Origin of the sequence: Clostridium sp. AF37-5, from assembly GCF_003477605.1 — a bacterium.
Taxonomy (GTDB): domain Bacteria; phylum Bacillota; class Clostridia; order Lachnospirales; family Lachnospiraceae; genus Eubacterium_F.
The window spans coordinates 1-57,671 of the sequence record NZ_QUDR01000003.1; the positions used below are offsets into that span (position 1 = coordinate 1).

A 57,671-nucleotide genomic window follows, 5' to 3' on the forward strand; every position below is an offset into this window, starting at 1 on the left:
CCACGCTTTATGCAGCATGGTACAAAAAGCCATCGGTAACATTCAGTACAAAGCACAGTGACACAATCGCTTTCCTTGGCGACCGTGAGCTGGACAAAACAAACGAAGTAACGTATGAGTATGGCGAAAAAATCAGTTCATTGATTATGAAGTGCAATACAAACCGTTATATTCAGAGCTACCGTGTAGAAACAGCAGACGGAACAGAGGTAAGTGCCGGGACTTGTGAAGACAAGAATTCGACCGTAACCATTCCTTTCCCGTCCAATTATGCATTGAAGAACAACTTAAAAGTCTATGTGGAAGCAGCAAACCGCACTTACGGCATCACTTATGATACCCTTGGCGGTGAGTTTGTTGGAGACTATCCGAAAACTTATTCCTACGGTGATGAATTTGACCTGCCGACCAATGTAAAGAGAAAGGGATTTTATGTCTGCGGATGGCGTAATACATTGAACAACAAGGTAATGACAAAAGTAGAAGCAACGACTTCCGGAGAACTTTCCTTACAGGCAATTTATGAAAGCACTGTATATCATGTAACAACTGACTTAGACGGCGGAACACTTCCGGATGGAGTGACAATTCCGACTGAGTATAAGTACAAACAGAGCAACATTGTGCTACCGCAGGATGTCACAAAGCAGGGCCATTCCTTTGCCGGATGGTACTTAGAAGATGAAGATGTTATTGTGACCCGCATCGACACAACAAAAGCGATGGATTACCATTTGCGTGCGTTGTGGAGTTCAAATGCGAGTACGACAAAAATAGCCGGAACGGTAGAAAGTGATGGAACAGAAAAAGAAATTCCATACGCAGAAAAACCAATGGAAAGTAATCAATGGTATTACAACCGGCTTACAGATGTGGAGAAGAAAATCTATACGACAATTTATAATTACTATAAATTTGACATGGATAAAGGCGAGTGCAGAATGGAGAATGTGAAAGTTGTAACGAAAGATAAAATTACCATTGCTAACATGTATCAAGCAAGTACAGCAGTCGTTTTAGACAATCCGTCTATATTTTGGATTCGGTATTTTAACCACACACAAATGAAAGAAAAAGATGGTGTTTATACCGGAACAATCCATCCGGTGCTTGCTTATTACAAAACAGCATTTCAGGCTGATGCTTTAGAATACGGTGGATTTTTACAAGAGATTATTAAATCGCTTAATAATTCCGGTGTTCAAAAAGTTTCGACTTCGAAGAAACTGAAATTAATTCATGACTATGTTGTGAAAACATACAGTTACCGTAACAATTCTCATATTTTAAGTGCAGCAGCAACAAATGAAACACGTTCGGTTGGCTATCTGATGACACATAAAGAGGGGTGTTGTGAGTCGTATGCGAAAATGATAAAAATACTTTGTGATTATTATCAAATTCCTTGTGTTACTGTTTACAGTTTGACGCACATGTGGAATCAGGTGAAAATTGGAAACCAGTGGTATCTGCTGGATGCTACGTGGGATGATGAGGAACCGGTTGTTTATACATATTTCTTAAAAGGAGCAAAGTCGGTAATTGATGAACATCATATTGTTACATCAATGTTTTTTAGTGATTGTCAGGGGAATGGAATAAAAGATTACGCCAATTATTCAGTGCCAACGCTCTCTAAAGAAGATTATGTGGAGCCGGTAAATCCGACCCCGAATAACAGTCAAACGGCTCCAAAAAAAAGTAAAGCAGTTACTTCCGCAACAAAAGGAAAAGTAGTATATGCTATTTCCGGAAAGTATGCGGTTGTTAAAAAATGCACATCGAAGAAAGCAAAAAGTGTTACCATCTTGAATAAAGTAAAGATTGGCAAAAAGACGTATACCGTTACTTCGATTGCAAAAAATGCTTTCAAAGGCTGCAAGAAGTTGAAGAGAGTAACCATTAAGGCAATAAAGCTGAAGAGCATTGGAAAGAATGCTTTCAAAGGAATTTATAAGAAAGCTACATTCAAGGTGCCGAAGAAGCAGTTAAAGAAGTACAAAAAGCTGATTCAGAAGAAAAAGACCGGATTTAAAAAGACGATGAAAGTAAAGTGATTTAGCTATCTGGTAAGGCAGAAAAACTTTGTTTCTTTCGCTATAATGTGGTATGATAATAGTAGAATTATTTTGATGGGAGCAGGGGCTTCAGAACGGAGGTTGCTATGGATAAAGTGAAAAAGTGGGTTGTTGATTTGGCAGATCCTATGCTGAAAGCGTATATTAATTATGGACATGGGCTTGAGGAGGACGGCGTTTCGGTGACGTCAAAAGGCATTGAGTTTTTTGCAGAATTTGAACCGGGCCTGTATCCGATGTATGCGATTGAATTAAGAGAGTATGTGGAACATATGGGAATTGCAATTGGGGATGTTCAGGAAATTCATTTGGTGGCGGCTGCGTATGATGAAAATGAGAAAGAAATTGATTTTTCCATTGAATATGAAAAATGCGCACTTGTTTCTGAGGATGAATTAAATGGTTACAGTAATTCGGACATTTTACCAACGACAAATTATAAGGTTATTGGTTCAAAGGAAATTACAAAAATCAAGCTTACGGATTACAATGGATACAAAGCAGATGGAGTTTCTCTTTCGGATCATGAGCTTCACGATGCAGTGGGGATTAACATTCAGTTTACGAATGGCGAATTTAGCAGGATTCGTAAATTGATTCTTTTAAAAATGGAGTTGCTGCTGTCAGAAGATGAATGGCCGGAGCATTTCCGGGAAAAAACGGTTAGACAGGAAACGGTTGCGGAACCGAAAGTATTGGTTGCGGATTTGGAGGATAAAGACATTATTGGTTACATGAATCTTGGCAGTGGTCTTGTCGAGAGTGGCGTAAATAAACTCGATGGTCTGATGCTTTTTGAAAATGAATACGATGAGGAAGTTAGTTGTATGATTGCGATTGATTTCAGCCGGTATTTGTTAAAAAAGGGAATTCGTATACAGGATGTCACCTCATTTGAGATTCAATTTGGTGTATATGATGCTTCCGGAACAGAACTTGATTTTGAGGGGGATTATCAGAAATGTGCCTTTGTTTCTGCTGAGGCGCTGAATGGCTACAGTGATTCAGATATTTTAGATAAAGGAAACTATAAGTTGATTGGTTCGAAGAAACACACGGTATTTGATTTAACAGAATATAATGGTTCCATGCCACACAAACTGGAAGAGGGCGTCGGCTTTAACATTCAGATTCTGAATGGCGAGCGGAGTCAGACCAAATATGTATCATTAAATAAATTGAAATTTAACTATAACTAAAATTACAGGAATGTCAGCCAAAAAGCGAACATGAGACATTTGTAACCTTACCATTTTATGCTTAATTCAGTATAATGAAACGGATTTATATGAAATTAAGAAAGGAGATGGTTAAGGTGAATGATAAAGTTTGTAAAGGAAGGAAATGTTTCATCGTTAGCATGCTTTTTATGCTGACATTCTTTTTCTCCATAGGGTTTATGGAGCAGTCATCAAAAGCAGACACAGTCAATTATTTAGAAGGTGATTTTTCCTATCAATTGACACAGGAAACAAAAACAGCAACAGTGCAAAAATATACGGGGACATCACAAAGTATAACAATACCTTCCCAGATTGATTGGGATGGGGCAAGTTATAATGTTACTGTTATTGGACAGAATGCGTTTCGGGATAACACGACAATTACGACCATAAATATTCCGAAAGGTGTTTTGGAAATTGATAATTATGCTTTTTATGGATGCAGTGTGCTTTCTTCAGTGAAACTTCCTACAAATTGCCAGCTTGGGAAATACATTTTCTATGAGTGTGATTCGTTAAATGAGATATCAATTCCAGAAGGTACAACATCGATTTACGACACATATCCACTGGATGATGACAAAGAAGTGGACCAGAAAAAGGATGGGGCCTGTCTTGCCGGAGATGCAATTGAAAAAATTACATTTGAGTCCGGCGTTACAAAAGTACCCTCACATTTGTGTGAGGGGTTGACCCAGCTAAAAACAATTGAATGGGGCAATGTTGCGTCACTGGGATATCATGCGTTTAATCGCTGCGAAAGTTTAACCACGATTGAACTTTCGGAGAAGATTACAACATTACCGCGACTGGCATTTGGCGGTTGTAAAGCCCTTACAAGTGTTACGATAAAAGGAAAATTAACTTATTTGGGAGAAATGGCATTTAATAATTGTTCTAAAATGTCTAAGTTTACGCTAAAATATCCGGAGGAATTAAAAACCGTATATAGAGATGTATTTGCAAACTGTTCGGAGTTGACTGAACTGCCGATTGGAAAAGATAAGACACCAAATCTTACCTATATAGGTTCAAGGGCATTCCGTGAGTGTACGATTGATACGGTGACACTTCCGGATGGCTTAACCTTTATTGGTTGCAGCGCATTTGCAGGATGCAAAAATTTAAAAAGTATTAATATTCCAAAATCTGTACAGCATATTGCATCGAATGCGTTTATGGACTGTGAAAAGTTAGACCATGTTGTGTTCCCGGAAGATGGAAAATTTATAGTATCCGCAGAGGATTATGATGGCACAAACCGTTATGAGAATGATGAGGATAAGTATTCCGGCGGTTTGTTCTGGGGATGTAAGTCTTTACGTTCATTTACGATTCCGGATAGCTGGACGGCAGTTCCGGGGACTATGTTTAAGGACTGCAGTGCATTAACTTCAGTTCATATTCCGGATAACGTAACATTTATTGGAAACAGTGCATTTGGAGAAACAACAAATTTAACATCAATTTCACTTCCGTCGAAATTAATTTGTATTGATGGGCAGGCATTTAAGGGATGTGCCATTCGGAGTATATCACTTCCGAACGGTTTGACGCAGATTGGGTATCAGGCTTTTCAGGGAAGTGAATTGGAACAGGTTGTGATTCCGGATTCCGTTAAAATCCTTGGAATAACCAATTTAGCAACAGAGGGAGCTTTCGAGGATTGTGAAAAACTGACATCGGTTGTTCTCGGAGCAGGCTTACAAAAACTTGGCGGTAGTGAATTCCAAAATTGTACTTCGTTGGTTTCTGTTGATTTATCAAAGGCGGTTAATATAGAAGAAATTCCGCCATATACGTTCAGTGGTTGTTCTGCTTTAGAGCAGATTGTAATTCCGTCTCAGATTAAGAAAATCGGATATGGGGCATTTAGTAATTGTACCAGTCTGAAAGCGGATAAAGTTACGATGTCAGAGAATTTACAATCAATGGCAGGCTCAGTATTTTCCGGCTGTACGTCATTTACCGAATTACCGGATTTGAAATCGCTGACCTCCATACCGGAATATACATTTTCGTACTGTACCGGACTTGTGAAGGTGGAAGTTCCGGACCGGATACAAACGATTGGCGGGCAGGCATTTTATAATTGTACAAATTTAGTGGCGATTGGACTTGGAACCGGCTTTGATGGAACAAAACTGGAAACATGGGATACTTACATCTTCTATGAAATGCACAATCCATCAATGATTTATGCAGCAACAAAAGAGCAGGCAGACTGGTTAGCAGCAAATAAAACAGACCGGTATTTGTACAGTGATTACACGGATGTAAAAGTGGGAAAAGTGCCGGGAAATCTCGTGATTCCAACACCGAAACCAACGCCAATGCCGCCGGTAACCCCTCCCCCTACTCCGGCACCAAAGACAACACCAACACCAATTCCAACGCCGACACAGAAAACTTCGGGAACACCTGTGAAAACGCCGGCTTCCAATGCAAAGCCAACGGCAGTACCGGCAAATCCAAACAAGAATCCAAAGCAGGCTGTTCTGAAAGCGCCGGTTATCAAAAAGGTGAAAGCAGGTAAGAAAAAAGTTTTCATAAGTTGGAAAAAAACAGCGCAGTCAATTACCGGATACCAGATTCAATATAGCACGTCTGCATCTTTCAAAAAAGGGAAAAAGACGATTACGATTTCCGGTAAGAAGAAACAAAGCCGGACGATTAAAAAGTTAAAAACGAAAAAGAAATACTATATACGAATCCGAACGTATCAGGTAATAAACGGAAAGAAAACCGTTTCAAAATGGAGCAAAACAAAGAAATTCAAAACCAAATAATGGTTGACAAATAAGCAGTTCTATTATACACTACCCGTGTAGTAAAACATACGACAAGGGGTGCTTTTATGATAGAAGTTGTGATTGCGTTGTGCTATGCATTAGGAGCATGGTTTTATTCTATTTTGCGATATTATGATTTGTGGAAACGCGGGAAAGTACCGGTGGTCTTTTTCGCGTTTTTACATGTTTTTTCTTTAATAGTTGTGTTCCTTTTTGAAACCGGAATATCCGCAATGATTTCGGATGTAGTTTCCGTCATTATGCATGCATATTCTGTAATATATGGCAGTGTTATGATACTCACACCTATTTTGTGTTTTGTGCGTGGCATTGTTCGTTTTATCGGGAAAAAAGCAGGATGCAGCGGGAAAATATACCGCTTTTTCAATCATCCGACCAAATTGATTCTTGGCTTTTTTGTTGTCACCATGTGTGTCGGTGCTGTTATTTTCTGGAAAAGCCGGTGCATATCGTGGGAGGAGACTGTGATTTCACAGGAGAATAAGAAGGAGCCGGTTAAGGATACTTCCATTGTTTATATTTCCAATTGCTTTGTAGGAAGTGATATGACTGCTCATGTGTTTGATTCTCTGGTGGAAAAGGTGAATGAGAAAAAGCCGGATGTTATTTTATTTGGAGGAAATTTATTCGGCAGACATACAAAGGAGGTAACGATAGATAAGACCCTTGCAAGTATCAAAAAAATGAAGGCGGCATTGGGCATTTATATGGTGGAAGGAAGTGCAGATTCTGTCCTTGTGGAGGAAAAGAAAGAAAAAATCTCCGGTGCAGGTGTGCATCTGCTTTTGGATGAGAGTGCAGTTTTACATAATGGGCTTCAACTTGTTGGCTGCCGTGCAGATGGCAAAACGAAAAAGCCCATGTCATATACCTTATCTCTAATCAATAAAGAAAAGCCAAGTATTGTACTTGCAGGAGAGGCGATGGAGGAAAAACTAAAGGAAGAAAAGAGGATTTCTCTTGTCCTTTATCCGAAAAAAATAACGGATACCGGTAACGGTGGAACAAGTGGTGTAAACCAGATGTTTCCACGCAATGTACTGGCATCCGCAAAAATCAATTTCATGCAGATTAAGAAATAATTTGTCAGGCGAGTGGTTTTAAGACCTCACCAATTGGTTCGTGCAGGATAAGATTTGCACGATTATCCTTTGAAGTTTTATCCTTATTAATGAGTACCAGCTTATCGCCCTGATAGTAGTCAATTAACCCGGCGGCCGGATAAACAACCAAAGATGTGCCGCCGATAATCAGCAAATCAGCATCGCGGATATAGGAAATGGCACGTTCCATAAGCGGCATATCAAGTCCTTCTTCATAGAGAACGACATCCGGTTTTATGACACCGCCACATTCGCAGTGAGGAACACCGTCCATAGCTAAAATATCTTCTAAAGAATAAAATTTATGACAGTGTGTGCAGTGATTTCGCAAAACAGAGCCGTGGAGTTCTAATACTTCCTTGCTTCCTGCCTTTTGGTGCAGACCATCGATGTTTTGTGTAATAACTGCTTTTAATTTGCCCTGCTTTTCCAAATTGGCAAGAGCAATGTGAGCGGCATTAGGATCGGCGTCGGGAAACAGCATTTTATCCCGGTAAAAACGGTAAAATTCTTCCGGGTTACGGATATAAAAACTATGGGACAGAATCGTTTCCGGTGGATAATCGTAGTTCTGTTTATATAATCCATCAACACTTCTAAAATCCGGAATTCTACTTTCTGTTGAGACACCGGCACCGCCAAAAAACACAATATTATCGGATTCATCAATCCATTGCAGTAGTTGTTCTTGTTCTTTACTCATACTATAAACCTCCCTTTTGTAAATCCAATGACTATTTTTATCTTAGCATATTAAGGGCGAAATGAAAAGGTTTTCGTATAAGAGGAGTAAATCCATTTGGACTGTTTTTTGATTTTGCATCTCAGTCGGATTTGCAGTCTTTTTTTGCCTTTTTTTATCGTTGCTGCCGTATTTTTTTTGATTGTTTTCTTTTTCCATTTTCCCTTACCATATCGGTAGGAGATAATTGTCTGGTATTTTTTGCTCTTTTTTTTCCAGGTGACTTTGTATTTTTTCTTGCTTTTCTTTACCTTAACGCTATATGGTTTCTTCGGTTTTGACACAGACTTTTTAGCCGCCGGTGCAAGCGAATTAGAAACAGTCGGCGTACTTGTCGCAGCCGGTATGCTTGTGACTGTCGGTGTGCTTGTCGCAAGGATATCTTTGGCAAGCGTAACACAAAACAGGGTTCCACTGTCGTTGGAATAGTATAAACGCCCCTTGTCATCGGCTGTAATACTGGACAGGCAGTATTGTTTTGCCTGTGGAATATACAAAGTGTGAAGTGAGGCACTTGTTTTTCCTTCTGTATCTTTAAAAGCGTACAAACCACCCGGTAAAGCATTCATGGAGAAATAGACCGTTACTTCTCCGGTGGAAGAACCACGGGTTGAAACAAGAGGAGAAGATTTGACTTCAGCATTTTGAAATCCCTTTACCTGATAAATAGGTTTTAAAGTCAGGGCATCCATGACACAGACATAACCATATTGGTCTGCCACACATCCAACATATAAACGATTGTTATAAATAGTTGGAGTACTGGTGCAGGTAACAAAATTGGCACCACTCATAATTTTACCGGAGGAAACCCTTGTGATTTTTTGCTCCGTGTATTGTATCTGAAATAATGTACCGTCTTTTGCTACGGTATAAAGGGCATCGGTTCCTTTGTGATAGGTCAGTCCGGTGCGGATGTTTGCCGTAGTCAGAACAGCGGTATCATATACAACCGGTTCTGTGAGACTGTGGCTTACTAAAATGCCGTTATCACCGGTGAAATAAAGTGCATCCTCATAGACAATGGCACCGCTCCAATAGTAACCGCCCGGATGGTCTTTATCTTCATAAGTCCAGACGGTTGAGCCATCTTTTGCATTCAGGCAGTAGAAGAGACCTGTGGTTGTACCATTTGACAAAACATTTGTCGTGCCGGCATAGAGATATCCATTATGATAAAAGGTAGTCGAAAGAGACTGTCCGCCAAACGACTCGCTCTGCCATAGGCTTGTCATCGAATTGATGTCAACACATTCCATTGTGCCATTTGCCAGCGGAATATATAAAAAATGCTCCTCAAGAAGCATATTACAGACGCTGTTCATTTTTTCTTTTAATGTGGTTTGTCTTAGAACCTGTCCATTTGCATAAGACAGTTCATAAAGTATATTCGAATTTACGACATAGATGCCATTTGTTCCCATAATCGGAATAGAGTTGTATGAGATTCCCTTTGTGGAAAATTTCTTTGTCCAAATAGCACCGCAATTGGCGGTATCCTCTGGTGTTACAGAGGATACCACGCTGGCACCATCCATACCCTGTTCATTACGAAAAGTCGAAAATGCACTAAGGAAGATGGCAGCGGTGAGTATCAGACATAAAAATGTCTTTTTCTTCATCTTATTTTACCTTGAATTTTACCGGTTTTGTTGCTTTACTGAAAGTAGCTTTGTCAGATTTTACAACATAAGCGGTCAGTTTTACATAATACGTTCCCTTTGTTTTCTTAAAGGTGTATTTTGTTTTTTTCGTATCGGTTACTTTTTTGTATTTACCGTTCTTTTTCTTGGAAAGTGCGATGCGGTATCCTTTTGCGTTTGCTGCCTTTTTCCAGGAAACAGTTACGGATTTTTTCTTTTTCTTTGACTTTTTCACAACAACTTTTACCTTAGTAGGTGTTTTTGCAACTTTTTTAATACCCTTGTCATCCGATGCCGGAGTTGGTGTGGCAGTCGGAGTTTTTGTTGGAACCGGTTTGCCAAGAGAATCTCCTGCCGGAGTAGCTGTTGGTGTAACGATCGGAGCAGCTGTTGGTGTAACGGTCGGAGCAGCTGTTGGTGTAACGGTTGGAGCAGCTGTTGGTGTAACGGTTGGAGCAGCTGTTGGTGTGGTAACTGCAGCAAGCACTTTAACAATTCCGTATGGTCTGGAAATGTTGGAGTGTTTGCCGTCGCTGTCCAAACGGTAAGCGGAGAGTACATAAGTACCTGCTTTATCAAAGGAAAGAGTAGCAACACCGTTATCATCTGTCTGTGCTGTGGCAACCGCAGTATCCTTTGTTGCTGTGCTGGCTTCGTTTTCATATTTTGCTGCTACAACAGTTGCTTTACTAATTGGTTTAACAATAGAAGCGACGAAGTTTTTGTCATAGCCTAAACCTTTCAGTGTTACGGTCGCTTTGCCGGAAACAGTTGTGCTTACTGTGTCATTTTCAAAATAGCTGTAATTTGTTTCTACGTTATTTGGCCATGTGCCGCCGCCCCAAAGTCCATAGATGGTGACTGCATCATTATTTTTTAGTGAATAGGATCCCATACCGACACCCGGGTCTGTATTATTTACAGCATATCCCCAGTTTACGCCGTCCAAAGCGTCAGAGGAAGCACTGCCATCAGAGTTGCCGTCAATACTAATACCGTTAACAAACAAACCGTACTGACTTGTACTTGCCATAATATAATTTTTCATTGTTTCTGTTGTGGCACCTTTTTTCTCAGTCAGATACTTAGCCAGCGCATGAAGCGGGGTAAGTGTTTTGGTACTGAGGCCGATTCCATAATCTTTTTTGTCTGCATCAGTCAGAGTAACTTCAACCGGTGTAACAAGTGTTTTATTATCCTGCTCAAGGCGAAGTGTTACTTTGACTGTATCCGCTGCTTTTGCTGCATAGCCATGAAAGACGCTTACCGTCATAACAAAGACTAAAAGAACGGATAAAAGTTTCTTTTTGTTTTTCATAGAAAAACCTTCTTTCTCGCGTATCGCGTATTTTTGTTCTGGTATTGCGATAACATAAGAAAAGTCCTGTATTCCCGAAAAAAGGGCATACAAGGACCTGTGATGACTAGAATGAATAGTCAAAACATTTCCTCTCCCTCCGAAAGGTCACATTTCACACCATAAGGCAGGTCTTCCGACTTAAGGTTCATCTGGAAGGTTTAACCAATCTTGTACGCCTTCCCGGCATATGCCAGTGACATTTATGTACAAGCCATCCCCTAATACGGCAGCGGGGGCTGCGGCGGATTCACACCGTCTTCCCTATTAATCTTAAAAGAACCTCATGGTTACTAATATTATTTATACCATCGCAAGATATTATACCAACGCTTGACAGATTTGTCCATTGTTTGTTACTCTGTCGTATAGAAGTTTTTTTGGAGGCTTTCAGATGAAGTGGAATCAAAAAGGAATTATCGCCTGCGTGATACTGTTTTTTGTTATCATTGGGGCACTTATGGTACAGGGAGTACAAAAGACAAATAATCAGGAAGATGCACATTATGCTTCGGAAGAAGATGTGGTATCTGTAGAAAAAAAGGAGACGGCGAAACCGGAATCAACAAAATCGGTAGAACCAATAAAGACTCCCAAGCAGAAAACGGCAGTAAGTACAAGTACACCAAAAGAGAAAATTAAAGGGGAAAATACAGAAAAACCGACTGCTAAGCCGGCGGCTGTGACTGCACCAAAAAAGGATAAAGGAAATAAAACAGAAAAAAAATCCGGGGAAAATGTTACAAAAAAAACGGTTTCGACCAAAAAACCTGTAACAGTAAAACCGACCGAAAAGCAAACGGAAAAACCCCAAAATGAAGTTTCTTTTGAAATCGAATGTAAGAAGATTTTAAAGAAAAAAGAGTTGTGGAAAAATGGGTTAGAAGAGGTGATTCCGGCATCCGGAATTTATTATTCCGGTAAATGTTCCTTCACGGCAGAAGAGTCCGTGTATGATATATTGAAGCGAATTACAAAAGAGAACAACATCGCCCTAGATAGCGAGTTCACTCCGATGTATGGCACCTATTATGTGAAGGGAATTGGCGGTCTGTATCAGTTTGACTGTGGCAGCGAGAGCGGTTGGATGTATTCGGTCAATGGCATGACGCCGAATGTGGGAGCGAGCAATTATCAGGTATCAAATGGCGATGTAATTGTATTTTATTATGTTTGCGAGTATGAATACTAGAGGAGGAAACCATGAATGCGATGACGCGAAGGCATCCGGTCGTTTTGTTTGTATATTATGTTATGACACTGGTTCTTTTGATTGTGGCAGGACATCCGCTTTTATATGGATTGCTTTTGTTACTGATGGGAATTGATGTTTCGCTAAATAGAGGATTTCTGAAAATGTTTAAATCCTTTGTGGGAAGTCTTGCGGTGGCGGCACTTTGTGTGGTTGTGAATCCACTGCTCAATCACCGTGGTATGACGGTACTTTTCTATTTGAATGAGAACGCCGTGACAAAGGAAGCGGTGCTGTATGGCTGTTATATGGCAGTCGTTTTGTTAGGAACTATTTTTCTGTTTTCCGATTTTTCACATGTGATGACTTCAGAAAAGATTATGACGATGTCAGGAAAAAGATTTCCTTCTTTTTCCCTGCTTTTTTCCATGATTCTTCGTATGGTGCCAAAGGCAAAAAAAGATTTTTCACAGATGATTTCACTGCATGGAAATCGTCCGCATGTCTGGTCTGCACTGCTTGGTAAAACGATGGAAGATTCGGTAGAACGCAGTATGGCTATGAGAGCAAAGTCATATGGGAAAAAAAGGCGCACATCGTTCTATGCGCGCAAATGGAACGCAGGAGATTATGTGCTTTTTACAGTTGTATGTGTGATGAGTGTTTTTGTGATTGGAAAACAAATAATGGAACCTGCGCCGGTTTGGTTTTTCCCAAGTATACACATGGAAATTCTGCCGGTGTGGGAGAACTTGATTTGGATTTTATATCTTGGTATTCCGATTTGGATGTACGGAAAGGAGGAAACAGCATGGCTTTTATCGAAGCGAAAGATTACCGGTTTTTCTACCCGGATGAAGTAACACCGGCGGTTTTTGTGGAACAGATGGAAATAAAACAGGGAACGATTACCTTGCTTGTCGGCCCGTCCGGCTGCGGAAAAACAACTTTATTACGCAAACTTGCCGGTGAAACGGGAATCCGCGGAAGAGAGGAAGGAAGTCTTACCAATCAGGCGAAGGGCTGTGCATATGTGTGGCAGAACCCGGATAATCAGATTGTGACAGACCGGGTCTCTTATGAGATTGTATTTGGACTTGAAAATATCGGGATGGAACAGCAGCAGATGAAACGGCGGTTAGCAGAAGTGATTAGTTCATTTGGGCTTGAAAATCTGGTCATGCGGGACACGATGACTTTAAGTGGTGGGGAGAAGCAGCTTTTAAACATTGCTTCCGGTCTTGCCATGAATCCGGAACTTATGATATTGGATGAACCGACCAGCCAGTTAGACCCGGTTGCAGCGCGGAGAATCTATGATTTAATTCGACAGATTAATGAAGAATTTGGTGTAACGATTGTAATTGCGGAGCAGCGGCTGGAAGATTTGGTTGCCTTTGTGGATGAAGTGCTATGTATGGCAGACGGAAAAATTGAGAAAATAGGAGAGCCAAGGACGATACAGGCACAGTTAAAAGGAACGATTTTCGAAGAATTTTTGCCGTCATATCTGAAATTGGAAGATAGACTTTTGACAAAAAAGGAAGCGAGAATCTGGTTTGAAGGAAACTATGAAAGCGCAGTGTTTCCGGATGGGGAAGAAGAAAAAATTGAAAGAAAGCAAACATCCTCACAGGACTTTTCTTTGAAAAATATATCGTTTCGCTATGAGAAGAAATCACCGGATGTGTTAAAGGAAACAAAGGGGCGTTTCGCGGCAAATACCATTTCGTGTCTTGTGGGTGGCAACGGAAGTGGAAAGACGACTTTACTGCGGCTGATGTCAAGGCAGTTTCGACCGTATCATGGGAAAATGAGTTCGGTAAACTTTTCATATCTGCCGCAAAATCCGATGTATTTGTTATTAGAAGAGACAGTGCAAAAAGAATGGGATAAAATGAGCCAATGTTCGAAGGAATTATTTTTGCGGTTTGGTTTGGATGAACTAAAAAAAAGAAATCCGCAGGATTTGTCCGGTGGAGAAAAACAACGGCTTGCGCTTTGTGTTGCACTCGGAAAAGAGGCAGATTATTATTTTTTGGATGAGCCGACCAAAGGAATGGATGCAAAATCAAAGAAGATATTTGGTGAACTTTTAAAAGAATGGACAAAAAAGGAAAAATCGATTGTGATGGTGTCGCATGATATGGAATTTACAGCGAAGTACGCTGACGAAATATCACTTTTGTATCAGGGCGAAATCATTGTGCAGTGTCCGGTGAGAGAATTTATGGAAGAAAACCAGTTTTACACAACAGGGATGAACCGGGTGACCAGACGGGTAAATCCACACATAATAACCATTGAGGATGTGAAGAAATATGCAAAAAGAAAAAATTCGCAATAGTATCCTTGGCATACTTGCCTTTGTATTGCTTTTTTATGAAATCATTGTGTTAAAGGGAGAAAATTATTATCTTGTGAGTATGGCGGTTTTACTTATTGCTTTGTTTGGCTTTTTTGCTCACTTTGAAAAAGAACGGCCGGGTGTTATGCTGCTTACGATGATTGCGTCGCTTTGCGCGCTTGCGATTGCCGGAAGAATTGCTTTTTTCTTTCTGCCGCAGATAAAACCAATTGCGGCTGTCGTAATTTTGGCAGGCGTAAGTTTTGGAGGTGAAGTAGGTTTTGTGACAGGAGCATTAAGTGCTTTTGTTTCTAATTTTTATTTTGGTCAGGGCTCATGGACACCTTTTCAAATGGTGGCACTTGGTCTGGTAGGATTTTTTGCCGGCGTATTTTTCTACGGACGGGAGAGTAAGCGATGGCTTGTAGCACTCTATGGCTTTTTTGCTGTCGTTATCATCTACGGAGCCATTGTTGATTTAAATACCATCTTTTTTACTTCACAGCAGCTTTCCTTATCGGTGGTTTGTTTTGTGTATTTGTCAGGACTTCCTTTTAACCTGTTGTTTGGAGCAGCGACTGCCGGATTTTTGTTCTGTCTGTATAAACCCGTTCTTCTTAGGATTGAAAGAATAGTAAAGAAATACCGGTTGTTTGACAAAAACGAAGTTTAATAGTAGAATGATATGATGTAACGTATCTTTTGAAAGGGGATTGCATAGATGAAAAAAGTTGCGGTAATTACAGATAGTAATAGTGGGATTACTCAGTCAGAAGCAAAGAAGCTTGGCATTCACGTTGTGCCAATGCCTTTTTTTGTAAATGGTGATACATTTTATGAAGATATTAGCATGAGTCAGGATGAGTTTTATGGATATCTGGCGCAGGGCGCAGATGTAATGACATCACAGCCGGCACCGGATACATTAATGAAACTGTGGGACAGTGTGTTAGAATGTTATGATGAAATCGTTTACATTCCGATGTCGAGTGGATTGAGCAGCTCTTGCGGAACTGCCATGATGCTTTCTTATGAAGAAAAGTATGAAAATAAAGTTTTTGTTGTAGATAACCAGAGAATTTCGGTTACACAGAGACGCTCCGTAATGGATGCTATTGAACTGGCACAGAATGGTTATGATGGCAAACAGATTCAGGAGATTTTGCTTCGTGAGAAATTTGAGTCCAGTATTTATATCATGGTGGACACGCTTTCTTATCTGAAAAAAGGTGGACGAATTACACCGGCGGCTGCAGCTATCGGAACCGTATTAAGAATCAAACCGGTTTTGCAGATTCAGGGAGAAAAGTTAGATGCTTATGCAAAAGTGAAAACTTTGAAGGCGGCAAAAAGCACAATGATTAAGGCAATTCGCCATGACTTTGAAGAACGTTTCCATGATCCGGATGGGGATAATTTTTACATGCATGTTGCTTATACGGCAGATGATACCGAGGCACAGGCGTTTCGTAAAGAATTAGAGACAGAATTCCCGGGACATGAGGTGGATTTTGTTGACCCGCTTTCCTTAAGTGTTTCGTGTCATATCGGACCGGGAGCATTAGCAGTTGCAATTTCAAAAAAAGTTCCGGAATTAGGATAATAGAATAGAGAGAAATAATTAGAACCGCCTGCACCGGTATGTCCGGTACAGGCGGTTCTTTTGGGGTGAAAGGAGAATAAAAACTAGTTTGTCTTCTTTACATAAACGTCATTATCATCAATGTCGTCATCTTCGAAATCATCCTCAAACTCGTCATAATCAAAGTCACCATCAAAATCAGCGTACTTTGGATTCATATAACGGTATACAGCAAATGCGATAGCAGCTACAGCAGCAACTGCACCGATAATAGCCAAAATCCAAAGAACAAAACTTTTATTTTCTTCCTCTGCTTTTTTCTTGTTTAACAACTCAGTAATTTTAGCGTTGTTTATCATTTCCTCAAATTTTCCTGACATAATAAAAACCATCCTTTCTCAAAAAGATTCTTTAACCATATTGTAACACGAATAGTTATGGAATACTATACTTTTTTTATCAAATTATAATTTTGTCAGTTTGGCAAACGAAGAGCGGAGCTTTCTCTGTCCAAATCCATCAAATTCAATGACAACCTCATAGTCGTTTGTTAGTTTTGTGAGGGATCGGACAATGCCCTGCCCAAATTTCGTGTGTGACACCCGGTCGCCAACTTGATAATCCGGAGCACCGGCAGGTGAAGCACTTCCCATTCCCTTTTGGATGTAAGGGTTATTGGCAAATGGATTTTTGCGGTCCTTGGTATAAAGAGAAGCTTTTGCCCTCGAAAATTCAGTTGGTTTACTTTCGGTCTCCGGTTTAAGGACTGCGCCATAGGTCTGTTTCACCAAGTGGCGCGGAATCTCGTTAATAAAGCGTGATGGGCGGTTGAAATTCATTTCACCGTTACGCATGCGCTGATTTGCGCTGGTAAGCGTCAGCTTTTTCATGGCACGGGTAATTCCCACGTAGCAGAGTCTGCGTTCTTCTTCCAGTTCAGATGGGTCATCGCCAAATACGGCGGAAGCCCCCGGGAAGATTGTTTCTTCCATACCGCAAATATAAACGTTTGGAAATTCCAGTCCTTTAGCACTGTGGAGTGTCATCAAAAGCACCTGCTCAGCGTCATCGGATACCGTGTCAATGTCTGCCACGAGAGCGATGTCTTCCAATAAGTCGTTTAACGTGCCGCCATTATTATCTTCTTCATATTGAACAATCTTATTCATCAGAGATTCAATATTTTCGATGCGGCCATTTGCCTCATCGGTGTCTTCTGCCTCTAATTCACGGACATAACCGGTTACATCCAAAAGTTCCTGAGTCATATCCTCAAGCGAATACATTTCGCCGCGTAATTTCATGCGAAAATGCTCAATCAGGCTGACAAAAGAATGAATTTTTGCACTGGCGCGGTTACATCCCGGAATTTCATCCACACGGCGAAGTGCCTCGTAAAATGGCATTTCCTGCGAAAAAGCATAGTCCGAAATACGTCCGATGGTTGTCTGACCGATGCCTCGTCTTGGAATATTGATGATTCGTTTAATCGCGATATCGTCCGCACTGTTATTGATTGTTTTCAGGTAACAGAGAATATCTTTAATTTCCTTTCTGGCATAAAAGTTGACAGCACCGATAATCCGGTAAGGAATGCCCTCGTAAATAAGTTTTTCCTCAAATACACGGGATTGTGCATTGGTACGGTATAAAATAGCAAAGTCGCTGTAGGACATGCCATCCTTTACCTGACGGTGAATGTCAGCGGCAATGCCCTGAGCCTCTTCATATTCATTATCGTAGCGTCCATAGGAAATAGGAGCACCGGCTTCGGCTGTTGTCCAAAGCGTTTTTTCTTTACGCATGGAGTTATGTTTAATTACTCCGCTGGCAGCCGCAAGAATATTTTTAGTGGAGCGATAATTCTGCTCTAAGCGGATTACTTTTGTTGCCGGAAAGATTTTTTCAAAATTCAAAATATTGTGAATATTTGCACCGCGGAACCGATAAATCGACTGGTCATCGTCACCAACCACGCAAAGGTTCTGGTAGCGGGATGCAAGCAAACTTAATAAAGTAAACTGTGCGGTGTTTGTATCCTGATACTCATCCACCAGAATAAATGGAAAACGCTCCTGATAATGGTTTAGTATTTCCGTATTCTGCTGGAATAATTGCACAGTAAGCATAATTAAATCGTCAAAATCCAAAGCATTATTTTGTTTTAGACGCTTTTGGTATTCTTTATAAACCCGTCCAAAAATCTTTTTGTTGTATTCTTTTGCTACTTCGTCAGCATACTGCTCCGGTGTTTTTAACTCGTCCTTTGCCGAGGAAATAGCATTTAAGAAAGTGCGTTCTTTATATTTTTTTGTATCAATATTTAATTGTTTGCAAATATCTTTCATCAGTGATTTCTGGTCATCGCTGTCGTATATCGTAAAGGCGTTATCATAACCCAAATGGTCGATAAATCGTCTTAAAATACGAACACAGGTGGAGTGGAAGGTACTTACCCAGATACTGCCGGCACCATATTCAATAATGTTATTCACACGCTCGCGCATTTCGTTTGCCGCTTTATTTGTAAAGGTAAGGGCAAGAATGTGGTAGGGCAGTACTTGATGTTCCTCAATTAAATATGCAATTCGATGGGTGAGAACACGGGTTTTTCCGGAGCCTGCACCCGCTAAAATAAGGAGCGGTCCCTCAAAGTGGAGAACCGCTTCTTTTTGTTTGTCATTTAATCCTGCAAGTAATTCGTTCATAGTAACCTCAATTCTATCCGTAATTTATTTGTCTTTTTTCTGCTTCGCTTCATCGGAAAGAGTTTCGTCAATTAAACGCTCCACTAACTGTTTTTTGAGGTAAGCATCAAAACTGAGCAGGCAGATAAAAGCGAAACGGGAGAGAAAGTCTGCTTCGTCTTCATCCTTAACATCCGGAAACAGATTTTGTGAATACTTAAATCGTCTCAAAATGTCTTTGGTAAGATTATCTGTCTGTATGCGTTCCATCTCAAAAATGACGCGGTAGATTTCTTCCAGTGAAATATCCCTTGATTTATTGTTATAGAACATATCCGTCAGCGGGCGAAAGATTTTCTGCGTATCATTGATTGATAATACATTTTTAAAATAATAAATAAAAATCAGAAGATACATATGTTCTTTGGAATATTTCTTCTTGACCGGTGGTGGAAGAAAATCGTTTTTTGTGTAGTTGTTAATCATGGTTTTTGTAAGTATTTTATCGTCATCCAGACGCTTACACGCAGCAAGATGTTCGTCCATAAATGTCGTAACCTGATCCATGTATAAATCAATATTAGGGATGTCTTCCGGATTTATGTAATCAATCTTTTTCAGTTTTCCGATGATATCCATAATGCTTTCTTCGGTTGCGTTATCCATTCCGGTACCTCTTTCCTAATGTCATTTAAGTTTAAGTATAGCGGATTTTGGCGAGTAAATCAACTGATAGTTTGTGGCAAGTGTTTGTTATTATTTTTTGTTTTCGTAAATCCGTAGAAAAAGTTTGCGTCTCGTGGGCGCTTCCGCTTATTGAGTGCGTAGCGGTATGTGCACTGAAACTACCAGAGGTCTCCGCTACGCTTCGGTCGTTGCAGAACAGAAGTCCACTGGACTTCTTGCAACACATACCGACGCACTCAAAACCCACTCATCACAAACTTTTTCTACGAATTTACCGGAACCCAAAAGAGTGAAAACAAACACCTGCCACAAACTACTTGCTAAAAACACAGTTTTTTTATCCTGTATAGTGACAAAGATGAAACTACAGTTCCCGATTTGGAGATGCTGTGAAAACAATTTAAAACGAATAGTGAAAGGGGGAGGTTGGTGCAAGCGTTGGATGTTATTTTTAGTGTTCAAAAGTTTGTGTTAATTGTTTGATGCCAGTCTATTTGGCTTCCAGTAATTCCGTAGAAAACTTTGTGACTCGTGGGTACAAACACGTGGGTATGAGGCTTGCGTGTTTTGCATGCCCATACCCTTACGCGTTTGTTAAACGGGAGTGCCCACGAGACGCAAAGCGTTTCTACGGAATTACTGGAAAACAAAAAAGTGTCATCGAACATTTCTCACAACCATTAAACATTAAAAAATGACATTTCCCAAAATCTATGCTATACTATGGCAATAGCAAATTTTACGAGGAAGGGTTACTATGAAAAAGAACGAATTTTATGAGGGGATGGTTACATCTCTAAAGTTTCCGAATAAAGGAATTGTTTATGTAGAAGATGAGGATGCCTATGTACAGGTGAAAAATACATTACCGGGGCAGAGAGTGCGTTTTCAATTAAAGAAAGTAAAGAAGAAAAGACCGGAGGGAAATCTGACGGAAGTTTTGGTGCCTTCGGAGATTGAAAAAGCAGTGCCGCCGTGTCCGCATTTTTCGGAATGTGGCGGTTGTGCGTACCAGACACTTCCGTATGAGGAGCAGAAAAAACTGAAACTGAATCAGGTAAAAGCTTTGTTGGATGCTGTGTATCCGGATTTTCCACTGGATGAATGTGTGGAAAGTCCTAGAATCTGGGAATACCGAAACAAAATGGAGTTTTCTTTTGGGGATGAAGTGAAAGATGGTCCGCTTACTTTGGGACTTCATAAACGAGGGAGTTTTTATGATATTGTTTCCGTCCCTGACTGCCAGATTATTGATGAGGATTTGCGCAAGGTGTTAAAGACAACGCAGGACTTTTTTCGGAATGCGAAACTGGGTGGAAAAAGTATTGACTTTTATCATAAAATGCGCCATGAGGGCGTGCTTCGCCACCTGCTTGTACGCAAGGGATTAAAAACCGGGGAAATGTTAATCTGTCTTGTGACATCTTCTCAGGGAGGAATCGATTCTACGGAAGGGAAACAGTTACTTGAGAAATATAAAGATACGCTTCTTGCGTTAGAGACGACAGGGACGTTTGCCGGTATTCTGCATATGACAAATGATAGTCTTTCGGATGTGGTGAAAGCAGATGCGGTAGATATTTTATATGGAAAAGATTATTTTTACGATGAACTTTTGGGACTGCGTTTTCGCATTACGCCGTTTTCCTTTTTCCAGACAAATTCTGCCGGAGCAGAGAAACTGTATTCGCTGGCAAGAGAATACATTGGTGATTTGACCGGGAAAAAGGTATATGACCTTTATAGCGGAACCGGAACGATTGCGCAGGTACTGGCACCGGTGGCAAAAGAGGTGACAGGAGTTGAAATCGTGGAAGAGGCAGTTTATGCAGCGGCAGAAAATGCCAAAGAAAATCAGCTGGACAACTGCACATTTTTGGCAGGAGATGTGTTGACGGTGTTGGATGAACTGACGGAGGCACCGGACGCAATTGTCTTAGACCCACCAAGAGAGGGCATCCACCCAAAAGCAATTCGTAAAATTTTAGATTATGGATTATCCTCATTTGTTTATATTTCCTGTAAGCCAACTTCGCTTGCCAGAGATTTAGAAGTGTTTTTGGAATATGGATATCAGCCGGTTAGGGCAAAATGTGTAGATATGTTTCCGTGGACACGCGGGATAGAGACGGTTGTTCTTCTTTCCCAACTCCGTCAGAAGCCGGATGATTATATTGATGTGGATATTGATGTTGCTGAATTGGAAGGTACTTCAGCAGAGACAAAGGCAACCTATGAAAAGATAAAGAAGTATGTTGCAGAGCATAATGATGGGATGAAGGTTTCGAATCTCTATATTGCTCAGGTAAAACGGAAATGTGGTATTGAATTGGCTGAGAATTTCAATTTGCCAAAGTCGGAGGATGCTAGACAGCCACGGTGCCCGAAGGAGAAGGAAGAGGCAATTGTGGAGGCACTGAAGGCGTTTCAGATGATATAAACATACTGGAGCAAGTTTATTTATAATTAAAATTGAGGTTTTCATATATTAGGATGGAACTTATACTTAATCAGAAGAGGTGATTTAAATGTGGCTAGAAACTAATAGATTGATTATTCGCTCCATACAGCGCGGAGACGAGATTATCTTTTCTGGTATGTCTCAAGATGGGAGTCTTAGTCAAGTTGGGTTTGATGCTAATTGTTCAGAGTGGATCAATGATTGGATTGAAGAGGCTTTAAAATTAACAAATAATGATAATCCAAGAGAAAATTATATACCTTGCACTGTTATACTAAAAGAAACAGAAGAGGTCATAGGCTCTGTTGGTTCTACATATTATGAAGATGTGGATAAGGTTGGTATTTGTTATTTTATAGGAACACCTTTTAGGGAAAAAGGATATATGACAGAGGCGATAAATGCATATGTTCAGTTTTTCTTTAAACAATATAGTGAGTCTGAAATAATAGCAACTATTCTCGATGCGAATACACCATCATGGAAAGTAGCAGAGAAATCTGGTTTCAACTTAATAGAAAAGAAAATGTACAAAGATATTGATGATGAAAAAGAAGAATTGTATCGCTTTTATGTAATACGAGGCCAGGAGGATAAATAAATGGAGATAAGAGTAGTTAATCATAATGATATCGAGGAGCTTGCCGGAGTAATGGGACAGGCATATTCAGAGGAGCCTTGGAATGAGGCTTGGGTTCAGGAAAAGGCAGTAAGAAGAGTGCAGTCCATTTTGTGTGGATTTGAAGCCCTGGGTTTAGCTGCAGTAGAAGACGGTGAAATTATAGGTGGTCTTTTGGGATTTGTGGATCCTTATGCAGACTATGATATGTTCTTTGTTTCAGAAATTTTTGTTACTCCAAAGTGGAAGAGAAAAGGAGTAGGGCGTAAGCTGCTTAGTGCCTTAGAAGAGCAACTTAAAGTAAAGGATATTCATACAATAGAACTTATTTCTATAAATGATAATCTAGAGTTTTATAAAAAATGCGGACTAAATAATGGTGATGTTAATTGCTTGGGGAAGTCTTTTTAATAAAGGAAAGGGGCATTTTATTTATGAAAAAAAGATATGTTTTTGCTCAGTAGTCTGAGCTTAAAATAAAAAGAATAGTTAAGCTCAGATGAATCCTAAGAAATTATATTTAGGAGGATACTATGAGTTATATTAGAGCAGAAGAGGTTCTGCCAAAAGAATTAATAGAAACTATTCAGCAATATGTAAATGGAAAAGCAATATATATTCCCAGCACATCTAAAAAGGAGTGGGGAAGTCATACTGATACAAGACAATATCTGATACAGCGAAATCACGAGATTAGCCAGAAATATCAAGGTGGTAGTTCTATTGCCAGTCTTGCCATGCAGTTTTCACTTTCGGAGAAAAGTATTCAAAGAATCGTTCGCGAAGGAAAGAGAAAATCTGGCAAGTTGTGAAGAAAAGTGCAAGTGGGATTTTTAAGATATAATAGTGCTGAATTTGATTAAGAATTAGAGATAAGGTGGGCTATTTTAGCCTGCCTTTCATATTATTGGAGGATATTAACAATATGAACAATTATAGAATTATAACATTAAGAGAACGGCCGGAATTAGTAGCTATTGCAGCTGAGTGGTTTCATAGTAAATGGGGTGTGCCGGCAGAGGCATACCTGGAGTGTATGAAAGCGTATTTATCAGGAAAAACCGAGTATGGTTGGTATATATGCTTATATGATGAATCCATTGTCGCAGGACTTGGGGTAATAGAAAATGACTTTCATGATAGAAAGGATTTGACTCCAAATGTATGCGCCGTATATGCTGAAGAAGAACATCGAAAAAAGGGACTAGCTGGGAATTTGCTAAACAAAGTTGTTGATGATATGAGAAATAAAGGAGTAACGCCTTTATATTTGGTGACGGATCATATTGGCTTCTATGAACGATATGGATGGGAATTTTTATGTATGGTTCAAGGTGATGATGAACCCAAAATGACAAGAATGTACATCCACAGATAAAAATGATTGACAAGCGTTACAAACAAGAGTAATCTTAACATAATAATTTTTGAAAGGAGTTTTCTCATGAATAGATTTGCAGTCGGATATTCATATACTGAAATTTATGCTATGCACATTATGAACGTGTATGGTCTTAATTGCGTATGTAAATATTTGAATTGCTAAGATGAGAAAATGGTTCAATAATTAGAATATAGTATATGCTGACCACTTATCTTTGCAGGTAGGTGGTCTTTTTTATCCGAATAAAGTAGTTACAATAATTGAAGAGAAAGAGTGAGCGATATTATGCTACAGAGTGATTTTTTTGACAAAGAGACAGAGGCATTAATTGATTTAAATGTTATTTATGGAGCCGGAAAGCATATTACAGACAAATGTATGATTATCTTTTCTAAGGAGATACATACATATTTAGTATCACATTATAAATGTGAAATTATAGGTGAAATTGGCGCTTGTAATGGAAACATTTCAATCTATTGTCTGGATTACAAGGGAGAGAAAATAGCTTTTTATCTGACGGGAATAGGTTCTGCTGTTGCATCCTCTATGTGTTATGAAAGCCATCATGTTATTGGTGCAACAAAGTATATTATGTTTGGTTCTTGTGGAAGTCTTGATAAAGAAACAACCAGAGGTAAGTTCATTATCCCAACTGAAAGTTATAGAGGAGAGGGAGCATCCCATTATTACGCACCATCTTCTGACTACATTACTATTAAAAATTGTGATGTGTTGGCAGAGGTATTTGAAAAAATAAAAGCTCCGTATGTTAAAGGCCGTGTATGGACAACTGATTCTATGCTCCGTGAAACGAAGGGACTAGTGGCAAAAAGAAAAGGTGAAGGGTGCATAGCAGTAGAAATGGAGCTTGCAGGTGTTCAGGCAATATGTGATTTTTACGGGTTAGAACTTTATGATTTTCTGGAAGCAGGAGATGTATTGGGAGACAGCGGATATGAGTTTGAAGGACTGCATGATGCTAACCATAATGTTGGGAAAGCATTGATAGCTCTGGAGGCTGCAACATATTTGTAGATTAATTATTGTTTTGTACGGAGGAAGTGATAAAAATGAATCTTATAGTACTTATAGGAAGTGGTGCGGTTGGTAAGATGACCGTGGGCCGGGAATTGATGAAAATAACAGATTATAGACTCTTTCATAATCATCATATGATAGAGCCGGTAATCGAGATCTTTGGTAAATTTGATGGAGCAGTGGTAGGCAAACTTCGGGAAGATATCTTTGATGCCTTTCTAAAAACTGACTATAGTGGATTAATATTTACTTATATGTGGGCCTTTGATATGCAGTCAGATTGGGATTATATAAAGTCGGTTACAGATAAATTCGAGGGTACCGGTGGAAATGTATATTATGTGGAGCTTGTTGCGGACAGGGCAGTTAGAATAGAACGAAACAAAACGGAAAACCGCTTAAAGAACAAGGCTTCTAAGCGGGATATTGTGGTATCAGAAGATCGTATGCTTCGTGAGGAGACAAAATATCGACTTGTAAGTAATGATGGTGAGATTCCTTTCGAAAATTATATGAAGATTGATAATACGAATCTTGAGCCTTCAGAGGTTGCTCTTATGATAAAGGAGAGATTCAACTTACAGGGAATTAGTGTAACTGAACTGATGAATAGGGTGAAGCTTGAAGGAGTCCGAGAAGATGAAATAGAGCAGCTTTATGACATGCAGATTAAGAGTTTTATGTCGCTATATGAAAAATATCATGATGAGGGATCACCTGCAATTGAATCTATAGAGAGAGTAAGAGACAGGGCTTCACAGGAAAATAGAAAGTATTATTTTATTGTTAAGGATGGAGCAAGAGTCGGAGCCATCAATATCGGCAAAAGACTATCCGACCCAGAAGAACCCTGTCTATACATCAGCCCTCTTTTCATTCTTCCTAAATATCAGAAGCAGGGAATCGGATATGTTGCAATTCAAAAAGCTTTCGCATTGTATCCTGACACTAAGGTATGGAAGCTTGATACAATTCTTCAAGAATCCGGAAACTGCCACCTGTATGAAAAATGTGGTTTTGTGCGAGTTGGTGAAGAACATATTATAAACGATAAGATGACATTGGTAAATTACGAGAAAAGATAAAATAAGTGTTACGGAGGTATGGAAAATGCGACTGAGACCATATAAGAGCTGCGATGCAAAAAAGATTATTAGCTGGATAAAAGATGAGGAAGTTTTCCTTAAGTGGGGCGGAGATCATTTTGGTTTATATCCTATTAGCGCTGAGATTATAGATAACAAATATTTGAACGATAACGGCGATTGCAAAGAGGAAGATAACTTCTATCCTTGGATTGCATTTACAGATGAGGACGGCGTTATCGGGCATTTTATCATGAGATATATTCATGGGAATAACAAAGTTCTTCGTTTTGGCTGGGTTATAGTTGACGACTCCATCCGAGGAAAAGGTTATGGAACAAGTATGTTGCGAACAGGATTGTATTACGCTTTTAACATCCTAGGAGTCCATACTGTAACAATTGGTGTATTTGAACATAATGATATAGCTCATAGCTGTTATAAAAAAGTTGGCTTTGTTGACAAAGAGATTGTTCCACATGAGAGAGACAACATTATTGAAATGGCCATTACAAAAGAGGATTATCTTCTTTTGACAAAGTTGTAGTATTTTTTTCTTCCACTTCACATTTCGAGTAAATTATATTATTATATTATTCGAACAAATATTCGATTTGGTGGGTGAGAGAGATTGAGACGAAGAGATATAATGTCAACCTATTGTACTGCCAGTAGTTCAGATAGGTTTGAATTTCTATATGAGTATTATCATAATTACAAAAATATATTAAGCTGTGAGAGACACTGCGTTATTTATATGATTGAAAGTTTTATGATGAAGAATCATTGGGAGAAGTATTGTAAGTATTATAACAGCTTAAACAAAAATAGCCTGATAACTCGCATCTCTGAATGCATGAGCAAGGGAGAGGCAATAGATTTTGTGTTTGGGGATGAAGAACTTCCGGAATATATTTTAGATTCTTACAAGAACTACATAGCCATGAGAGTCGATTTTCGAATTTTTGCCAACGCGCTTAATAGCATTGGCGGTAAAGATGAAGAATTGCTTCGCAGGTATGTTATGAGAGAAATTGATCTTCAGGGAATTGCTACAGAACGGACAATTGCTTATGAGACTGCAAAGGGAAAAATTAGAGATTTAAAGAAGCTATTGAAGGAAAGAACTTTGAGTTTTCTGGAAGAAGGGAAAGTGGCATAATTAACGACACAACACATCGACGACACAAAGTCGACACCATTTGTCCCTTTTCAAAAGAAAAAAGGTGTGATATTGTTATACTCGCAAGAGATATAGCTTGCAGATAAAAACAAATATAAAGCAATAAATCATTACCGTGCACAATAATGATTTGTTGCTTTTTTTATTTGTGAGGAAGGCGATGTAATTTTGAGTGGTGCAGGAGCAAGACTCCGCCAGGATGCAAGGGCAGAGCCTTTGCCTGGGTGCAGGGAGAGTTCCCGCTCGGGTCCAGGTGGAAAGCCTGGTAGGTCCAGGACAAGGTCCGGTCTGGTCAAGGGTGAAACGTATTGTGGGGTTAAGGGGCAACGCCCATTAGTCCGTCCAGGGTGACAACCTTGGCCCAATAAAGTGTTGGACGCGACACTTAGTATTGGGTTATTATCTGTAACGCTCTGCGCAGAATTAACGGCTTCGCCGGGAAAAGCAAGTTAATCTTTTTAGAAAAAATAAAAAATGAATAGTGGCATATTAAGAGGAATCGAATAAAATCGGTTCCTTTTTTGTGCGAGGAAGGAGAATTATTTAATGGCAAAACAAAAAGTAAGAGCGACCAGGCACAATGGTCGTAAAGGTGAAAATGGCGTTTTTAAGGCTGGACACAATGACAGATCATTTGATGTTGATGCAGCTGAACATATTGATCCAAGCAGAAGTTTCATGAATGTGTACTGGGACATGTATCAAGGATATAACATTGCCGGTGCAGATGGGGTAAGACCTGAAAGACGATTTTCATTTGAAGAAATTGAAAAAGCATTTTATAGTAATCAATTTGGGGATTCACTAGATGCACAGGAGGAGGGAAATAATATCCTGGCATTTATGAAGTCTGAAGGTTATCTACAATTTGAAATCGGGAAGAAGATTTCATCAACGGATTTTTATAATATCTATGTAAGCTGGTGTGAAGATAACCTTGAAAAATCGAGGGCTTCTGCCGGCTTTTTGCATTATATAAAGGAGAATCAGAAAAGATATGGACTTATTTATGATGCGAAATGTATTGGTAATCGTCGAGGCTTTCACAATGTATGCAAAGCGGAGTTTACGCCGGTTGCCGGCAAAACACCGTTTGACTGATATAGGTAAAATACCTGCTCATGCTGCTCAGCCTGATATATATGGAGCAGTGTGAGCAAGATGAGCGGACTTTTTAGAACATTGATTAGAAAATACGGAGGAAAATAATGATTAGTATGACAAGACAACAGCAGGGAGACTTTAATCGCTGCTGTGATTTTTTAGCAAGAATGATTGAGAAATATGGAGATAGCATAGAACTTGGAACCGCGCAGAAAGTAGCATTGATATATGAGTGGACTAATGCGCCTGGAGACAGGCAGGATTGTATACTTAATCTTGAATATTCACGTGTTGCGTGATAATATAATATTGACGCTTAGCGTGAAAGGAGCAAAGATATGGCAGATTATATTATGAATGATGATAGAGACGCAAAAGATATTTTAATTGAACTAAGGGAAAGTACCGGCATGAACAGGCATCAGTTTTGTGAGTACTTTGAAATTCCCTATATGACAGTTAGTGACTGGGAGCATGGAAAGAAGCGTGTTCCTAAGTACTTTCTGCGACTGCTTGAGTATTATGTGAAGGCAGAGCAGATGAATAAGGCGAAGGAGGAACAGAATAATGGCTAAGAATAGAGTTATTACAGTTCAGGGAATACCGGTTACGGTATCGTATGAAGACATAGATGACTATATCTGTATTACAGATATAGCAGCTGCTAAATCGGATAATTCGCGAGCTGCGGATGTTATTCGAAATTGGTTAAGAAATAGAAGCACTTTGGAATTCTTATCAACATGGGAAGAAATATATAATCCGAATTTTAAAGTGTTCGAATCTGAACACTTTAAAAAAGAGGCAGGACTTGTTACATTTACACCAAGCGTATCAGAATGGGTAGAAAAAACTAATGCAGTTGGACTGTATGTTAAACGTGGAAAATACGGCGGAACATTTGCGCATAAGGATATTGCATTTGAATTTGCTTCTGCTATCAGTCCGGTGTTCAAATTGTACCTGATCAAAGAGTTCCAAAGACTAAAGGAAGCTGAAAATGATTTGCAGAAGTTGGAATGGGATGCAAAGAGATTTCTATCCAAGAATAATTATTTAATTCAAACGGATGCGGTTAAGAATTATTTGATTCCTGTATGCAATTATCGTGAGGATTTACAGTGGCTTCCTTATGCAGAAGAGGCGGATTTACTTAATGTAGCATTATTTGGTTTTACTGCAAAAGCTTGGAGAGAGGCTAATCCAGAGCTTGCAAAAAAGAGTAATGTTAGGGATTATGCAACAATAAATGAATTAACTGTTCTATCGAATCTTGAATCGCATAACGCACAAATGATTCGAGAGGGAATGGATAAGAAAGATAGATTCGAAGCGTTGAAGGAGATTGCAGAGTATCAACTTCGAGTCCTAAATGAGGCTGAAAAAATCAGCAATAGGATTGAGGAACAATAGTATTCAACCATTTTGTCGGCATTGGCAAAATGGTTGATATATATTTTGGAGGAGTGATTATTTGAAAAAGCAACGATGTTACATATATACAAGAGTATCTACTGCCATGCAGGTCGATGGGTTCAGTTTAGATGCTCAGAAGGAAAAACTTAAGAAATATGCTGATTATCAGGACATGGTTGTAGTTAGAGAGTTTTCTGATGAAGGTAAATCCGGTAAAAATGTTGATGGCCGTCCACAGTTTAAGGAAATGCTTGAACTAATTGAAGCAGGCACAGATGATATTGACTATGTTCTTGTTTTTAAGCTTTCTCGTTTTGGAAGAAATGCCGCTGATGTACTTAGCTCACTGCAAAAGATGCAGGATTTCGGAGTCAATCTGATCTGTGTTGAGGATGGCATTGATTCTTCTAAGGATGCCGGCAAGCTTATGATTTCGGTTCTATCAGCTGTTGCAGAAATTGAAAGAGACAATATTCTTGTTCAGACTATGGAAGGTCGTAAGCAGAAGGCCAGAGAAGGAAAATGGAATGGTGGTTTTGCTCCATATGGATATAAGCTTGTGGATGGATCATTATTTATTGCGGAAGATGAAGTGGAAGTAATAAAAATTATCTTTGATAAATATATCAATACAACTATGGGAGTAGCAGCAATTGCTGCGTTTCTCAACGAAAGTGGTTATGTGAAAAAGAAACGCCAGAATAATACGATTGATGGCTTTGCGGCATCCTTTGTCAAAGGTGTAATTGATAATCCTGTTTACTGCGGTAAATTAGCCTATGGAAGAAGAAAAACAGAGAAGGTCCAGGGAAAAAGAAATGAGTTTCATGTTGTAAAACAAGATGAATTCATGGTTGTAGACGGAGAACATGAAGCAATTATCAGTGCAGAAGAATGGAAGGCGGCTCAGGATAAGAGAAAAACTACGGGAGTGAAGCGCGTTAAGACGCATAGCCTTGAACACGAACATATTTTGACCGGTATTTTAAAGTGCCCTGGATGTGGTGCCAATATGTATGGTAATGTAAATCGTAAGAGACATCCAAAAGGTGGCACTTATAGAGATTATTTCTATTATGCCTGTAAGCATCCTACTGGGACCACGGGACATAAGTGCGATTACCATAAGCAATGGGGACAGGATATTGTAAATGATGCAGTAGCTGAGCTGATTAAGAAAATAGTTACTTCTCCGGACTTTGAAAAGGGTATCAGAGAGAAGATTGCAGCCAGAGTTGATACCTCTGAACTGGAGCAAGAGCTTGATGGATTAAAGAAGAAAATGAGGCAGCTTGAGGTGTCAAAGGACAAGATAGCTATCCAGATGGATAATCTTGATGTGACAGATTCCATGTATGAGAAGAAATATGATGACCTGCAAAAGCGTTTTTATGATAAATATGATGAAATGGCTCTGACAGAAAATCATATGGATGAAATACAGAGTCGCCTGGCACATATTCGAAGAAAGCAGTTGTCAGGGGACAGAATCTACAATTTCCTAATTGCCTTTGATAAGTTATATGATAAATTATCAGATGCAGAGAAGAAGGAATTCATGGGAACCTTCGTGGAAAGCATTGAGCTTTATCCGGAACGCCTTGAAAATGGCAAGTTTCTAAAACATATACACTTCAGATTCCCAGTATATTATAATGGTACTGTGATAGATGATATAAGTTGGGAAAATGAAAGTACCGTTGAAACTGTGGTTCTCTTGTCTAAAATAAAAAAGTGATTGATTGGAGTGGAAGACATTCAAAGCATTAATTGTTCGTTGCCAGTTCCTTTGGATTACGGAAAATAAAAAAAGTGGCAACAAACCCTTGACACAAGCACACACATACTACTCTTTTTAATATCTTTATATATTTTATATAATTTCGCTAGGAAAAATAAAAAAACATTGAAATAGTTATCTAATAGTGATATAATTATGACAAAATATTGCATAAAGAAAGAAAATAAACTATATGAAAAAAGTAATCGTTATAGGGGCGGGCCCGGCAGGACTTACGGCGGCGTATGAGATACTAAACCGGACGGATTCCTGCCAGGTGCTTGTATTAGAGGAAAAAAATCAAATTGGTGGATTAGCAAAAACGGTAGACTTCCAAGATTATCGAATGGACTTGGGAGGACATCGTTTTCTTATGGTGAATGAAAAAGTTTTAGATTGGTGGAATCAATTTTTGCCTTCAAGAGGAGTAAACTATATCAAGCGTATGTTTCAGAGAAAACAAAAATTAAAACTGTATTATAAAGGGAATTATGTTAGTCATCCGATTTTGTTTGACCGAAAATTCAGAAATCAGGTTGGTAGTTTTTGTACCTTAAAATGTATATGTGGCTTAATAAAAAGTAAAATAAAGAAGAGGAAAGAACATACATTAGAAGATTACTACATGAATCGGTTTGGACAAACTATTTATCAAACCTTTCTGCAGGATTATATGGAAAAATGTTGGGGAGAATCTCTAAAAAATCTTTCCTGTGAGCAGGGAACAATGCATGGGGAAAATCGAGTTCAGACAGAATATTTTCTCTATCCCAAATTGGGAGCCGGTCAAATGTGGCAGGAGGTTGCAGAGAAGATAAAAAAAAGAGGTGGAATTATTGAATTGGGAGCAGTGGTAGACTCACTTGTTTTAGATAATAATATGCTGAAAAAAATCAGTTATATAAAATCAAACGGAAAACGAGTATTTGAGGAGGCGGATGTTGTCATTTCAACTATGCCTTTAAATACATTGTTTGCCAATATGACGGGAAGTGTTCCAATCTCTTTGCGGATGATTGCTAACGGATTAAAATACCGAGACTGTGTGATTATGGGACTGTGTATTAAGTGGCCGGAATTGTCGAATGGGGCATTTTCCATGGAAAACATTCCGGAGCGTATGATTTATGTGCAGGATCCGAAAATAAAACTTGCCAGAATTCAAGTCTATAACAACTGGTCGCCGTATCTTGTGAAAAAGAAAAATGAGTTATGGCTGGGACTTGAATTTTTCTGCAAAGAAGGAGACGACTTCTGGAATTTGTCGGAGGATGAGTGTGCGAAAATTGCCGTGTCCGAGTTGAAAAAAATTGGATTTATTGAATCGGGCAGAGAAGTAGTCTGCTATCATAGAGAGTATGTTCCGAAAGCTTATCCGGCGTATGCCGGCAGCTACGAAAAGAAGGGAGAATTACTTTCTTTTGTTGATGGAATAAAAAATTTATATACGATTGGCAGAAACGGTTCTCATTATTGCTACAAAATGGATGAGACCGTTCTTAATGCGATGCAGGCGGTAGATAAAATCTTTGCCGAACATCAGAAATAATGATAGCGGGAGCGCTTTTTAATGATGCAGATGGCAGTGACGACTAAGGTAAGCAGTTCTGCTAAAAGAACCGATGACCAGATACCGTCAATCGCAAAGAAAATGGGCAGAATCAGGACAGCGCTGACTTGAAATACAAGGGTTCGCAAAAAAGAAATCAGCGCCGATAATAGTCCATTATTTAAGGCTGTGAAAAATGAGGAGCCGTAAATATTAAGTCCGCACACAAGAAATGTTGTGCAGTAAATTCGAAAGCCATGTCTGGTTAATTCAAACAAATCCACATCATATCCAACAAAAATGCGGGCAAGGGGTGTCGCAATCAACTGGGCGAGTATGAACATGAAAATGCCACAGATACCGGTAAAACGCAGACTTTTATTCAACAAATTCTTTAATTCTTTGTGATTTTGTGCGCCATAATGGTAACTGACAATAGGAGCACTGCCGATGGAATATCCAAAATAAATCGCAACAAAAATAAAATTAACATACATAATTGTTCCGTAAGCAGCTACGCCGTTTTCGCCGACAAAGCGCATAAGCTGGAAATTAAATAGTGTGTTTACTATGGAACTGGATAAGTTTGTCATCAACTCCGAGGAGCCATTTGCACAAGTCTTTTTCAGGATAAAAGGATACCATTTGGTTTTTCCTAAGCGAAACGGACTTGAATTTTTGGCAGCAAAATAAATTAATGGTACAAAGCCGCCGATACATTCGCCACAGACGGTTGCAATGGCGGCACCGACAAGTCCCATGCCAAACACGGCGATAAACAGGTAGTCCAGCACCATATTCGTAACACCGGCAAGAACAATGACGAGTAAACCAAGTTTTGGCTTTTCCGCCGTGACAAAAAAGCACTGAAATACATTTTGCAGCATAAACGGTGTTAATGATAAAAATGTAATGCGCCCATACAGGGTACAATAGTCTAAAAGGTCTCCGGAGGCGCCAAGTGCGATGCTGACCGGTCTTGCAAGTAAAATTCCAAGGACACTTAAAACGATGCCACCAAAAATCGTCAGATAAATGAGCATGGAAAAGTACCGATTCGCTTCTTTTTCTTTTCCTTCGCCTAAAGTTTTTGCTACAATGGCACTGCCGCCGGTTCCGACCATGAAACCAAGGGCGGAGAGTGCCATAATAAACGGCATAATGAGGTTGATTGCGGCAAACGCTGTCTTTCCGGCATAATTGGACACAAAAAGACCATCCACTACGCCATAGATGGATGTGAAAATCATCATGACGATGGAAGGAAAGACAAAACGTAATAATTTATTATAAGTAAAATGTTCGGATAACTGAATTTTCATACTAAACTCCTTAAATCAAATCGTATTGCCTACTGTAACATACAAATCGGTCTTTTGTCAAACATTGGTATTGATTTCTTTGCACAAATGGGGAAAGCTGTGCTATAATACTGATTTGGAAGAAAAATCAGAAAAAACACATTGGAAATGGAGCAAATCATGAAACAGCATCGTAAGATGTTCCAGTATGTGGAAGAAATGCTTTACAGCTATGACCGCAGAAAGGGCGATAAGAGTAAGAACAAAATTGAATATGACCGATACGCCCACACACTGCGGGTTTATCAGTGGATGCTCCGCATTACGAGAGAGTTAAAGGATGACAGTTTAGATGTTGAATCCTTAAAGATTGCAACAATTTTCCATGATGTAGGATATGCCGTGCAGGGAGATGAAGGACACGCCAAAGAAAGTGCCGCTATTTGCAGAGATTATTTGGAACGGCGTCCGTATACGCCCGAGCAGATTGATTTTATCTGCTATTTGATTTTAGAACACCCAAATAAGCGGCTTTTGCATGAGAAAACAACGCCACTGGAGTTGGTTGTTCTGATGGAAGCGGATATGTTAGATGATACCGGGGCAATGGGAATTGTACTCGATTCGTGGATTACATCCAAAGAAGAAAATCCATCGTTTAATGAGGTTTGCAGGCATTTTGAAAAATATACCTACCGTCATATGAAACAGATGGATTTTGTGACAGCACCCGGCAAGCGTTTCTGGCATGAAAAGAGAACGCTTGTGTATGAATTTTTGAGGCAGTACCGCAGGGATTTAGGTTTGATGGATTAGTCAAGCGGCTCGTTACTTTTGAGTGTCGTGTGAAAGCGCTTGTGAAGTGGTTTTCCCTGCGTCACACTTTTGTGAAAATCCAAAATCAATTCATTTGCCAAAGAAATCGATTTTTTATAGTGTTTTAAGAGGACGGCGTTGGTGTGTTTTGCGTAGGATTTGGCACAGAGTGTCATCATGTGTCCCTCAAGCTGTTTGTAGTGGAATGTGATTTTCATAAGCAGACGAATCACAAACCGTTTCAAAGAGCAGCCACAGGTTAGAAGCTTCTTATAAAAACGCATGCCCGAAAGAGCTCGTTTGATTTTATGTTTTGATAGAGCAAATGGGCGGTATACTTCGTAAATGGCATGGATAGTGGCTTTATCGTTTGGTATCATGTGCCAGATAGGATAAGAGATGGCATTGTAACCATCTTTTTTCAGCAGAAACCGGTCAAACTCATTTTCCATTACCAGATGATTTTTTCCGGCTTCCGTAGATTTTGGAATGATATAGGTATGACATTCACTGTCTAGCACAAAATGACAGATATAGCCGAGCAAATAGGCATAGGCGGCAGAGTCTGTACCAAGTTTTCGGATGATGGGCTGTTCGTAAGCAAGAAAGGCATCGAACGCATGACTGTGCTGGTGATAGCCTAATTGGTTGGTTTTACATTTTAATAAGGGATGATAAAAAAATAAAAAATCCGGTCCCTGCAATCCGATACGGAATGCGGCAGGGTGTCGGCGAATGGTATTTTTAAGTGGTTTGGGAAGTATTTTTTGTACTTCTTTGCCAAAGGAATTATGGGCATAAATACAAGGCATAATCAAAATCTCCTTTCCATGTATGAAATTAGCATTACAAATTTCACTTATAAGTATACCAGACAGGAGGAAAATATGTGCGAGAAAATGATAAAAAATGAAAAAGATGGTGTGGTATATTTAACGTTCCCTCTTTTTGAAAAGGCGGGAATCAAACACGGTTTTTCTACGAAATTAGGCGGTGTCAGTGTGGGAGACTGTGCGACTATGAATTTAAGTTTTACAAGAGGCGATGATGAGAAGGCCGTGCTTGAAAACCATAGAAGATTTGCAAAAGCCGTCGGTTATCCGGTGAAAAATGTGGTGCTTAGTAATCAGGTACACGAGACAAAAATTTTACGCGTTGATGAAAAAGACTGTGGCAAAGGTGTTGTGAGAGAATCGGATATCATTGGCGTCGACGGATTGATTACGAATGATAAAAAAGTAGTTTTGATGACTTTTTTTGCGGACTGTGTGCCGTTGTTTTTCTATGACCCGGTAAAAAAGGCAATTGGGGCAAGTCATTCCGGCTGGCGGGGAAGTGTAAAGCGAATCGGGGAAAAAACGGTGCGCCGCATGGAAGAGGAATTTGGCTCCAATCCCAAAGATATCCTTGCGGTAATCGGACCATCGATTTGCAAAGATTGCTACGAAGTGAGCGAAGATGTTGCGGCTGCTTTTCAGAAAGAATTTAAAGAGGAGCAGTGGCAGGAGATTTTAGAAGAGAAACCGGCACATAAATATCAGCTCGATTTATGGCGGGTAAATGAAATTATATTAGAAGAAGCCGGTATCCCGAAAGAACAGATTGAGGTGAGCGGCGTATGCACCTGCTGTCATTTCGACTGGCTGTTTTCCCACCGTGCGACCGGTGGCAGACGGGGAAATTTAGCAGGCGTCATAACTTTAATGGAAGGAGAATGAGACCTTGAACCGCAGAAATTATCAGAAAGAACTGGATGAATTATTGGCATCGTTTTCAGAAAAAAAACGATTATTTCTTCATTGCTGCTGTGCACCATGCAGCAGTTATGTATTAGAATATCTGCATGATTTTTTTGATATTACGGTATTTTTTTATAATCCGAATATTTCGGAAGCGTGTGAGTATCAAAAAAGAAAAGAGGAGTTAAAGCGTTTTTTGCAGACAGCTCCTTTTGGAAAAGAAATTCATATGCACGATGCCGATTATGAACCGGAGCTTTTTGAAAAAATGGCAAAAGGGCATGAAAATGATCCGGAGCGGGGGCCAAGATGCGCAAAGTGTTTCAGACTCCGGTTGGAGGAAACCGCAAAATACGCAAAAGAGGGTACGTATGACTATTTTTGTACGACACTTTCCATCAGCCCTCATAAAAATGCGGATTTATTAATGCAAATTGGAGAAGAACTTTCTGAAAATTACGGCGTTCCCTATCTGCCATCGGATTTTAAGAAGAAAAATGGGTATAAAAGAAGTATTGAACTGTCAAGAGAATACGATTTGTACCGGCAGGATTTTTGTGGCTGTCGTTTTTCAAAAAAGGCAAAGGAGGACATGCGATGCGAGTGAAACAATGGATTTCTCTTTTCTTGTGTGTCATCATTCTTCTTCCCGGATGTGCAGCTTCTGAGGAAAAGAAGACAGAGCGTGAAATTTTTGCCATGGACACGATTATGAATCTGACTTTTTACGGAGAAAACGGAGAACAGGCGATGACAGCGGCTGTTTCCGAAATTCAGCAGTTAGAGAAAACTTTATCCGTTACCAAAGCAGACAGTGAGATTTCAAAGATTAATGCTGCAGGTGGGAAAAAAGTCACAGTTTCGAAGGAAACATATGACTTACTTTCTGCTTGTATTCAATATGGAAATGATACGGATGGGTTGTTTGATATTTCAATTTACCCGCTTGTGAAGTTATGGGGATTTACGACAGAGAAATATCGTGTGCCGGACAAAGCCGAAAAAGATGCTGTTATAAAAAAGATTGATTATAAAAAGATAGAACTTCTTTCGGATTGTCAGGTGAGGATTCCATCCGGCATGGCAATTGATTTGGGAGCGGCGGCAAAAGGCTATCTGTCCCAGAAAATTATTGATCTTTGCAAAGAGAAAAAAGTTATTTCCTGTATTCTTTCCTTAGGTGGAAATGTGCAGACAATCGGCATGAAACCGGATGACACGGAATACACGGTAGGAATTACGGACCCATCCGATGGAAGCAGTATTTATGGCACGGTAAAGGTAAAGGATAAGGCGGTTATTACCAGTGGGATTTATCAGAGAAATTTCAAAAAAGACGGAAAACTGTATCATCATATCATGGATAAAAGAACCGGTATGCCGGCAGATAATAATCTGGCATCGGTTACGGTAATTGCGGAAAATGGGGCGATGGCGGATGCGTATGCGACCGCACTTTCAGTTATGGGAGAAGAAAAGGCAATTGCTTTTCAAAAAAAACACCCGCAGATTCAGATTATTTTGATACGTAAAGACGGTACCTTTTACCAATCTGAAAAAGCGGGAATGATAAAATCCTAGATAAAGTGGTAAATAATAGCGGCAACAATAATTCCGATGATACTGCCAATGGTGAATTTGATTGTCAGTCCGAAAGTCAGAACCAATACGCCTAAGTTTAAGGTAAGTGGTTTTGTTAATCCGAAACTTTTTCCAAAATTCAGCCACGACAGGCCGGCAACTCCGCTTGTCAGCTGGCTGATAAAGCTGCCAAGAACAACACCTGCTAAAATCAGTAAAAAGAGTGCCCAACCGTTTTTCCCTGCTCCTCTTGCCATGATGCACCTCCTTATGTAATCGAAATCTATCTTTTAGCATACACTATTTTTTAGAAATCTGCAAAAACTTTTTACGAAAAAAAGGAAATAATATCCTTATGTTGTAATTCTTTTAATGTAGTTGTTTTTTGCTTAATCCCGAAAGGCAGGAAAGAGTGGATATGACAATACGTGAAAATTTAGAAAAAAGAGAACATGACATACTAAGTCCTTATGCGGCATTTAGTGATGAGTCTAAGGGGCGCGATACATACGAAGAGCAATGTGACCTGCGTCCGGTTTATCAAAGAGACCGTGACCGGATTCTTCATTCCAAATCGTTTCGGCGGTTAAAGGGGAAAACGCAGGTGTTTCTTGCACCGGAAGGAGACCATTACCGCACACGAATGACGCATACTTTAGAAGTGTCGCAGAATGCGAGAACGGTTGCAAAAGCACTTCGTCTGAATGAAGATTTGACGGAGGCAATCGCACTTGGACATGATTTGGGACACACACCGTTTGGACATGCCGGTGAGCGGATTCTGAATGAAATATATTCCGAGGGATTTCGTCATCAGGAGCAGAGTGTCCGTGTGGTGGAGTGCCTTGAAAAGGATGGCGAGGGATTAAATCTTACGGTTGAAGTAAGGGATGGCATCCGGAATCATTCGACTTCCGGAAATCCATCGACACTGGAAGGAAAAATTGTGAGACTCTGTGATAAGATTGCGTATGTCAACTCAGATATTGACGATGCAATCCGGGGAAAGGTCATTAAAGAAGAGGATATTCCCCGTGAATATACCGAGATTTTGGGAAATACTCTTAGAGAGCGTCTCAATACGCTGATACACGATTTGATTCGTAACAGCATGGATAAAAATGATATTATTCAATCGGACACAATGCGGGAAGCGCTGACCGGTCTCCGTGCTTTTATGTTTGAAAATGTGTATGTCAATTCCGTTGCAAAAGCGGAAGAGGGAAAAGCCGAGTATATGATTGGCCAGTTATATAAATACTATATTGACCATGTGGAAAAACTCCCGGAAGAATATGGCAAGATGTTAAAATCCGGAGAGGCATCCGTTGAGCGTGTGGTCTGTGATTTTATCGCAGGAATGACCGACCGGTATGCGGTAGCGACATACCAGAGTTTGACAATTCCTCGCACATGGTCTGTGTTGTAGGGAAGAAAAGTAACGGAGTGATGGGCATGTATTACGAAGAAGATTTTGTGGAAGAAGTGAGACAAAGAAGTGATGTTGTCGATATTATTTCTTCCTATGTAAATCTGAAACGGACCGGCAGCAATTATGTTGGTCTTTGTCCGTTTCATAATGAAAAGACAGCATCCTTTTCCGTGAGCCCGTCAAAGCAGATGTATTACTGTTTTGGATGTGGCGCCGGTGGCAATGTATTTACTTTTTTAATGGAATATGAAAACCTTACGTTTGTGGAAGCTTTAGAACGGCTTGCCGAGCAGGCAGGGATGGAACTTCCGGAAAAAGGTAATTCGGAAAACGACAGAAAACGCCGGGATTTGCGGGATTCGATACTGGAAGTCAACAAGTTAGCAGCCAATTATTATTTTGCCTGTTTGAAAAGTGAGCAGGGAAAGATTGGTTATGAATATCTGACAAAACGTGAGTTAAAGCCGGAGACTATTGTGCGGTTTGGACTTGGATTTGCAGGAAAAGGCGGAAGTCCTCTTTACCAGTATGTAAAATCCAAAGGCTATCCGGATTCGGTTCTCAAAGAAACCGGACTTTTCACTTATGATGAAAAGCGTGGCGTGTATGATAAGTTCTGGAACCGTGTGATGTTTCCTATTTTAGATAGGAATAACCGCGTAATTGCTTTTGGCGGCCGAGTGATGGGGGATGCCAAACCAAAGTACCTAAATTCGCCGGAAACAATGGTTTTTGATAAAAGCCGAAATCTGTATGGGTTAAATTTTGTGCACGGCAAGCAGGGTGAAGGCATGATTATTTGTGAGGGCTATATGGATGTGATTGCACTTCATCAGGCAGGATTCACAAATGCGGTGGCAAGCCTTGGTACGGCATTTACGAGTCAGCACTGTAGTTTGTTAAAGCGGTATACGGATTTGGTATATCTGTGCTATGACAGTGACGGCGCCGGTGTGAAAGCGGCGATGCGTGCGATTCCAATGCTGAAAGAAGCGGGCATCCGTGTCAAGGTAATCAATATGCGTCCGTATAAAGATCCGGATGAATTTATGAAAGGTCTTTCGCCGGAGGCGTTTAAGGAGAGGATTGAACAGGCAAAATCGAGTTTCTTTTATGAGGTGGACAACCTGATGAAAGAATATGACATGAATGATCCGGAATCCAAAACGTCATTTATGAATGAAGTGGCAAAAAAATGTTTAACCTTTGATAATGAAATCGAGCGGACGAATTACATGGAGGCATTTTGCAGAGAATATAGCGTAAGAACCGAGGATTTCAAAAAACTGGTTGCCTATCACAGTGCCAGAATGGTTGGCATTGATTATGAGAAGAGGCGGCAGGAGCGCATGGTGAAAACGGCAGGACAAAAGGAAGACGGCATTGCAAAAAGCCAAGGTGTATTTCTTACATGGCTTAGTAATGACCCGGTTTTGTTTGAAAAGACAAAAGGAATTTTATCCGCCGAAGATTTTGTGGATGAGCCGTATCACGAAGTGGCGCAGATGATTTATGAGCAGTATGAAACTACCGGCAAAGTAGAGCCGGCCATGATTATCAGTAAATTCCAAAGCAAAGAGGAGCAGTCTCTGGTAGCCGGAATTTTTAATAAAGAATTAAAAGAAATCAGTAAAGATACCGAACAGCAGAAAGCACTGAATGAAGTTGTAAGAAGTATCAAAAAGTACAGTCTGGAATACCGGAGCAGGCATGTGACGGACATGAAAGAACTACAGACTCTTATGGAAGAGAAAAGAAAGTTGCAGACATTACAGATTTCATTTTAAAAGAGCCGTTGTTTGACAACAGAAATGGAGGAAAAGATGGATAAGGAAAATACAAATGTAGACGAACAGCAGAAAATGCTGACAATTATGAGTGAGCTTGTTGAATTGGGCAAGAAAAAGGAAAATGTACTGGAACTCAGTGAAATTGAGAAGGTGTTCGCAGACCAGGGAATGGAACTTGATGATGACAAGACCGAAAAAGTTTTCGAGTATTTGGAAAATAAAGGAATTGTTGCAATGGTGCCGGAAAGTGACACTGAGGATGACATTATTTTGGATGTTGAAGATGAGCCAACCGAGGAAGAACTGGAAAATATCGAAATGGCAGTTCCGGATGGTGTCAGCATTGAGGACCCGGTTCGTATGTATCTGAAAGAAATCGGTAAAGTGCCGCTTTTGACCGCCGAGGAGGAAAAAGATTTGGCAATGAAAATGGAAGCCGGTGATATGGAGGCAAAAAAACGTCTGGCAGAGGCAAACCTGCGTCTGGTTGTCAGCATCGCCAAACGTTATGTCGGACGTGGTATGCTGTTTTTGGATTTGATTCAGGAGGGAAACTTAGGACTGATTAAAGCAGTTGAAAAGTTTGATTACCGCAAAGGTTACAAATTCAGTACCTATGCTACCTGGTGGATTCGTCAGGCGATTACAAGAGCGATTGCCGACCAGGCAAGAACGATTCGTATTCCGGTTCATATGGTGGAGACAATTAATAAATTAATCCGTGTTCAGCGCCAGCTTTTGCAGGAATTGGGACGTGAGCCGTATCCGGAAGAAATTGCGGAAAAGATGGGACTTCCGGTTGAGCGCGTGCGTGAGATTCAGAAGATTTCACAGGAGCCGGTTTCTCTTGAGACACCAATCGGTGAAGAGGAAGACAGTCATCTGGGTGACTTTATTCAGGATGATAATGTACCGGTGCCGGCAGAAGCAGCAGCCTTTACGCTTTTGAAAGAGCAGCTTGTGGAGGTTCTTGGAACGTTAACTGAGAGAGAGCAGAAAGTTCTGTGTCTACGTTTTGGCTTAGAGGATGGACGTGCCCGTACACTTGAAGAAGTCGGCAAAGAATTTGACGTAACAAGAGAGCGTATCCGCCAAATTGAGGCGAAGGCACTCCGTAAACTCCGTCATCCGAGCCGCAGCCGTAAATTAAAGGATTATTTGGACTAATGCAGCATACAATAGAATTGTCTGCCCGCATGGCAATGAATGCTTCGCTTGTACCAGATGGAGCAAAAGTGGCGGATGTCGGCTGTGACCATGGTTATGTTTCTCTTTATCTTGCTTCAAAAAAAGCATGTAAAAAAGTTATTGCCATGGATATCAATGAGGGACCACTTTCTCATGCAAGGAAAAATATTGAAAAGGCAGGTCTTAGTGATTGCATTGACTGCCGTTTGAGTGATGGCATGCAGGCGTTAAATCAAGGAGAGGTCGATACCGTTTTGATTGCCGGTATGGGCGGTATGTTAGTCTGCCGGATTCTTGAGCAGTCGCCGGAAGTTATGCAGGAGGTTTCCACACTTGTAATTCAGGCGCAGTCCGATTTATGCGAAGTCAGAAAGATGATTCATAAGATAGGTTTTTTCATTGAAAAGGAAAAGTTTTGTATGGATGCCGGTAAACCGTATCTTGCGATGCGTGCAGTAAGAGGAGAGGAAAAAACTCCTTATGAGCCGGCTGAGTATGAATACGGACGACTTTTGCCGGAAGTGAGCGATACCGCTTATCGTAAGTTTTTACTGGATGAACGAGATAAAAAAATGAAATTGCAGGAAACATTAAAAATGCAAAAGACATCCGGTGCCGGTGCCCGTGTGGAAGAATTGACAGAAGAGATTACGGGGCTTAACTGGATTTTAAACAAATTTAAATTTTAATTTGTTTTCCTAACGGAAGGGAGGAATTGTCATGGAAATTACATGGAGAGATAAAAAAATAACATGTGAAGAAGGAACTACTCTGTTTGATATAAGCAAGCAGGTGGAAAAAGAATATGAGTTTCCGATTATTGTCGCAAAAGTGGATGGTGTGATTCAGGAATTATACCACGAAGTAATTGATGGAACGACGGTTTCCTTTTGTACAACAAAAGACAGTGATGGCAAGCGTGCTTACATACGTGGTATGTCAATGCTTTTGCTGAAGGCAATTCAGGAAGAAAAGGCATTTAAGGAAGAGGACCGGATAACGATTGATTTTTGTTTAGACAGTGGTTATTACTGCCATTTAAACTCAAAAGAAAAACCGACAAAGGAACTGCTTAACCGTTTGGAAAAGCGGATGCGTGAAGATGTAAAAAAAGATATCCGTTTTGAAAAAGTTGTGATGCGAACCAGAGATGCCAGACGGATGTTTGAAAAAAAGCATATGTCAGATAAGAGCAATCTGTTAAAATACCGCAGAAATTCACGCATGACGGTATATCATTTGGGCGATTTTACAGATTATTATTATGGTGCCATGCCATACAGTACCGGTATTTTGACTCATTTTCGTCTGGAACTTTTTGAAGATGGTTTTGTCTTTGTGGTTCCGAAAAAAGAGGCACCTGTTACAATGCCTGAATTTAAACCAAGCATAAAACAGTACCACACGATGCAGATGGCAAATGAGTGGAGTGAAAAAATGCAGGTTTCTACAGTTGGCGAGTTAAATGAAATCATTGTGAATGGTGGTTTTCAGGAGTTGATGCTGACACAGGAGGCACTGCACGAAAAACGGATTGGAGATATTGCGGTGCAGATTGCGGAGCGCGGCTGCCGTATCGTGACAATCGCAGGACCTTCGTCATCCGGTAAAACAACATTTTCTTATCGTTTGTCGACTCAGCTTCGCACCCTTGGTCTGAAACCTCATCCGATTGGTTTAGACGATTATTTTGTAAATCGTGAAGATACACCAAGAGATGCCAACGGAAAATACGACTATGAGTGCCTTGGTGCCATTGATACGAAGCAGTTTAATGAAGATTTGACAAATCTTTTAGCCGGCAAACCGGTTCAGCTGCCAACATATAATTTTATCAGCGGTATGAGAGAATACGATAAACCGGTTATGCAGCTTGGCAGTGAGGATATCCTTGTTATAGAGGGAATCCATGGCTTAAATGACAAACTGACCTATTCGATTCCGAAGAAGGATAAATACAAGATTTATATCAGTGCACTGACGACATTAAATATCGATCACCACAATCGTATTCCAACGACGGAAGGACGGCTTTTACGCCGAATTATCAGAGACGCAAGAACCCGTGGCAATACAGCCCAGAAAACGATTTCTATGTGGGATTCCGTCCGCCGTGGCGAGAGCCGGAATATTTTCCCTTATCAGGAAGAGGCAGACGCGATGTTTAACTCGGCACTGATTTATGAGCTGGCTGCTATGAAACTTTATGCAGACCCGTTACTGTTCCAGGTGACTAAGGATTGTCCGGAATATGCGGAGGCACAGCGTCTGCTTAAGTTTTTGGATTATTTCTTGCCAATTGACCCACATGATGTTCCACTGAATTCCATCTTGCGCGAATTTATCGGTGGTGGTATATTATTAGGGTAATTTCATTATGAGCAGCACAAGTGACCGCGCCCATTCAGACGAAAGGGAATGGGTGAGGAAAGTCCGAGCTTCACAGGGCAGGATGCCGGATAACGTCCGGTGGAGGCGACTCCCAGGCTAGTGCAACAGAAATATACCGCCACGGCTTTGCCCGTGGTAAGGTTGGAATGGCGAGGTAAGAGCTCACCGCCTCTCTGGTAACAGGGAGGGCATATGTAAACCCCATCCGAAGCAAGACCGAACAGGAAGCAATACGGCGGCCCGTCGTGCTTTCGGGTAGGTCGCTAGAGCCTGTTGGCAACAGCAGGTCCAGATAGATGGTCACTCAACGACAGAACTCGGCTTATCGTGCTGCTCATATGAATTGAATCAATGGATTTGAATGTAGATGGAGAGCACCCGGAAGGGTGCTTTTTTTGTGTGGGTGTGGAGTTAAAAAGGAAAATAATCTTGTATTTTTCCAATGATATTTCTGTTCCTATCAATTAAAGTGTATTTAGTAATTTTATTTACAAATATAAAAAGAGGAGGTGTAAATTATGAATGAACAGGAAATTTATGTTGACAATAATTTATTAGGTCAACAAATTTTATTTCGTTCAGCAACAGGAGAAAAGTTTGGTTTTCTTAATACTAGAATTGCAAGTATGTTAGATTTTGCAGAGGATAGGCTGATTATACGAACGGCTCCGCAAAACTACGAAAAGGTAAGGGAGATTCGTTATAAAGATATCGCGTCTGTTAATGTAAAACGTCATATGAGTGTTTGGAATATTATTTTACTCAGCTTGCTTGCAATTGCATCAGTTGTTTCTATGGGTGTTACTTTAGTTATTGACTTAATTCTTTTTTGGAGTGTTTTTGGCAGTAAACTGGTTATCACAACAAAATCAGGAGCTGAATATTCTTTTGTTACATTGATGGCACCAAAGACTTTTCAGGATTTTACGGATGCACTCCGTCAAACCGTTGAACGGGCAAATTCTGGAGAGTTTTTAGTTGCGGATGAGAGAGAAAGCGAAAACATTGTGGAGCGTTTGTTTATTCAACGTGACATGGATATGAGTAAAACCTGTAAAGAAAGCTGGAACATCATGGTGGATGAACTATGCAGTGGAAAGACAACAGACGAGTTAATAAACAGTTTGTATGAAAAATGCAGCAGTAATAGTGATTTTACCTATCCGGAAAAGAATAATACGTTTTATTCCGGTGTGTGTCAGGTTTTGTTAAATGCAATAGGAGCAGATGAAAAAATAATTTTGGCGATTAATCCTGCATTGCGTTGTGCAAATCCGCCTAAAAAGTTTGTTGCATTAACTTCAGAACGAATTATTTTTTATTATAATAAGCGTATTCATAGTGTGGCATATGAAGATGTTTATAAATTATCCTTTATGTCGCCGCCAAATTCGTGGTTTGTAAACAGTTTTCCGCCAAATGGTGAAGAAATGTTTATGATGGGTTCGGGCATGTATGGTGCCGATATCATGGGATTAATCCTTGCGTTGATTAGTAGATTTAGTGATGAAAAATCAATTCGAGGTCATAAGATTGTTATAATGTCGGCAAATGACAAATTTGGTTCTTACTAGAAAACAAAATAATAATTTTAACAAAGAAAATGGAGATGACTTTATATGAAAACTTTAAAGAAAATATTAGTGATGTGTATGACACTTGTTGTGATGGTTGGTGTTACCGGTTGTGTGGATTCGGATAAACAGGACCGGTTACTTCAGTTTATTAACGTGGATTTGTCAGAAGTAAAGGAACTAGAGACAGAAGCAAATGATGCGTATACCAAGGTGAAAGAAGATGAAAATAGTGGGGATGCTGAATTTAAGCAGGTTTTGCAGGATACAGTTATTCCGAATTACGAAAAGATGGTTAAACAGGCAAGCAATGTGGATTTTGGTGAATATACTGAATTTAATGAGATGAAGTCATTACTTATTCAATATTTGACAAAAAAATTAGAAGCATATAATAAAATGGTAGATGCTGTTGATACTCAGGATGAAGATAGAATATCAAAAGCAAATGAACTTATTGAAGATGCAGATTCTGTTTATGATAAATACGAAAAAGAACGTGATAGATTAATGGATGAATACGAAGTTGAATGGAAGAGTGAGTAAAATGAATATGTATGCTGGGCTATATTTCTGTTAGTCGTGCACATAGTTTTAGGAGGAAAAATATGACTTGGATAAAATGGTTGCTTAGGTTTTTGCCAGTAGGATTTGCTATATTTGGTGTTCTTTTTGTAAGACATAGAATAAAATTGAATTATTCTACGTTCCGTATTATTACTACAATTGTGGAATCTATTATAGTTACAATAATTGCATGTGCAATTCCTATTGTTTATGAAAAAACGGCAAATGACTTATCATCTGATACGATGATATCAGCACCGGCTAGTATTCCCAATATTACGTATGGTCAGGCAATAGAGGCTGCATGTACAGATGTCAATTGGGGGTATTTTAATTCATTTTCAAATAAGGATGGTCAACATTTAATTGTTGAAGTTAATGCGAAATATACCTATAGAGATGTAGAAAACGACATTACCATTCAGTTTAATTATCCGGATTCGTATGCTCCAATCTCTGACATTGATGTAAACTCACCGATGGAGGTCAGCTTTCTTGGATTTGGAAAATCACAAGAAGAACAAGAATCAACAATGAAAGAAATTTTATTTACTATGTTCCAGAAATATGCTTCTCAAAATGGGATTACATTAGATGAGACACAGAAAGAGGATATTTTATATAATCAGGCGTATAAGGAGAAGTATAATAGTCATTCATCGGATGAAGCAACAGCAACGCCAGAAGTGACAGAAGAACCAACAAGCGAGGACGCGACGACATCGTCAGAAGATAGCATGCAAAAAAAAGACGAGGATTACTATGTTCAATTAATTAAAACGGCAACTCCGACGGATTATCCGAATATTACTTATGGGGAAGCATTTGATGATTTCTTTACTAATCCTCACTGGGCATATGTAGAAATGGACGGAGAACAAATTATTGATTTCACAGGTCAGTGCACTTATGATGGTGAAGATGTAAATTGCGAGATTATGTTCAAACTAGATATGCAAGAGGGAACGTTTGAAGTTAAGTATTATGAATTTGATGGAAATGAGCAGGATTTAAACGATTGGCCATCTATTTTGGATACAATTTTCACATCCTAATTAAAGAAGAAAAAGGAAGTAAAATAATATGAATGAACAATCAACAATTCAATACGTTTTTGACTATTCATCGTTTGCGATATTAATGCTAGTTTTAGCAATTATTTTTATCGTTATTACTTTGATTCGGTATAAAGTAAAAAAGAGAAAACCAACGGTATTATTGGTGATTTCTAGTATGTTAGTTTTAGCAACAATTGTATTTTTTGTACTTGGTCATTTCTTTGGTGTTGAATCAGAAAAAATTGACTTAAATCAAGCAAAAGAACAAGCCAGAATTGCAGAAAACATACAAAACAATAAAGTTGACCATGTGCTTGAGGATATTGATAAACTTTATCCGAAGGATGAAGTGAAAGGAATGGACGCAAGTAACCGTTTTGTACTTCTATGGAATTATTATAAAAAGATTGGTGATACAAGGAAGGCAAAAGAATTAATCAATGAAGCTAAAAACAATCCTGAAATTGATAAAGAAGATGAACCTGTAAAAAGCATCATTAAAGGTGAGGCAGTGCAGTAATAGAAAGAGAGGAAGCAACCCCGCAAGGCGCTTCCTCTTTTATTATTGAAGTTCGTTCAATCGGTTTTCTACGATTTTTTTAATCACTTCATCACTCATCATGGATGTGTCTTTTTGGGTTTTCTCAAGCAACTGTTTTTCTTTCTTTGTATCATCGGTTTTTTCGTAATACAAACGAAGAAGAATAAAGCGATTGTCTTGTCTGGTAGAATCCAAATTTTTGGTAGGTGGAAACAGCGTATCAATGTCAGAAAGAATATGGTCAAATTTGCCATTGTTTATGGCGTTGGAAATACGGAAAAATTCCGTTTGTTCTTTCTGATTGATTTCATTCGATTGCGTATCTTGTGGCAAGAAACAGGAAATTGCCAAAAGAGCTAGTGTCAAAATGCCCGTACCCCACACAATTATACGAAGTGGTTTTGAAATGTTTTTTTTTCGTTTGTGACGGAACAAGTAAATGATCAGTAAGATAAGAAAAACAATAAAAGCTAAAAAACAATAAATCCACATCATAATTTTGAATCCTCCTTAATTAATTGTCTCAACCGGCGTTCAGTATATCCGTATTTCTTCGCCAAATCAGAGAGTGAATGAGTGCCGAGCTGCCGTTCCACTTCTTTTACGACATATTGAACAGAATATAGACGTTGAGGAAGTGTGATTTGCTGACCGCGATAGTGCTTATGTAATAAAATCGTATTTTCAATTCCAATGATTTCGGCGATACACGCATAATCGCCGGCAAGGTCATTTGGTGTAATTTCGCTCGCCTCATCGGAAAGTGCTTCTGTTGCATATTCCATTTTTTTCCTCCTTATTATCCCATGTAACATAGAGTAGCACATTTGCATGAGTATTTACATGAGAATATTTCCTTGAAAAATACAACATAAATTTCCTTGCAAAGAACCATGTATTTTACAAGAATAAGGATATGAAATTTTCTTTCGTCTGTGGTGTCCTGACAGTCGACTTTTATTAGGCAAGTGATAAAAAGGCGAGCAGGGCAAAAAGATAGAGGCACACTGCCAGAATCATTTTCCACAAAGTAGCGCTGCGAAATCCCGGAATTTTTCTGAGAAAACGGATGTCAGCAGGGGTGTATTCCGGTAAAACGGCATCGAGTTGTTTGTAAATCTGATGACAGTTTACATATCGTTTTTTGGCAGAAATCTGTGTGCACTTGGTTACAATTTTTCGCAGACGTCTGTCTTTTGGAAGCTCCTCTTTTGGCATTTTTCCGGTTGTCATCTGATTGATGAGTACACCGAGTGCGTAGATGTCGGTCCGAGCGTCGGATTGCGTAAACCCGAACTGCTCCGGTGCAGCGTAGCCGGGTGTTCCAAGAATCTGGGTGTCATTTGTCTGATTTTTCTTTACCTCGCGTAAAATTCCGGGGTCAACCAGATACGCTTTTTTCTCCTCGGAAATAATAACATTGGCTGGGGTGACATCACGGTGAATCATATTGTGCTTGTGAAACCATTGCAAACCCTGGCATAAATCCATTGCATAACGGATTACTTCATCTTTTGAAAATGGACCTTGCAGATAAAGGTGTTCCTCCACGCTTTCCCCACGAATCCATTCTTCATTGATATAAAAGTGTCCTTCTTTTTCGTAGACGGAGTAAATTGTAACAATGGCAGGAGAGGGGGATTGCTGCTGGTACTCATAGAACTGTTTTATGACCGGATACTGCTCCCGCGTAATTTCTTTTCGTACAAAGTAGAAACCGTCCTGCTCTACAAGTTCGGTAAGTCGGTCCGGCGAGGTATTCAATTTTGCAAGAATTGTCTCTTTTGTTTCCATAAAAAACTCCCTATTGTCGTATTTGTATTATTTTATTCAACTCTTGTATTATCTCATAATTTGCAGGAACACGTCAATTAATGATTGCAAAAATCGAGTGTAAATGGTTTAATTAGTTCAGATGATAAATGAGGTGTGTGAAATGAAAAATAATTATAAAATGACAATGTATGCCTGCTTTATTGGTTATATCGTGCAAGCGGTGGTGAATAGCTTTGTCCCGCTTTTATTTGTGACCTTTCAGACGGAGTATCATATTCCACTGACACAAATTACGCTGTTAATCACGGTGAATTTCGTGATTCAATTAGTGGTTGATCTATTGTCAGCCGGTTTTGTTGACAAAATCGGATATCGGGCATCGGCTATTATTGCGCACGCTTGTGCGGGAACCGGTATTTTTCTGCTTACGATTTTGCCGGAATTGTTTTCATATCCATTTTACGGCATTTTGCTTGCCGTTATGGTTTATGCCATCGGTGGCGGTTTGATTGAAGTTTTGATTAGTCCGGTTCTTGAGGCGTGTCCGACGGATAATAAAGAATCAGCCATGAGTTTGTTACATTCATTTTACTGTTGGGGATGTACCGGTGTTGTTTTGTTGTCCACACTTTTTTTTGCTTTGTTTGGAACATCGCATTGGAAGATTCTTGCCCTAATCTGGGTGCTTTTGCCGACAGCTAATTTAATTTTGTTTACGAAAGTTCCTATTTACAGCCTTCATGAAGAAGGGGAGAGTGGGATGTCAATTTCTGAACTGTTTCGAGTAAAGGTGTTTTGGCTTTTGATGGCGATGATGCTCTGCGCCGGTGCATCAGAACAGGCAGTGAGCCAGTGGGCATCCACGTTTGCTGAAAAAGGACTTCATATCCAGAAGACAGTGGGGGATTTGGTCGGACCGATGATGTTTTCTGTTTTGATGGGATTGTCACGTTTGATTTATGGAAAATACGGTGAAAAACTTAATTTAGACCGATTTATGAAAGGAAGCTGTGTACTGTGCGTTGCTTCGTATTTGTGCATTTCCCTTGTGCCGGTTCCGATAGTTGGACTGATTGGTTGTGCTATCTGTGGATTTTCTGTGGGAATTATGTGGCCGGGGACTTTCAGTAAGGCATCGGCAGCCATAAAAAGAGGAGGGACGATCCTGTTTGCAATGCTTGCACTTGCCGGAGACTTAGGATGCTCCGGAGGACCGACCCTCGTTGGATTTGTTTCCAGTGCGTTTTCTGGTAATCTGCGCCTGGGAATATTAACTGCAATTGTTTTTCCGGTATTACTGCTTGCCGGATTATGTACTTTTTCACGATTAGTCGTTAAAAATATTAATTAACTCAGAGAATGTGTCTGTGATTCCCTGAACGGATTCTTCAATGTTATTGTAAATAGCAGCGGACTGTTCGGCTAAATCCTGCATGCTGTTTGCAACAACGGCAAATCCGGCACCGGCTTCACCATTTCTGGCAGCTTCAATACTTGCATTCAGAGAAAGCATACGCTGTTTGCTGGAAATTGTTTTCAACTGGCTGGTGTCTTTGTTAATGACATCGACAAAGGAGGCTGACTCCTGCGTTTTTTCCTGCAATGCATGAAGCATGGAAGCATTTGTGTATTTGAAGTATTCCAGATTGACTAACTGGTTTACAATTAATTCTAAAAGATTGGCGGCAGCTCGGATTTTTTCCTCAGAACTGATTGTCACTTTATTAAGTGCGGCGATATACTCGTCCTCATCAATGCCAAGTTCTCTTGCTGTTTTGCGGAAAGCTTCTTCATCCGGGGCTTCCGGAAGAATCTGTCCTCCGATAATTGCGCCCACTTTTTCATCGCCTACTTTAATATCGACTGAGAAGTCCATAAGTCCCGCATGGCAGAAGTAAGTTCCACTGCCTTCGTTGTCACACTTGATACAGCGGCGGTTTCCTTCTTTTGAACCACGTGTGTACTTCATGCAGAACTCAGTAAAATTGCTGCCCTCTGTTAAATATTGTCCGTCATTTCCGACAGCAATTGCAGCAAGGCCGGTAGCGTCGGAAAAATTGTCCTGAATTTTTTGCAGTTTGGATATGTCCATAAATTCTTTAAGTTCCATAAAAACCATTCCCTTCATTTCATTACTTTAAAAATTTATATATATTTTACCACAAAAAACAAATTTCGGCAAAAAAAAATTCTAACTATAGACTATTTCTCATTTGTGTACTATAATTTGTTTGTTAAATTGTGGAAGAATTGGGGAGAATACCAAGGTGAAATCGAAGAAATCGACAGGAGAACTGTTACATGAAATTGCGACGACGAAACAGGATTTTGAGTCGTTTGCCAATGAAAACAAGGATGAGTTTGACGAGTTTGATAGTAGAGACTATTTGAATCGTCTTTTGAATATGAAAAATTTACAGCCTACGGATATTATCAGGCGGAGTGGTTTGGAACGCTCTTATGTGTATCATATTTTAAATGGTGAGCGGAAAAATCCGTCGCAGGGCAAAGTGATAGCACTCTGCATTGCATTTGAACTTACCGTGGAGCAGACGCAGAGGCTGCTTCGGTCATGGAAACTGCCGGTCCTGTATCCGCGTAATCAGCGGGACAGCATTATTTTATACGGAATCAGCAGAAAAATGAGTGTTATGGAAATTAATGAGCATTTGCTGAATTTGAATTTTGAATTATTGGAATAAAGGAGAATAAAAAGATGGAGCGATACGAACTTGCAAAAAATCGTATTATGGAACTGGAGACGGAGATTGACGGCGCATTTGGCGATTATATCAAGGAAGCGGCACATTTATTTGTGACGATTTTTCATGTAATGGATGGTACAGAAGACGCAAAACAGCGAAAAGAATGGACAGACAATCTTTACGAAGAAATAGTGGGGGATAATTATGAAACTTCGTACGCAAATCCGGCATATTGTGTTAAGAAATTCGGCGAAAAGACCGGACAGTATTTATGCTGGTTTTATGCCAGATTCCGTGACAGTATTGTAGCGGCGTTTGAAGAGGACGAAGAAGAAGTAACAAGATGCATGGAGTTGTTTTTGCAGGTGGTTTCTGTATTATCTTTGGAGGAGGAAACCGAGCGCTACCTGAAAGAGACAATTTACTACGATGTTCATGATTATGCAGAGGACCGCATTGAGAAAAACATTCATGATTTGCTTTGCCCGGAGGAAACTCTGATTTACAATATTGTGATGAAGAGTGATTTTTCAAATACCGATTATTTGTACCGCTATGGGGAATACATTACGGAGAATGAAATTCGGATGGCGGAGTTCTTAGGAAAAATGCCAATCGAAAAACTTTTAGCCATGGCGTCTACTTATACGGAAGGCTATCGCAAGGGCTTTGAAATTGCGGGGATTGATTTGACGAAGAAAAAGACCGTGCAGATTCGTTATCACATTGGTTTTGAGCCAATGGTAAGACAGGCGGTTTTACAGTTTGAGAAAATGGGATTAAAGCCGGTATTTACAAGAAAGACAAATACGCAGGCTGTTGGTGTTGTCAGCACATCGCCGAATAAACAGTATCAGTATGATCATCGTTTTGACGATGCTTTGTATCTGAATCATGCACTGGTGCAGGAAAGATTAAAAATCTCTGAGAAAGTATTTGAATCGTATCGGGAAGAGGCTTCTTTGTATGCCGGACCGGCAGTGATTGAAGTGTTTGGGGAGAAATTATTTTCTCCGAAAGTGAAAAAGGAAAGTCCGGCGTATAAAAAAGAGCAGGAGGAGCTTTCGGTTTCTTACCGCAGAGATTATTCTTTGCTCCAAAACCGGTATATTCCTCAAGACTCTTACAGCTTCACGATTATCGCCTATCCGATTCCGGAAATTGGTGAGGATTTCGAAGATATTTTTGAGGAAACAGTAAAGGTCAATACACTGGACATGGAAGAATACAAACAAATTCAGCAGCACTTAATTGATGCACTGGATTTGGGCGAAAAAGTTCATGTGACAGGACGAGGTAAAAACCACACGGATATTTGGATTCGTCTGCACGAATTGACGGAGCCTGCGAAACAGACGAATTTTGAAAATTGTCTGGCAGATGTTAATATTCCGGTTGGTGAGGTGTTTACTTCTCCGAAACTGACGGGAACGAATGGCGTGCTTCATGTGACACAGGTTTATCTAAATGAACTGCGTTATGAAAATCTGGAATTTTCCTTTACGGATGGTATGGTTACCTCTTATTCCTGCTCCAATTATGAAAAGGAAGAGGAAGCAAGAAAATATATCAAGGAAAATATTCTTCATAACCGTGAGACACTGCCAATTGGCGAGTTTGCCATTGGTACGAATACGACAGCCTATGTGATGGGAAGAAAGTTTGGTATTGAGGCAAAACTGCCGATTTTGATTGCAGAAAAGACAGGACCGCATTTTGCTCTTGGTGATACCTGTTATTCTATGAGTGAAGATGTGGTTTTGCACAACCCGGACGGAAAAGAAATTATTGCAAAAGAAAACGAGTGCTCGGCTCTCAGAAATACGGATATTTCCAAGGCATATTTTAACTGCCACACAGATGTTACGATTCCGTATGATGAACTTGGTGATATAATTGTCTTTACAAAAACGGGTGAAACCGTTACACTGATAAGGAATGGACGGTTTGTTCTTCCGGGAACAGAACGTCTGAATGAAGTTTTAGATTAAAATAAATGAATGCAGGAGGAATTGCAAGATGGCAAAAGTAGGTATCTTAATGGGAAGTGATTCAGACCTTCCGGTTATGAAAAAAGCAGCAGATATGCTTGAGAAATTTGGAATTGAATATGAGATGACGATTATTTCGGCTCACCGTATGCCGGATGTATTTGTTGACTATGCAACAAAAGCAGAAGAACGTGGTGTTGAAGTGATTATCGCAGGAGCCGGTGGTGCTGCTCATCTTCCGGGTATGTGTGCGGCGTTATTTGACCTTCCGGTTATTGGTATTCCGATTCATACAAAGAGCCTTGGCGGTGTCGACAGTTTGTATTCGATTGTACAGATGCCATCCGGTATTCCGGTTGCGACTGTCGCTATTGATGGTGCAGCAAATGCCGCCATTTTAGCTGCTAAAATGCTTTCGATTTCGGATAAAGACTTGCGGGGTAAGTTAAAAGATTATAAGAAAGAAATGAAAGATGGCGTTATGGCAAAGGCAGAGAAACTGGATAAGCTTGGTCATGACAAATATATTGAGCAGATGTAGGAAAATTTTGATTGACATAAATGTTAATGATTCGTATAATAATAGTAGAAGAGATAGCGTGCTATCTCAAGTGGGCTAACACTTAAATCCGAAAGACTTGTTGGACGAATGTGCCAGCGGTTGGCAGGCAACGAAAAAACCTGAAAGACTTACTGGACGAATGTGCCAGTGGTTGGCGGACAACAAAAAAATTAGTCGTTAAAGGAGAGTTGGTAATGCTGCGGTATTATAACTCTCCTTTTGAATTAGTAAATAACAAAGCGAGGAATGTAGAGTATTGAAAAAGCATACAGCAAAAGAAGCGGTTAAAATTATTATAGCAACAGCAAAGGATTATAATAGATTACTTGAAAATAAAAATTTTATATTTATATACAGAAATCGTCTGAATAATCAAATTGAATATTTTGAAACTGTTTTCTTACCTCGTCATTTCCAACATTTATGTGGCGTTGATTATATTAACTCGGATAATGGAAAAGTGATACATAATTCAACAGATTTTTACAATAGAGCATTAAATAATGAATTATCACATAAAGAAATTAAATTGAGAGAAGATGGTACAACAAATTATTGTTTGGGATTTTCAAAAGAAGGAAAGTATTATATGCCTAGTTCATGTTTGTTGGAAGATATTCGTAATTTGGGAGATCATCCTTCACAGATTTTAGCAGTATTATCGAAGAACAATAATGCTTCAGAGCAAGTTTATTCCGAGATACGTTATGTTGCCAAAGGAGTTCCCCTTAATAAAATAAAGATGCCAAATAATTTAAATCAAATGATTAATTTGTCAAATTATAAAGAAAAATAAAGAAATCAATTTGTAGGAGACTATAACGCGAAGCGTTATCCTGTCTCTCACAAATTGATTTTTTTTCCATCACCCCGCCATCAGCAGCCGGTCAAGTGCCATCAGTAAGTAGTCGGTGTAGCCGGCTTTTTTTATGTTCTGCATAGCAAGGAGGGGAACTTTGCCAAGCGTTTTTCCCTGATAGGAATAAGTGATAAATCCTACGGCAGTTCCTTTTTTGATTGGAGCCTTTAATTCCTGATATGTTATCTTCTTTTTGATTTTATTTTTGTCATAAGCAGCAGTAAAAGTGTGTGAAAATGATTTTTTTGGATACACCGTTAATTTTTCAGGGATTCCACCACGGACAGAAGGAGAGTTAAACTTCATGCCGGAATAATCGTCCTGATAGAGAGAACAGTTGGCAAATCCATAATCTAATAATGCCTGGGCTTCTGAAAAACGGACTTTATGGTCCGGTGCAGCCATTATAACAGCAATCAGATTTAATCCATTTCGCTTTGCTGTTGCACTGAGACAGTATTTTGCTTTGCTGGTTGATCCGGTTTTTAATCCTGTTATTCCATCATAAAAACGTACAAGTTTGTTCGTATTTGTTAAACCAAACTGCGATTCACCCTTTTTGGTTTTGTGGATAATTGTGTCCATCCATACGGTTGAATATTTGGAAATGCCGGGATGTTTCATAATTAACTCGCGGGACATAAGACCTACGTCATAGGCACTGGAAAAATGCCCGGATTTGATATCGTCATCGAGACCGGTACAGTTTTTGAATTGTGTATGT

Annotated in this window: 56 protein-coding genes, 1 other RNA gene and 1 riboswitch (1 of these 58 running past the window's edge); of the genes, 43 read left to right on the plus strand and 14 right to left on the minus strand. The window is 39.7% G+C overall.

From position 1 onward, the window contains the following. From DW019_RS02550 to DW019_RS02565, 4 genes are all read left to right on the plus strand, one after another. Nucleotides 1-2,057, plus strand: a 2,057-nt coding sequence (locus DW019_RS02550; protein ID WP_147353003.1) for an InlB B-repeat-containing protein, incomplete at its 5' end; no start/stop codon positions are given. 107 nt (nt 2,058-2,164) lie between these two features. Further along, nucleotides 2,165-3,277 (plus strand): hypothetical protein, encoded by a 1,113-nt coding sequence (locus DW019_RS02555; RefSeq protein WP_118442429.1) that lies wholly within the window; start codon nt 2,165-2,167, stop codon nt 3,275-3,277. 116 nt (nt 3,278-3,393) lie between these two features. Next, the gene (locus DW019_RS02560; protein WP_182431026.1) at nt 3,394-6,090 is read left to right on the plus strand and encodes a leucine-rich repeat domain-containing protein; all 2,697 of its coding nucleotides are present in this window, start codon (nt 3,394-3,396) and stop codon (nt 6,088-6,090) included. Between the two features lie 68 nt (nt 6,091-6,158). After that, the gene (locus tag DW019_RS02565) at nt 6,159-7,196 is read left to right on the plus strand and encodes a hypothetical protein (RefSeq protein ID WP_118442431.1); all 1,038 of its coding nucleotides are present in this window, start codon (nt 6,159-6,161) and stop codon (nt 7,194-7,196) included. A 4-nt stretch (nt 7,197-7,200) separates the two neighbouring features. On the opposite strand, the gene DW019_RS02570 is transcribed toward DW019_RS02565, so the two are convergent. The 3 genes from DW019_RS02570 to DW019_RS14935 are packed head-to-tail and all read right to left on the minus strand — an operon-like array spanning nt 7,201 to nt 10,920. After that, complete coding sequence (locus DW019_RS02570; protein ID WP_118442432.1) at nt 7,201-7,920, minus strand: NAD-dependent protein deacylase; 720 nt, start codon at nt 7,918-7,920, stop codon at nt 7,201-7,203. A gap of 50 nt (nt 7,921-7,970) precedes the next feature. Continuing rightward, entirely contained in the window at nt 7,971-9,581 is a 1,611-nt protein-coding gene (locus DW019_RS02575) for a PQQ-binding-like beta-propeller repeat protein (RefSeq protein ID WP_118442433.1), read from the minus strand. Between the two features lies 1 nt (nt 9,582). Continuing rightward, a complete protein-coding gene (locus DW019_RS14935; RefSeq protein ID WP_182431033.1) occupies nt 9,583-10,920 on the minus strand; it encodes a hypothetical protein in 1,338 nt (445 codons plus the stop codon). 147 nt (nt 10,921-11,067) lie between these two features. Continuing rightward, nucleotides 11,068-11,261, minus strand: a riboswitch (cobalamin riboswitch). 92 nt (nt 11,262-11,353) lie between these two features. On the opposite strand from DW019_RS14935, the gene DW019_RS02585 reads away from it, so the two are divergent. From DW019_RS02585 to DW019_RS02600, 5 genes are read left to right on the plus strand one after another with little or no spacing between them, the layout of a single operon-like run. Beyond that, a complete protein-coding gene (locus tag DW019_RS02585) occupies nt 11,354-12,151 on the plus strand; it encodes a DUF4430 domain-containing protein (protein WP_118442434.1) in 798 nt (265 codons plus the stop codon). A gap of 11 nt (nt 12,152-12,162) precedes the next feature. Further along, the gene (locus tag DW019_RS14940; protein WP_182431027.1) at nt 12,163-13,014 is read left to right on the plus strand and encodes an energy-coupling factor transporter transmembrane component T; all 852 of its coding nucleotides are present in this window, start codon (nt 12,163-12,165) and stop codon (nt 13,012-13,014) included. Then, nucleotides 12,963-14,498 carry an ATP-binding cassette domain-containing protein gene (locus DW019_RS02590; RefSeq protein ID WP_182431028.1) on the plus strand — a complete coding sequence of 512 codons (1,536 nt, stop codon included), beginning with the start codon at nt 12,963-12,965 and terminating at the stop codon, nt 14,496-14,498. The genes DW019_RS14940 and DW019_RS02590 overlap by 52 nt, the downstream gene beginning before the upstream one ends. Beyond that, nucleotides 14,473-15,171 carry an ECF transporter S component gene (locus DW019_RS02595; protein WP_022377913.1) on the plus strand — a complete coding sequence of 233 codons (699 nt, stop codon included), beginning with the start codon at nt 14,473-14,475 and terminating at the stop codon, nt 15,169-15,171. Before DW019_RS02590 ends, DW019_RS02595 begins: the two co-directional genes overlap by 26 nt. 48 nt (nt 15,172-15,219) lie before the next feature. Beyond that, nucleotides 15,220-16,101 (plus strand): DegV family protein, encoded by an 882-nt coding sequence (locus DW019_RS02600; RefSeq protein ID WP_118442436.1) that lies wholly within the window; start codon nt 15,220-15,222, stop codon nt 16,099-16,101. Nucleotides 16,102-16,184: 83 nt separating this feature from the next. Here DW019_RS02600 and DW019_RS02605 read toward each other — a convergent pair whose 3' ends face one another. The 3 genes from DW019_RS02605 to DW019_RS02615 all read right to left on the minus strand — a co-directional run bounded on the left by DW019_RS02605 (nt 16,185) and on the right by DW019_RS02615 (nt 19,433). Beyond that, nucleotides 16,185-16,460, minus strand: coding sequence for a hypothetical protein (locus DW019_RS02605; RefSeq protein ID WP_022377911.1), 276 nt, complete (start codon nt 16,458-16,460; stop codon nt 16,185-16,187). An 84-nt stretch (nt 16,461-16,544) separates the two neighbouring features. Beyond that, nucleotides 16,545-18,788 (minus strand): DNA helicase PcrA, encoded by a 2,244-nt coding sequence (gene pcrA / locus DW019_RS02610; protein WP_118442437.1) that lies wholly within the window; start codon nt 18,786-18,788, stop codon nt 16,545-16,547. Nucleotides 18,789-18,812: 24 nt separating this feature from the next. Further along, nucleotides 18,813-19,433, minus strand: coding sequence for a DUF1836 domain-containing protein (locus DW019_RS02615; RefSeq protein ID WP_117478878.1), 621 nt, complete (start codon nt 19,431-19,433; stop codon nt 18,813-18,815). A gap of 778 nt (nt 19,434-20,211) precedes the next feature. Between DW019_RS02615 and rlmD the strand changes: the two genes are divergently transcribed. The 15 genes from rlmD to DW019_RS02690 all read left to right on the plus strand — a co-directional run bounded on the left by rlmD (nt 20,212) and on the right by DW019_RS02690 (nt 33,076). Further along, a complete protein-coding gene (gene rlmD / locus DW019_RS02620) occupies nt 20,212-21,894 on the plus strand; it encodes a 23S rRNA (uracil(1939)-C(5))-methyltransferase RlmD (protein ID WP_118442438.1) in 1,683 nt (560 codons plus the stop codon). Nucleotides 21,895-21,982: 88 nt separating this feature from the next. Beyond that, nucleotides 21,983-22,516 (plus strand): GNAT family N-acetyltransferase, encoded by a 534-nt coding sequence (locus tag DW019_RS02625; protein ID WP_118442439.1) that lies wholly within the window; start codon nt 21,983-21,985, stop codon nt 22,514-22,516. After that, the gene (locus DW019_RS02630; RefSeq protein ID WP_118442440.1) at nt 22,517-22,945 is read left to right on the plus strand and encodes a GNAT family N-acetyltransferase; all 429 of its coding nucleotides are present in this window, start codon (nt 22,517-22,519) and stop codon (nt 22,943-22,945) included. A 122-nt stretch (nt 22,946-23,067) separates the two neighbouring features. Then, nucleotides 23,068-23,346: a CD3324 family protein gene (locus tag DW019_RS02635; RefSeq protein ID WP_055264019.1), complete on the plus strand. Its 279-nt coding sequence runs from the start codon at nt 23,068-23,070 to the stop codon at nt 23,344-23,346. Nucleotides 23,347-23,459: 113 nt separating this feature from the next. Next, nucleotides 23,460-23,912 carry a GNAT family N-acetyltransferase gene (locus DW019_RS02640; protein WP_117478874.1) on the plus strand — a complete coding sequence of 151 codons (453 nt, stop codon included), beginning with the start codon at nt 23,460-23,462 and terminating at the stop codon, nt 23,910-23,912. A 291-nt stretch (nt 23,913-24,203) separates the two neighbouring features. Further along, nucleotides 24,204-24,956 (plus strand): nucleoside phosphorylase, encoded by a 753-nt coding sequence (locus tag DW019_RS02645; RefSeq protein ID WP_117478873.1) that lies wholly within the window; start codon nt 24,204-24,206, stop codon nt 24,954-24,956. A gap of 35 nt (nt 24,957-24,991) precedes the next feature. Beyond that, entirely contained in the window at nt 24,992-26,044 is a 1,053-nt protein-coding gene (locus DW019_RS14945; protein WP_117478872.1) for a GNAT family N-acetyltransferase, read from the plus strand. Nucleotides 26,045-26,069: 25 nt separating this feature from the next. Beyond that, entirely contained in the window at nt 26,070-26,591 is a 522-nt protein-coding gene (locus DW019_RS02655; protein WP_118442441.1) for a GNAT family protein, read from the plus strand. Nucleotides 26,592-26,675: 84 nt separating this feature from the next. Beyond that, nucleotides 26,676-27,206 (plus strand): hypothetical protein, encoded by a 531-nt coding sequence (locus DW019_RS02660; protein WP_147324427.1) that lies wholly within the window; start codon nt 26,676-26,678, stop codon nt 27,204-27,206. 567 nt (nt 27,207-27,773) lie between these two features. Then, the gene (locus DW019_RS02665; RefSeq protein WP_117478869.1) at nt 27,774-28,328 is read left to right on the plus strand and encodes a hypothetical protein; all 555 of its coding nucleotides are present in this window, start codon (nt 27,774-27,776) and stop codon (nt 28,326-28,328) included. Between the two features lie 107 nt (nt 28,329-28,435). Then, nucleotides 28,436-28,630: a hypothetical protein gene (locus tag DW019_RS02670; protein ID WP_118442443.1), complete on the plus strand. Its 195-nt coding sequence runs from the start codon at nt 28,436-28,438 to the stop codon at nt 28,628-28,630. Between the two features lie 39 nt (nt 28,631-28,669). Then, nucleotides 28,670-28,906 carry a transcriptional regulator gene (locus tag DW019_RS02675; RefSeq protein ID WP_226947549.1) on the plus strand — a complete coding sequence of 79 codons (237 nt, stop codon included), beginning with the start codon at nt 28,670-28,672 and terminating at the stop codon, nt 28,904-28,906. Beyond that, the gene (locus tag DW019_RS02680) at nt 28,899-29,744 is read left to right on the plus strand and encodes a KilA-N domain-containing protein (RefSeq protein WP_055264007.1); all 846 of its coding nucleotides are present in this window, start codon (nt 28,899-28,901) and stop codon (nt 29,742-29,744) included. The genes DW019_RS02675 and DW019_RS02680 overlap by 8 nt, the downstream gene beginning before the upstream one ends. A gap of 61 nt (nt 29,745-29,805) precedes the next feature. Continuing rightward, entirely contained in the window at nt 29,806-31,485 is a 1,680-nt protein-coding gene (locus DW019_RS02685; RefSeq protein ID WP_118442444.1) for a recombinase family protein, read from the plus strand. A gap of 235 nt (nt 31,486-31,720) precedes the next feature. Next, a complete protein-coding gene (locus DW019_RS02690) occupies nt 31,721-33,076 on the plus strand; it encodes an FAD-dependent oxidoreductase (protein ID WP_118442445.1) in 1,356 nt (451 codons plus the stop codon). Here DW019_RS02690 and DW019_RS02695 read toward each other — a convergent pair. Beyond that, nucleotides 33,067-34,398, minus strand: coding sequence for an MATE family efflux transporter (locus DW019_RS02695; RefSeq protein ID WP_118442446.1), 1,332 nt, complete (start codon nt 34,396-34,398; stop codon nt 33,067-33,069). The two genes, DW019_RS02690 and DW019_RS02695, sit on opposite strands and share 10 nt — an antisense overlap. 159 nt (nt 34,399-34,557) lie before the next feature. Here DW019_RS02695 and DW019_RS02700 point away from each other — a divergent pair, with 159 nt between their 5' ends. Continuing rightward, nucleotides 34,558-35,193, plus strand: a complete 636-nt coding sequence (locus DW019_RS02700) for an HD domain-containing protein (protein ID WP_022377902.1) — start codon at nt 34,558-34,560, stop codon at nt 35,191-35,193. Here DW019_RS02700 and DW019_RS02705 read toward each other — a convergent pair. Then, entirely contained in the window at nt 35,190-36,005 is an 816-nt protein-coding gene (locus tag DW019_RS02705) for a zinc dependent phospholipase C family protein (protein ID WP_118442447.1), read from the minus strand. The two genes, DW019_RS02700 and DW019_RS02705, sit on opposite strands and share 4 nt — an antisense overlap. Nucleotides 36,006-36,080: 75 nt before the next feature. On the opposite strand from DW019_RS02705, the gene pgeF reads away from it, so the two are divergent. Genes pgeF through DW019_RS02720 form a run of 3 tightly spaced genes read left to right on the plus strand, consistent with a single transcriptional unit; the run spans nt 36,081 to nt 38,513 of the window. Further along, nucleotides 36,081-36,911, plus strand: coding sequence for a peptidoglycan editing factor PgeF (gene pgeF / locus DW019_RS02710; RefSeq protein WP_243024084.1), 831 nt, complete (start codon nt 36,081-36,083; stop codon nt 36,909-36,911). Between the two features lie 4 nt (nt 36,912-36,915). Beyond that, nucleotides 36,916-37,539 (plus strand): epoxyqueuosine reductase QueH, encoded by a 624-nt coding sequence (locus DW019_RS02715; protein WP_022377899.1) that lies wholly within the window; start codon nt 36,916-36,918, stop codon nt 37,537-37,539. Continuing rightward, nucleotides 37,530-38,513 carry an FAD:protein FMN transferase gene (locus DW019_RS02720; protein ID WP_118442448.1) on the plus strand — a complete coding sequence of 328 codons (984 nt, stop codon included), beginning with the start codon at nt 37,530-37,532 and terminating at the stop codon, nt 38,511-38,513. The genes DW019_RS02715 and DW019_RS02720 overlap by 10 nt, the downstream gene beginning before the upstream one ends. Here DW019_RS02720 and DW019_RS02725 read toward each other — a convergent pair. Further along, on the minus strand, nt 38,510-38,770 hold the full coding sequence (locus DW019_RS02725; RefSeq protein ID WP_118442449.1) for a DUF4321 domain-containing protein: 261 nt from the start codon (nt 38,768-38,770) through the stop codon (nt 38,510-38,512). The genes DW019_RS02720 and DW019_RS02725 overlap by 4 nt on opposite strands. Nucleotides 38,771-38,931: 161 nt before the next feature. Here DW019_RS02725 and DW019_RS02730 point away from each other — a divergent pair, with 161 nt between their 5' ends. The 10 genes from DW019_RS02730 (at nt 38,932) to DW019_RS02775 (ending at nt 49,033) form a co-directional block, all read left to right on the plus strand. After that, nucleotides 38,932-39,942: a deoxyguanosinetriphosphate triphosphohydrolase gene (locus DW019_RS02730; protein WP_022377896.1), complete on the plus strand. Its 1,011-nt coding sequence runs from the start codon at nt 38,932-38,934 to the stop codon at nt 39,940-39,942. Nucleotides 39,943-39,968: 26 nt separating this feature from the next. Next, nucleotides 39,969-41,732 carry a DNA primase gene (gene dnaG, locus DW019_RS02735; RefSeq protein WP_118442450.1) on the plus strand — a complete coding sequence of 588 codons (1,764 nt, stop codon included), beginning with the start codon at nt 39,969-39,971 and terminating at the stop codon, nt 41,730-41,732. Nucleotides 41,733-41,768: 36 nt separating this feature from the next. Next, the gene (rpoD, locus tag DW019_RS02740; RefSeq protein ID WP_118442451.1) at nt 41,769-42,902 is read left to right on the plus strand and encodes an RNA polymerase sigma factor RpoD; all 1,134 of its coding nucleotides are present in this window, start codon (nt 41,769-41,771) and stop codon (nt 42,900-42,902) included. After that, nucleotides 42,902-43,612, plus strand: a complete 711-nt coding sequence (locus DW019_RS02745; RefSeq protein WP_118442452.1) for a class I SAM-dependent methyltransferase — start codon at nt 42,902-42,904, stop codon at nt 43,610-43,612. The genes rpoD and DW019_RS02745 overlap by 1 nt, the downstream gene beginning before the upstream one ends. A 31-nt stretch (nt 43,613-43,643) precedes the next feature. Beyond that, entirely contained in the window at nt 43,644-45,293 is a 1,650-nt protein-coding gene (locus DW019_RS02750; RefSeq protein WP_118442453.1) for a nucleoside kinase, read from the plus strand. An 8-nt stretch (nt 45,294-45,301) separates the two neighbouring features. Beyond that, nucleotides 45,302-45,655: RNase P RNA component class A (gene rnpB, locus DW019_RS02755), an RNA gene on the plus strand. 177 nt (nt 45,656-45,832) lie between these two features. Continuing rightward, complete coding sequence (locus DW019_RS02760) at nt 45,833-46,888, plus strand: hypothetical protein (protein ID WP_118442454.1); 1,056 nt, start codon at nt 45,833-45,835, stop codon at nt 46,886-46,888. Between the two features lie 45 nt (nt 46,889-46,933). After that, nucleotides 46,934-47,434 carry a hypothetical protein gene (locus DW019_RS02765; RefSeq protein ID WP_118442455.1) on the plus strand — a complete coding sequence of 167 codons (501 nt, stop codon included), beginning with the start codon at nt 46,934-46,936 and terminating at the stop codon, nt 47,432-47,434. A 62-nt stretch (nt 47,435-47,496) separates the two neighbouring features. Next, entirely contained in the window at nt 47,497-48,510 is a 1,014-nt protein-coding gene (locus DW019_RS02770; protein ID WP_118442456.1) for a hypothetical protein, read from the plus strand. Nucleotides 48,511-48,538: 28 nt separating this feature from the next. Then, nucleotides 48,539-49,033 carry a hypothetical protein gene (locus tag DW019_RS02775; protein ID WP_118442457.1) on the plus strand — a complete coding sequence of 165 codons (495 nt, stop codon included), beginning with the start codon at nt 48,539-48,541 and terminating at the stop codon, nt 49,031-49,033. A 42-nt stretch (nt 49,034-49,075) separates the two neighbouring features. Here DW019_RS02775 and DW019_RS02780 read toward each other — a convergent pair whose 3' ends face one another. From DW019_RS02780 to DW019_RS02790, 3 genes are all read right to left on the minus strand, one after another. Further along, nucleotides 49,076-49,549, minus strand: coding sequence for a hypothetical protein (locus DW019_RS02780; RefSeq protein ID WP_118442458.1), 474 nt, complete (start codon nt 49,547-49,549; stop codon nt 49,076-49,078). Then, nucleotides 49,546-49,839, minus strand: a complete 294-nt coding sequence (locus DW019_RS02785) for a Mor transcription activator family protein (RefSeq protein ID WP_117478851.1) — start codon at nt 49,837-49,839, stop codon at nt 49,546-49,548. Before DW019_RS02785 ends, DW019_RS02780 begins: the two co-directional genes overlap by 4 nt. Before the next feature lie 175 nt (nt 49,840-50,014). Continuing rightward, on the minus strand, nt 50,015-50,848 hold the full coding sequence (locus DW019_RS02790) for a serine/threonine-protein kinase (protein ID WP_118442459.1): 834 nt from the start codon (nt 50,846-50,848) through the stop codon (nt 50,015-50,017). 142 nt (nt 50,849-50,990) lie between these two features. Between DW019_RS02790 and DW019_RS02795 the strand changes: the two genes are divergently transcribed. Continuing rightward, nucleotides 50,991-52,181 (plus strand): MFS transporter, encoded by a 1,191-nt coding sequence (locus DW019_RS02795; RefSeq protein ID WP_118442460.1) that lies wholly within the window; start codon nt 50,991-50,993, stop codon nt 52,179-52,181. On the opposite strand, the gene DW019_RS02800 is transcribed toward DW019_RS02795, so the two are convergent. Further along, nucleotides 52,158-52,940, minus strand: coding sequence for a PocR ligand-binding domain-containing protein (locus DW019_RS02800; protein WP_118442461.1), 783 nt, complete (start codon nt 52,938-52,940; stop codon nt 52,158-52,160). The genes DW019_RS02795 and DW019_RS02800 overlap by 24 nt on opposite strands. 157 nt (nt 52,941-53,097) lie before the next feature. Here DW019_RS02800 and DW019_RS02805 point away from each other — a divergent pair, with 157 nt between their 5' ends. The 4 genes from DW019_RS02805 (at nt 53,098) to DW019_RS02820 (ending at nt 56,884) form a co-directional block, all read left to right on the plus strand. Further along, entirely contained in the window at nt 53,098-53,532 is a 435-nt protein-coding gene (locus DW019_RS02805; protein ID WP_117478847.1) for a helix-turn-helix transcriptional regulator, read from the plus strand. A gap of 14 nt (nt 53,533-53,546) precedes the next feature. Then, nucleotides 53,547-55,526, plus strand: coding sequence for an aminopeptidase (locus tag DW019_RS02810; RefSeq protein ID WP_118442462.1), 1,980 nt, complete (start codon nt 53,547-53,549; stop codon nt 55,524-55,526). A gap of 28 nt (nt 55,527-55,554) precedes the next feature. Continuing rightward, nucleotides 55,555-56,067 (plus strand): 5-(carboxyamino)imidazole ribonucleotide mutase, encoded by a 513-nt coding sequence (gene purE, locus DW019_RS02815; RefSeq protein WP_118442463.1) that lies wholly within the window; start codon nt 55,555-55,557, stop codon nt 56,065-56,067. A gap of 277 nt (nt 56,068-56,344) precedes the next feature. Continuing rightward, nucleotides 56,345-56,884 (plus strand): PBECR4 domain-containing protein, encoded by a 540-nt coding sequence (locus tag DW019_RS02820; RefSeq protein WP_118442464.1) that lies wholly within the window; start codon nt 56,345-56,347, stop codon nt 56,882-56,884. Nucleotides 56,885-56,953: 69 nt separating this feature from the next. On the opposite strand, the gene DW019_RS02825 is transcribed toward DW019_RS02820, so the two are convergent. Next, a protein-coding gene (locus tag DW019_RS02825) for a D-alanyl-D-alanine carboxypeptidase family protein (RefSeq protein ID WP_118442465.1) crosses the window boundary here: on the minus strand, nt 56,954-57,671 show its 3' portion. Its footprint extends 494 nt past the window's final position; only the last 718 of its 1,212 coding nucleotides appear in the window; the start codon falls outside the window, past its right edge — the gene reads right to left on this strand; it ends in the stop codon at nt 56,954-56,956.

What these genes read in the sequence shown, in the direction of transcription:
- DW019_RS02555 (WP_118442429.1), top strand. Translation starts at nt 2,165, where the DNA reads ATGGATAAAGTGAAAAAGTGGGTTGTTGATTTGGCAGATCCTATGCTG.
- DW019_RS02565 (WP_118442431.1), top strand. Translation starts at nt 6,159, where the DNA reads ATGATAGAAGTTGTGATTGCGTTGTGCTATGCATTAGGAGCATGGTTT.
- DW019_RS02570 (WP_118442432.1), bottom strand. Translation starts at nt 7,920, where the DNA reads ATGAGTAAAGAACAAGAACAACTACTGCAATGGATTGATGAATCCGAT.
- DW019_RS02575 (WP_118442433.1), bottom strand. Translation starts at nt 9,581, where the DNA reads ATGAAGAAAAAGACATTTTTATGTCTGATACTCACCGCTGCCATCTTC.
- DW019_RS14935 (WP_182431033.1), bottom strand. Translation starts at nt 10,920, where the DNA reads ATGAAAAACAAAAAGAAACTTTTATCCGTTCTTTTAGTCTTTGTTATG.
- DW019_RS02585 (WP_118442434.1), top strand. Translation starts at nt 11,354, where the DNA reads ATGAAGTGGAATCAAAAAGGAATTATCGCCTGCGTGATACTGTTTTTT.
- DW019_RS14940 (WP_182431027.1), top strand. Translation starts at nt 12,163, where the DNA reads ATGAATGCGATGACGCGAAGGCATCCGGTCGTTTTGTTTGTATATTAT.
- DW019_RS02590 (WP_182431028.1), top strand. Translation starts at nt 12,963, where the DNA reads ATGGCTTTTATCGAAGCGAAAGATTACCGGTTTTTCTACCCGGATGAA.
- DW019_RS02595 (WP_022377913.1), top strand. Translation starts at nt 14,473, where the DNA reads ATGCAAAAAGAAAAAATTCGCAATAGTATCCTTGGCATACTTGCCTTT.
- DW019_RS02600 (WP_118442436.1), top strand. Translation starts at nt 15,220, where the DNA reads ATGAAAAAAGTTGCGGTAATTACAGATAGTAATAGTGGGATTACTCAG.
- DW019_RS02605 (WP_022377911.1), bottom strand. Translation starts at nt 16,460, where the DNA reads ATGTCAGGAAAATTTGAGGAAATGATAAACAACGCTAAAATTACTGAG.
- pcrA (WP_118442437.1), bottom strand. Translation starts at nt 18,788, where the DNA reads ATGAACGAATTACTTGCAGGATTAAATGACAAACAAAAAGAAGCGGTT.
- DW019_RS02615 (WP_117478878.1), bottom strand. Translation starts at nt 19,433, where the DNA reads ATGGATAACGCAACCGAAGAAAGCATTATGGATATCATCGGAAAACTG.
- rlmD (WP_118442438.1), top strand. Translation starts at nt 20,212, where the DNA reads ATGAAAAAGAACGAATTTTATGAGGGGATGGTTACATCTCTAAAGTTT.
- DW019_RS02625 (WP_118442439.1), top strand. Translation starts at nt 21,983, where the DNA reads ATGTGGCTAGAAACTAATAGATTGATTATTCGCTCCATACAGCGCGGA.
- DW019_RS02630 (WP_118442440.1), top strand. Translation starts at nt 22,517, where the DNA reads ATGGAGATAAGAGTAGTTAATCATAATGATATCGAGGAGCTTGCCGGA.
- DW019_RS02635 (WP_055264019.1), top strand. Translation starts at nt 23,068, where the DNA reads ATGAGTTATATTAGAGCAGAAGAGGTTCTGCCAAAAGAATTAATAGAA.
- DW019_RS02640 (WP_117478874.1), top strand. Translation starts at nt 23,460, where the DNA reads ATGAACAATTATAGAATTATAACATTAAGAGAACGGCCGGAATTAGTA.
- DW019_RS02645 (WP_117478873.1), top strand. Translation starts at nt 24,204, where the DNA reads ATGCTACAGAGTGATTTTTTTGACAAAGAGACAGAGGCATTAATTGAT.
- DW019_RS14945 (WP_117478872.1), top strand. Translation starts at nt 24,992, where the DNA reads ATGAATCTTATAGTACTTATAGGAAGTGGTGCGGTTGGTAAGATGACC.
- DW019_RS02655 (WP_118442441.1), top strand. Translation starts at nt 26,070, where the DNA reads ATGCGACTGAGACCATATAAGAGCTGCGATGCAAAAAAGATTATTAGC.
- DW019_RS02665 (WP_117478869.1), top strand. Translation starts at nt 27,774, where the DNA reads ATGGCAAAACAAAAAGTAAGAGCGACCAGGCACAATGGTCGTAAAGGT.
- DW019_RS02670 (WP_118442443.1), top strand. Translation starts at nt 28,436, where the DNA reads ATGATTAGTATGACAAGACAACAGCAGGGAGACTTTAATCGCTGCTGT.
- DW019_RS02675 (WP_226947549.1), top strand. Translation starts at nt 28,670, where the DNA reads ATGGCAGATTATATTATGAATGATGATAGAGACGCAAAAGATATTTTA.
- DW019_RS02680 (WP_055264007.1), top strand. Translation starts at nt 28,899, where the DNA reads ATGGCTAAGAATAGAGTTATTACAGTTCAGGGAATACCGGTTACGGTA.
- DW019_RS02690 (WP_118442445.1), top strand. Translation starts at nt 31,721, where the DNA reads ATGAAAAAAGTAATCGTTATAGGGGCGGGCCCGGCAGGACTTACGGCG.
- DW019_RS02695 (WP_118442446.1), bottom strand. Translation starts at nt 34,398, where the DNA reads ATGAAAATTCAGTTATCCGAACATTTTACTTATAATAAATTATTACGT.
- DW019_RS02700 (WP_022377902.1), top strand. Translation starts at nt 34,558, where the DNA reads ATGAAACAGCATCGTAAGATGTTCCAGTATGTGGAAGAAATGCTTTAC.
- DW019_RS02705 (WP_118442447.1), bottom strand. Translation starts at nt 36,005, where the DNA reads ATGCCTTGTATTTATGCCCATAATTCCTTTGGCAAAGAAGTACAAAAA.
- pgeF (WP_243024084.1), top strand. Translation starts at nt 36,081, where the DNA reads ATGTGCGAGAAAATGATAAAAAATGAAAAAGATGGTGTGGTATATTTA.
- DW019_RS02720 (WP_118442448.1), top strand. Translation starts at nt 37,530, where the DNA reads ATGCGAGTGAAACAATGGATTTCTCTTTTCTTGTGTGTCATCATTCTT.
- DW019_RS02725 (WP_118442449.1), bottom strand. Translation starts at nt 38,770, where the DNA reads ATGGCAAGAGGAGCAGGGAAAAACGGTTGGGCACTCTTTTTACTGATT.
- DW019_RS02730 (WP_022377896.1), top strand. Translation starts at nt 38,932, where the DNA reads ATGACAATACGTGAAAATTTAGAAAAAAGAGAACATGACATACTAAGT.
- dnaG (WP_118442450.1), top strand. Translation starts at nt 39,969, where the DNA reads ATGTATTACGAAGAAGATTTTGTGGAAGAAGTGAGACAAAGAAGTGAT.
- rpoD (WP_118442451.1), top strand. Translation starts at nt 41,769, where the DNA reads ATGGATAAGGAAAATACAAATGTAGACGAACAGCAGAAAATGCTGACA.
- DW019_RS02745 (WP_118442452.1), top strand. Translation starts at nt 42,902, where the DNA reads ATGCAGCATACAATAGAATTGTCTGCCCGCATGGCAATGAATGCTTCG.
- DW019_RS02750 (WP_118442453.1), top strand. Translation starts at nt 43,644, where the DNA reads ATGGAAATTACATGGAGAGATAAAAAAATAACATGTGAAGAAGGAACT.
- DW019_RS02760 (WP_118442454.1), top strand. Translation starts at nt 45,833, where the DNA reads ATGAATGAACAGGAAATTTATGTTGACAATAATTTATTAGGTCAACAA.
- DW019_RS02765 (WP_118442455.1), top strand. Translation starts at nt 46,934, where the DNA reads ATGAAAACTTTAAAGAAAATATTAGTGATGTGTATGACACTTGTTGTG.
- DW019_RS02770 (WP_118442456.1), top strand. Translation starts at nt 47,497, where the DNA reads ATGACTTGGATAAAATGGTTGCTTAGGTTTTTGCCAGTAGGATTTGCT.
- DW019_RS02775 (WP_118442457.1), top strand. Translation starts at nt 48,539, where the DNA reads ATGAATGAACAATCAACAATTCAATACGTTTTTGACTATTCATCGTTT.
- DW019_RS02780 (WP_118442458.1), bottom strand. Translation starts at nt 49,549, where the DNA reads ATGATGTGGATTTATTGTTTTTTAGCTTTTATTGTTTTTCTTATCTTA.
- DW019_RS02785 (WP_117478851.1), bottom strand. Translation starts at nt 49,839, where the DNA reads ATGGAATATGCAACAGAAGCACTTTCCGATGAGGCGAGCGAAATTACA.
- DW019_RS02790 (WP_118442459.1), bottom strand. Translation starts at nt 50,848, where the DNA reads ATGGAAACAAAAGAGACAATTCTTGCAAAATTGAATACCTCGCCGGAC.
- DW019_RS02795 (WP_118442460.1), top strand. Translation starts at nt 50,991, where the DNA reads ATGAAAAATAATTATAAAATGACAATGTATGCCTGCTTTATTGGTTAT.
- DW019_RS02800 (WP_118442461.1), bottom strand. Translation starts at nt 52,940, where the DNA reads ATGGAACTTAAAGAATTTATGGACATATCCAAACTGCAAAAAATTCAG.
- DW019_RS02810 (WP_118442462.1), top strand. Translation starts at nt 53,547, where the DNA reads ATGGAGCGATACGAACTTGCAAAAAATCGTATTATGGAACTGGAGACG.
- purE (WP_118442463.1), top strand. Translation starts at nt 55,555, where the DNA reads ATGGCAAAAGTAGGTATCTTAATGGGAAGTGATTCAGACCTTCCGGTT.